The organism is Dethiosulfatarculus sandiegensis, from assembly GCF_000931935.2.
GTDB lineage: Bacteria > Desulfobacterota > Desulfarculia > Desulfarculales > Desulfarculaceae > Dethiosulfatarculus > Dethiosulfatarculus sandiegensis.
In genome coordinates this window covers 57,672-115,342 of record NZ_AZAC01000078.1, presented here as the reverse complement: position 1 = coordinate 115,342, position 57,671 = coordinate 57,672, and the positions used below count along the sequence as shown (strand labels likewise).

Here is a 57,671-nt window from a genome sequence, read left to right as displayed (position 1 = left end):
TTACTATGGATTGACCTTTAGAAGCAGGGTGATCGGAGAATACCCTTATACCGGTTTCATGGAAAAGGCTCCTGACCCCTTTTACTTTACCCTTAAACCGAATTTTTCTTCTCCCCAGGTGCATATTAACTCTCTGGGGATTCGCGGGCCCGAACCCCTGCCTTTGGGCAAATCCAAACGCATAATGCTCATGGGGGAGTCTGAGTTTTTCGGGGCCAAATTGCCCCTGGAAAAGGACCTCTGGAGCATCAGGCTAAAGCAGATGCTCGATGAAAAAGGGCTTTCCGACTGGGAGGTGATAAACGCCTCGGTGCCGGGCTACAACGTGGTGCAATACCGGGCCATGTGGCAAAAGAAGTGGCGCGAGATAAAGCCTGACATTCTGTTGCTCCGAGTGGGGGGCAATGAAATATCCCAGTCCTATGCCCTGGGCTCCACCTGGCGGCCCGGCTTGAGCTGGCCATGGGAATTCATTCTGAAACTGGAGAAAAAATCAAGCAGGCTTGAGAAAATTTTGCACCGCTCATGCCTGTACTGCTCCCTGGGCCGGAATAAAATCACCAAAAGACCCAAATTCAAAAGAGTTGACGACAATTTTCAATGGGATCGCACCCTGACCAGTATCTTCGATAATCAAAAGGCAATTTTGGAAGATGCCCGCTCCCTGGGGACCAAGGTGGCCTTTGTCAGCCTGAACCCAGCCTATAGTCCGAGTATGACCCGTTATGAGGCCAAAACCATGGAGTTGTTGCAGAATAACTGGCGTGAGTTCTATGACGGGTGGGCCGGATATCAGTTTGAGTATATCCAAAGATTAAGAGATGAATTGGCCTTACAGTTGGACGCTCCCTTTGTTAATCTGGCCCAAGAAGTTTGGAAAAACCCTAAGAGGGCCAAATTTTACGTGGATGTGGTCCATTTCAGCGCCCAAGGCCATGATTATTTTGCCAGGACCCTGTTTGATCAGGTTGAGCGCCTGGGGTGGTGGCAAGAGAAAAAGGTGATGAAACAATGACTCAAAATCAGCCCAAAATTGATTCTGAACCCATAATTAGGCTTTTTGAACCGGCTGATGCCGAAGGTGTGGCCCTGCTTTTCAGGGAAGTTTACGGAGACGGGTATCCCATAAGGACCTATTACAATCCGCCGGAGCTGATCAAAGCCTTTGAAAAGAAGGAAATTATCCCGGCAGTCGCCGTGCTGCCTCAAGGCCGGGTGGTGTCCTTTTTGGCTTGTTACCGTTCCGCTCCCCATGAGAAGGTTTATGAAACCGGGGTTGGATTGACCCTGGTGGAGTACCGAAAAAAAGGCCTGTCCGAGCGGCTCATGTTTTTTTTGACTCAGAATTTGAGCAGGGTTACCGAGTTTGAGACTATTTTCGGTGAGGCGGTCACCAACCACGTCTACACCCAAAAGATCAGCCTTAATGTGGGGATGGAGGAGACCGCCCTGGAGGTGGATCTCATGCCGGCTGCGGCCTATGCCAAGGAAAAGAGCGCGGAGGGCAGGGTGAGCGCTCTTTTATTGTTCAAGCATTTTCCGAAAACTGAGAAAGAAGTTTACCTGCCGGAACACCTGGATGGCTTTCTAAGAGATATCTACCGGGGCACTGATCTGCCGAGAAAATTGATTACAGTGAGGGTGAAGCCGGTCAAGAGCCGGGAATCCAGGCTGGAGCAAGTTTATTTTGATTTTGCCCAGGTGAACCGTTTGACCCTGTGGGAGGCCGGGGCTGATCTGCCCGACCGCCTTCATGCCGTGGAATCAGGTGTAAGGGAACGAGGCGGAAAGGTAATGCAATGTTGGCTTAGGCTTGAGCATGACACTGTGGGATGGGGCGCCCGGGTGTTGAGTGATCAGGGCTATTTTTGCGGCGGGGTTTTGCCCGGCTGGTTTGGTCATGACGGAATTTTGATGCAAAAGATAATGACCGAGCCAAACTGGCAGGGAATCAATTTGTATTCCGTCAGGTCCGAACAGATTTGCAAGATGGTCAAGGAACAATGGGAAACCGTTAAGTAAGGTAAAGATCCATGCCAGACTGGTGCCACACCGAACCCAAGGCGGAACTGCATATCCATCTGGAGGGCAGCGTCTTTCCGCAAACTCTGAATCGCCTGGCCCATAAAAAGGGGTTGCCTCAGGTGGCGGAGGATTTTTACGATTTTCGGGATTTCGATGGGTTCAACCAATGCTTAATGCATGTCTTGGGGCTGTTGACCACCGAAGAAGACTATTACCGGCTGGCCCTGGATTTTACCGACCGCCAGGCATCGCAGAACATCATCTACACCGAAGCCTTTTTTATGCCTTATCTGCATTTGGTCAATGGTGGGCACTTTGAGGCCATAAAACAGGGCCTTGAGGCAGGTTTCAAGGAGGCCGAGGCCGGGCGCCAGGTCAGGGTGAGGCTTTTGTTCAACCTGCCCAGGGGCCTGGACAGGGAAGCGGGCTTCAAGACCCTTGAGTTGATAGAAAAATATAAATGGGATCGGGTCTTGGGAATAGACCTGGCAGGCAAGGAGGGCAAAGGTGATATCGCCCCCAGGGCGGATATCTTTGCCAAAGCCCGTTCCATGGGACTCAAGACAGTAGCCCATGCCGGAGAGTTCAGCCCTGCCTCCCAGATGGCTGAGACCCTGAGATTATTAAAGCCACATCGCATAGGCCACGGTTTAAGCGCCATAAACGACGAAAAGGTGATCGAAACCCTGATTAAGACAGGCGTGTGTCTGGAGATGGCCCCCACCAGCAATCTGCTTTTGGGGGCTGTGGGGGATATTTCCGATCATCCCTTGCCGCAGTTATTGCAAAAGGGAGTCAAGGTGGTTTTAAACACGGATGATCCCGCTTTTTTCAAGACTTCTTTGAACCGCGAGCTGGACTTGGTGCACAATGAAATGCAGGTCTCTGAAAAGGACCTTAAGCGGCTGATAAGGAACGGATTTGAACAGGCCTTTGGTTTTTAGGAAAGAGATTTAAAAAAAATGACTGAACCTCAAAAGGCTTATTTAACCCTGCCGGTTGAGACTGGCTTTTTACCGGTGGCAACCGGTTTTGTGGAACAGGCCTCCCTGGCCTTTGGCCTGGCCAAACCACAGGCCCTGGCCCTGACCCTGGCCACGGAAGAGGTCTTTGCCTATCTCTGCGGCCTGGGCCGCAAAGAGCAGGCCCTTGAGATAAGCTGTGAAAACAGGATTTATTACGTACAGGTGGATCTCAAGTTCACGGCCCGGGATTTCAATATGGCCGCCTTTAACCTCACCTCAAAGGTTAGGCTCGATGATCAGACCGGCCTGGATGAAATGGGGTTGATCATAGCCGCCCGCAGCGTGGATCGTTTCCGTTTGAGCCGTTTTCAGGATAAAGGCATCACCTTGAGCCTGATCAAGGAAAAGGCTTATCCCCAACCCAAGGCAGGCGGCAAAATAGCTCTGAAAAATTTAGATGCTTACAATATCCGGCTGGCGGAGAAAGAGGAGATCAAGTTTTTCTCAAGCCTTTTGGCCCGGGAATATGATTCCGTGTTTTATCCGCCTGCTTTCGGCTATCCGGGCAAGCTGGCCGATATGGTGGCCGGGGGAGAGTTCCAGGTGTCCTTGGCCCTGGACCGGGCGGGCAGCGTGGGTGGCGGCATGGCCTGGCGGTGGGTTGAGGAAAAAACAGTGATCTGTTTTGGCCCCTATGTGTTTGGCCAAAAGAAACCCATGCCAATGGCTGAGGAGCTGGTCAACCATTGCCTGGGGCTTTTGGCCCGCACCAAGGCCGGCGGCATAATGCACCGTTTGCCCACCCCGGAGTTGCCCAAAGAACATTTTGAATCCCTGGGTAATTACAGCCTGCAAAAGCCGGACGGTTCTTTCATGGAAATGGAGGCCTTTTTCAGACAACTCACTGAAGATCCGGGAGAGGTTATCTGGGCTCATCCCGATCTGGAAGGGCTTTTGCAAAAGGAATATCATCGGCTTTTCCTGCCCAGAGAGGTGCGGCTGGTTTCAGATCAGGGTGAAAATCGCCCCAATGAATCAGTCCTGGCCGCGGACCTTTCCCGCGGCCAGGGGTTTGCCACCCTTTATCCGGTGCGGGACGGCAAGGATGTGAAAGAAAACCTCACCCGGCATGTTGCCCTTTTCAAACAGCAGAAAATAGGCCATATCTTTTTCGAAATGGATCTGGGCCGCTCCTGGCAGGCGGGTTTTTATCCGGCCCTGGCGGAACTTGATTTTTCCCCCAGGTTTGTCATGCCCCATGTGGGTAAAGGAGATATTCTGTTTTTCCAGCGGGTGTTGAGTGAATCATGAACACGGTGAACCTGGATCGGCTGGTTCCGGAATATATCAAGGGATTCGAGGCCTATATCCCAAGCAAGCCGGATGATGTGCTTAAAAGATATTACGGCGTTCATCATCTTTTCCGAATGAATAATAATGAAAACGCCTTAGGGCCACCTGCGGCCGCCCGTAAAGTGATCGAGGAATTTCCTCAGGAACAGGCTTCCATTTATCCTTCTGGAGACAGTTACCACCTGCGCCTGGCCCTGGCTCAAAGATTTGGGCTTCATGAGGACCAGTTTCTGGTCGGCAACGGGGCTACAGAGGTTATTTCCTTTGTTATCAAGGCATTTTGCGCAAGCGGCGACAATATCGTAACCGCTGACAAGACCTTTGCGGTTTATGAATGGGTGGCTGAATTTTCAGGCCTCAGCGCCAGGCTGATCCCCCTTAAAGACCAGGCCTTTGATGATCGGGCCATGCTCGAGGCCATGGACGAGCAAACCAAGGTTTTGTTTGTCTGCAACCCCAATAACCCCACCGGAACCTGGTGGAGCGAGTCCCGCTTAAGGGCCTTTTTGGATGCAGTGGGGCCTGAGCGGGTCGTGGTTGTGGACGAGGCCTATTTTGAATTCATGGATGAACCGGGCTATCCGGACGGTATGAAGCTTTTGGACGAGTACCCCAACCTGGTGGTTTTCCGCACTTTTTCCAAGGCCTATGCCCTGGCCGGCCTGCGCATAGGCTATTTGGCCGGTTCCCTGGAAGTGGTGGAGGTTATCAGGCGCACCTGTGTGGTCTACTCGGTTAACATCCTGGCCCAGGCGGCCGCCCTGGCCGCCTTGCCGGATGAGGGCCATATCCATCGGACCAGGGAAATGGTGAAACAGGGCAAGGAATTTCTTTTTCAGGTTCTTAATCGCCTGGGCTTGCCTTACTTGAGTGGAGGGGGAAATTACGCCATGATCAAGCTGCCCATGAGCGACAGCCTGGCCTATCGCAAGCTTATGACCCAAGGCGTCATGGTGAGAACCATGACTGGATTTCGTTTTCCCAATTGGATAAGGCTCAGTATTTCGGGCATGGAGGCCATGGAGGCCTTTGGCCGGGGACTGGGCCGCATTCTGGACAAAGGAGCAAGAAAATGAGCCAAAGTGACTTCAGGGCCCGCACCAGGGGATTTCTGGGGGAAAGAGGCCTTACCGCCTTGTCCCGGCCTTTGGTGGCTGTGGCAGGTCTGGGGGGAGTGGGCGGAGCCGCCTTTCTGACCCTGGTGCGCAGCGGGGTTCAGCGTTTCAATTTGGCTGAAAATGGAATCTTCGACCCTCCGGATATGAATCGGCAATGGGCGGCCCTGGGCCATACCATGGGCAAGCCCAAGCTGGATGTCTATGCCCAGTGGGCCAGGGAGATTAATCCCGAGGTGGAGCTTAATCTTTTTCCCGAAGGTTTGAACCTGGATAACGTGGAAGACTTCATGAGAGGGACCGACGTTTATCTGGGGGCCATGGACCTGGAAAAAGACAGGGAGACCAAGGAGGAGTCCAGCAAGATAGCGGCCCAGTTGGGGATACCTATCTTCACCTGTGGCGCTATGGGGTTTGGGGCTATTATGGTTAACCATGACCCCTGGGGAATGAAGCCGGATGAGTTTTGGAAGAAGGTTCAGGAGAAATCACCCAAAACCCAGATCATGCCTTCTTTGATCACGGATTTGTTTGACCAGACCATGGTGCAAAGGCTTAAAAGGCATTATGACGAAACCGGAAAACTCGCCACCCTGGCAGGCGGCGCAGGGCAGGCCGGGCTTCTGGTCGGAAACGAGATTGTCATTCACCTTTTGCAGGGAACGGATCTGGCCCCCAGGATTGCGGTCTTTGCCCCCAGGTTCGTGACTTTGGATCTATTCACCTTGGACCTGAGTATCTTGGATGTGAGTAAGTAGAGAAGTAAGGAATAGGTGAAAAACAAGCAGGGGCTTAAAGACCCTGCTTGTTTTATCTATGGCCTCTGCCAAAGTCCGGGAGGACTTTGGCAGCAAGCTATAGAGGCGCCCCCGAGGGAGCGCCCCGTGGGCAGAGAAAACTAGTCTTCCATCATTTTCAGGAATTTTTCTTCCTCGCCCTTGACCATCTTGTAGCAGTAATCGTCGTTGGGGAACTTGTGGTTCCTCACTTCGTCGCAGTACTCTTTCATGGCGTTGGTGATAACTTCAGCCACGTTGCAGTATTTCTTGACGAATTTGGGAGTAAAGGCCTGGAATTGACCGATCAGGTCGCTGACGATCAACAGCTGGCCGTCGCAATGGGGGCCTGCGCCGATGGAGAGCACCGGGATATCCAGTTTCTGGTGGATGTATTTGGTGACCTCAGGCGGAACGGCTTCCACCAACAGCATCTTGGCGCCGGCTTCCTGCACGGCCAGAGCGTCTTCCAAAACCAGTTTGGCGGTTTCGGCGGTGCGGCCCTGGGCCTTGTGGCCGCCCAACTGACCGGAGCTCTGGGGGGTCAGGCCGATATGGCCGATGACGTTGATGCCCGCGTCGGTGATGGCGCGGATGCGGCTGGTTATACGCACGCCGCCTTCCAGCTTGATGGCGTCCACATCGGCTTCCTTGAGGAAACGGCCGGCGTTTAAGACAGCCTGCTCGTCAGAGGCCTGGTAGGACAGGAAAGGCATGTCGCCGACCACAAAGCAGTGGGGAGCGCCCCGGCGCACGGCCTCGCAATGGACAATGCACTGGTCCATGGTTACCGGCACGGTGCCGTTGTAGCCGTAGACGCACATTCCCAGGCTGTCGCCGACCAGGATCATGTCCATGCCGGCTTCATCGCAGAAAGAGGCGGTGGGGTAATCGTAAGAGGTGAGCCAGGTAATCTGCTCGCCTTTTTCCTTCATTTGGTACAGATCAAAAATGCTGGGTTTTTTCTTGGCCATTTCCTTTTCACTCCTTTTTTTTCACCCGGTTATTGGTCGTCCGGGCGCTCGGATTGAACATCCCGCAGGTCAAAAAGGCGGGCAGGTTCGTTTCTATAGGTTGTCGGCCTTGAGACGGGTGTTTTAAGGTCAGAACCTTTTTGAAAAGGTTCTTGATCTATAGACCCTTCTGCTTGGCCCTTCCTTGGACCAAATCCAGGCTCAAATACTCATTGGTGAGTTTGCTGGCCTCCTGGATATGGCTTTCAAGTTCAAATAAAGCGGCATTTAAGTCGCGTTTTTTTATGGCGACTACAATTGCCGAATGGCGGTCAAAGGCCATCTGGATTTGTCCGGGCACCAGAAAAGATTTGCTCATGAACTGGTGCAAAAGATCCCAGATAGTCTGCAAAAATTTTAAAAGGACGCTGTTTCCGCAGGCTTCACCCAACTTCATGTGAAAATCAAGGTCGTGCTTGTTGAAGTTGAGGCCGTCATCGCATTCCAGATCCGTTTTTTGCTGTTCAATTATCTGTTCAAGGCTTGTTATCTGCTCTTTTGTGGCCCTTTCCACGGCAAGTTTCAAAATTGTCCGCTCCGCAAAGAGCCTGGCCTCCATAAACTCGCCGATCGTCACACTATCCAACAGGAAGTGGTCGCTTAAGGAACCAATATAATTAGAGGGAGAGGAAGGCTGAACTTGGGTGCCCACGCCTTGTTTGGCCTGTAAGAGGCCCAGAGCTGATAAACGGAATATGGCTTCGCGCAGGGTGTTTCTGCTCACCCCCAATTGTTTGGCCAGGGCGTCCTGACTCGGCAGCACATCCCCCGGCTTGAATCTACCAGAGACGATCCAGCCGTGTAATTCTTCAAATACTTTGTCTGCGGTTGAACTTTTTTGGATCGTCATCTTGTTGAAGGCCCTCTGACGGCATGATCCGCCTATGTACTTTATCCCGCTGATGCCTTTTGTAGGTCAACCAATCATAGAATGATTGGTTGACTGTGAAGCATATGGCGCTTTTGAATCTGTGTCAAGCTTTGCCCTTAAAAAAAAATTATACCCAACTCGCTCGCAAAATAGCGGTTTTAATTATGTATTTTGGATTTTTCGCGGAAGTTACCCTGGACTTCAATTGCCGGGCGAATGGACTTCTGGAGTGGGGCTCTCAGCTTGGATGGGATTAATGCTAATAATTCTACTCCTTTTACGTCTTTATATTTCTTTTTGTAAGTCTTAGTTTCTTTGTTATTTTATGTGATTGGATATGCGGTCCATTTTGCCGCCCTTTTTTATAATCTGGGAAAAATGTTTAAGACCTGGGGTGAGTTGTGGTACCACTAGGTTGACACCCTTCCCAGGGCGCTCCTCTTTTGAAAGGGTGTTTTGTTTGCAATTAAGCTGAGATAAGTATTTTGCGGCCTGATTTAAAGGCAAGGGGTATATGGTTTTCTTTTTTGGGAAAATATATTGACTCGCCTTTTTTGCCCAGCAATGATTACTATGCATGCTTGTCCCACAGCTGTTTCATGCGTAGCGAATTATCTTGAGTTAAAGTTGGTTAGATGTTCGGGAAAGGATGTTCCAAGTGAGCGTAAAAGATATAGGCATCGGTAAAAAAATTGGTGGGGGATTCGGCGTTGTCCTTATTCTGCTTGCCGTTGCCGGTGTAATGACCTTTTTGGGTATAGAGGGCATTGTAGCAAACGGAAAAGAGGTGATAGAAGGCAATCGCCTGGACGGCAATCTGGCCCAAAAAGAAATAGATCATATGAACTGGGCAAGCAAGCTGAATGCCTTTTTAAACGATCCCAACATAACGGAGATCAACATTCAGGTTGATCCCAAAAAGTGCGCTTTTGGAAAATGGTATCATGGCTCCGAACGCAGAAAGGCTGCGGAACAGGTCCCTTCTTTGGCCCCCATTCTGGCAGCCATGCAAGAGCCTCACAGGGCGCTGCATGAATCGGCTGCTCAGATTAAAAAGGTTTTCAGGCAAAACCATCCAGGCCTGCGCAGTGACCTTTGGAGCATCATGGCCGGCCACCTGGATTGGGCTAAGAATGTCCTGATAAAACTCAATCGGGTTGCCCGGGATAATGATTCGCGCCCCAGGCCGGATTTTACCCTGGGGGTGCAACTGGACCCTGAAAAATGTTTTATGGGGCGTTTTTTAGCCAAACCGGCAACCAAAAAAATGGTGGCCTCTTTTCCTGCCTTGGCCAAGGCCTTGAAAGGCATGGAAAAGGACCATCAGACCATGCACGGTTCCGCCGCCACCATAGAGTCCCTTATCAGGCAAGGAAGGATAAATGAAGCCCAGGAGGTGTTTCAACAAATCACCATGCCCGCCCTGGCCGGTATAAAAAGAGGACTGAACAAGGCAATAGAAGCCGAAAACGAGCTGCAAGAGGCCTATGCCAAGGCTCTTGAAATATTCAACCACAAAACTAGGCCCAATCTCAAAAAACTCCAGGATCTTCTGCACCAGGTGAGAGCTGAAACAAAGCGCTACATCATGAGTGATGAGGTAATGCTAAAAAGCGCGGAGAAAACGCAAATACTGGTCAGTATTGTGGCTCTGGCCGCCCTTATCCTGGGAATAATTATTGCTTTTTGGATCACCAAGGCCATTACCAAACCCTTGCGGATAACCCAGGGGGCAGTGGCGCGTGTCTCCGAGGGAGATTTCGCCTTTACTGTCCCGGATATGGATCGGGCGGGAAATGATGAACTGGGGACCATGCTGAAAGGGGTGGAGACCATGCGGGCCAGGCTTTCCGACACGTTTCGCGAGGTGATGCAGGCAGCCCGCAATGTGGCTGAAGCGGCCAATCAGATCAGCCAGGGCAATCAGGATTTGAGCGAGAGGACCCAGACCCAGGCCAGCGCCATAGAAGAAACCGCCTCGGCAATGGAAGAGATGACCGCCAGTGTGCGCCAGAATGCGGAAAATTCGGAGAAAGCCGACCGCCTGGCCAAAGAGGCGGTGACCACGGCTCAGCAGGGGGACAAGGCCGTAGCCCACGCTGTGGCGGCCATGAACGAGGTCAAGGAAAGCAGTCATAAAATTAGTAAAATTATTGGTGTGGTCAATGAAATTGCCTTTCAGACCAATTTACTTGCCCTGAATGCGGCTGTGGAGGCAGCCCGGGCCGGGGAATCGGGACGCGGTTTTGCCGTGGTGGCCGGTGAGGTGCGCAACCTGGCCGGACGCTCCGCTGATGCAGCCAAGGAGATTCAAACCCTGATCACCGATAGTGTAACCAAGGTGGAGCAGGGCAATAAGATGGTGGAAGAAAGCGGCGAACTTTTAAAAACCATGATCGATAATTCAGAGGTCATGGCCCAATCCATCAGGGAAATATCGGCAAGCAGCAGAGAACAGGCCCAAGGGGCGGAGGAGATCAACGAGGCCATAACTCAGATGGATAACGCGGTTCAGCAGAACGCCGCCTTGGTGGAAGAGGCCGCCGCGGCCAGCGAGAACCAGACTTCTGCGGCCGAGGAGTTGCGCAGCCAGATGGGGCAGTTCAAGGTGCTCGGCGAAACAGTAGCCGCGGATATGTCCTATTCTCAATCTCGGGCGGATTTTAAAAGTGTTTCTAAAATGGCGATTGCCCAAAAAGAAAAAACACCGGAATCAATAATTGAAGAAGGTTTGGATGGATTTGAATAGTTTTATCCATTTTGCCTTTGGCCCGGAACAGATGGGAGCCTGATCCGGGCCTTATCAAAAAGATTTTATAAACTTGTGAGGAGGGGTGGGTATGATAAAGGTGCTTTCAGAGACAAAGGGCGACATTTTGGGGGTGGAGATCATCGAGGCCTACACCAAAGAGGACTTTGCCGAATTTGTTCAGGCCTTTGAAAAGGCGGTTAAGGAATCTTCAGGCAAGGTTAACCTGCTTGTCAGGATTGATAATCTCAAGTTCAGGGATATTGAATTCAAGGCCTTTGTCAGAGACAGCCGTTATGCCTTGGAGCATATCGGCCAATTGGGGCGAGTAGCGATTGTTGGCTCCAGTAAGGTGGAGAAGTTTTTGGTCACAGTGGATAACCTGATTTTTGGCAACCAGGAGAAGGGACTGGTGGAAAAATATTTTGACACTTCTGATCTGGACCAGGCCTGGGCCTTTTTGCGGGGATGATCAGAAGAAACTTCTTTTCTCAATTGATTTCGGCCGAATAAGAAGTGTGTCTGAGCGGCCCTTGCTAATCTGCGCAAAACTATGTCTCTTGTAAACAGTTTCTGCCAGGCGTCGGTTTTTTAATGAAAGATGCGATGCCCGGGTATGCTCTGAGTCGAGCATTGCGGCCAGGTCTTGGATGTTGTTTTTCAGATTCTTTAAATGAAAATTTACCTTTTCCCAGTCTTACTTCTCGGCTGTCTTTTGCAGCCCTTCTGGGATTTCCACACTTGGAGCCGCCTTGAAAAGCACAAGAGAACTTTTAAGGTGATGAGCTGCTCGGGCCGGTTTCGGGTAGCTTCTTTTTGCCAGCCCATCAAATATCGCCATCTCCCGGGGCAGGTGGTCAAGAAACATCCCCCCCTAAATCGACACGACATGAATTGTTTTTTCTTTAATTTGTAGAACCGTAAAAAATAGCGCCCAGGAGTTTGTCCAGTTCTTCTGTTAGCAAAAATTAACTTAAAAAAAGTCCAGCCCGGCTTTTGGGGCGGGCTGGCGGTCCGAATCGTAGGCTTGAGCGGTGAGGGCCGCCATTGATGGGGTTTGGTTCAGCGCTTTGGGCAGGCTCTTGGAAAGGCCGGTTGCCTTTAACCCGTCAATGCCCGGAATGTGCATATCCATCAGGATCAGGTGATATTTATTTTTGCATGCCATCTCCGCCGCCTGAATCCCGTTTCCGGCCAAGTCAGGGCTTATGCTTTTTTCTCTAATAATTCCGCCGGATAAATTTGGCTGACTGAATTGTCTTCCACAAAAAACACCCTGGGCAAAAGGCTGTTAACTTCAAAAGCCTTTTTCGACCCGGGCCGTGGGCTCAATATGGCGGCTTTGCTTTTTGGGTAAACTTCAGGGAGGGGCTGAGGATTTTTGGGTATTTTATAGAAAAGTCCAGAGAAAAAAGAGTTCCTTGGTCTGGCGGGTGGCCGGGAATCTGGCAAAAAGGAACATTGTCAGATGATTGCCGGTTTTTGAAACCACATCCAAGCTGTGCGAGGCTGTTTTGTTATGAGCCTCGAAACTGCATACTTCAGGGCTCGCAGATAACCATAAGAACCCTTAGTTCGCCCTGGCCGACATTGCGGCCTCCATGGGGCACGGTGGAGTCAAAATAAAGGGAATCCCCCTGTTGCATGGTAAAGACCTCCCCCCCGTAATTAAACTCCATCACACCGGTAAGCACAAAGAGCATCTCTTCGCCGGGATGGGTGAAGATAACCGGTTCGGTTCGATCGGGCTCCAAGACCAGGATCGAGGGTTCCATTAGCTTGTTGGGCTTTTCGTGGGCCAACATCTCCATATAAAGTCCGAACGAGGTCGGGTCCTTGTCCAGGCGCACCCTTTCGTCTTGGCGAACCAGGGTGTATTTGCGCTCCGGCATCCCCGCTTCACCATCCACCAGGAAGCTCAGTTTAACTTTGAGCGCCTCGGCTATTTGGGCCAGTGTAGAGACAGGCGAGGAGACCTTGCCGTTTTCTATCTTGCTTAAAAGACCCTTGGACAGTCCTGTTTTTTCGGCTAACGTATCAAGAGTAAAGCCTTTTTTCTTCCGTAAACTACGTAGGCGCTGACCGATGACATACTCGATGATATTTTTCGTTGAATTTCGTGACACTTTAGTTTACTCTTGTGAAACAAAGATTAACCGCAGACCAAGGGGATTTCCAGACCATTTTTTGCTGCAAGTCAACTTACAGGAAAAGAGAGTTTAACACAAGGAAACCCTACATAAAACGCGGTTGCAGACAAAAATGATAGACCAAGGAGTCATGAAATGGCTAAAAACGAAAAATTCTTTTTTGATAATGATGCTGATCTTGCCCCCATGCAGGACAAGACCATTGCGGTGATCGGCTATGGCAACCAGGGACGCAGCCAGGCCCTGAACATGGCTGACAACGGTCTCAAGGTGATTGTGGGCGGTCAGAGAGACGCCACCTTAAAGCAGGCCCAGGATGACGGCTTTGAGACTATGAGCGTCACCGAGGCCGCCGGGAAAGCCGACGCTGTTCTGCTTTTGGTGCCGGATGAGATCATGCCCCAGGTCTATAACGAGCAGGTGGCTCCCCATATGCAGGCAGGCCAGATGGTATCCTTTGCCAGCGGCTACAATGTTTACTACGGCTTTATCAAGCCTGCCGAAGATCTGGATGTGATCCTTTTGGCTCCCAGGATGATCGGCCAGGGCGTGCGTGAGCGTTTTGTCAATGGCCAGGGCTACCCGGCCTTGATCGCCGTGCACCAGGACGGGTCGGGACAGGCCATGCCCAGGCTGCTGGCCCTGGCCAAGGGTATTGGCGCCACCAAGATGGGGGCCCTGGACTCCAGCTTTGAAGAGGAGACCATCCTGGACCTGTTCAATGAACAGGCCATGTGCGGCGTGCAGCTTTGGGCTTTCCGCACGGCCTTTGATGTACTCACCGGCTATGGCCTGAATCCCTCCGCTATTTTGCTGGAGCTCTATGCCTCGGGCGAGCCTGAGCAGATCGCCAAGGCCTATACTGAGTTGGGCATCTGGGACCAGCTCAAACTCCACTCCCGCACCAGCCAGTTCGGCCAACTCACCAGGGCCAGGCTGGGGGCCGGACCGGAGCTTAAAAAACACATGGGCAAGATCGTTGATGAGCTGAAAGACGGCAGCTTTGCCCGCGAGTGGGCCACGGAACAGAATGTGGGCTTCCCCGGGTTGACCCGCATGCATAGAGAGGTGGCTGCCCATGAGTCTTACAAGGCTGAAAAGCGCCTCTACGAAATGATGAAAAATAAAAAAGAAGACTAAGCTAAAGCGTATTCAGCTTTCAATTAAGCCCGTCAGGGTTGGCTGAAGAATTCGCCAGTGAAAACGCCGGGCTCCTTATAAAGGGGCCCGGCGTTTTTGGGAGTCTTAATTCAGTTGAATTTATTTTTGGTAAACAACCTCACCGCCTATGATGGTCATTTCGGTGTCGACTCCGATCCATTCCTCGGCAGGGGTCTGGGCCAGGTCCTTGGCAAAGATGGTCATATCGGCCCAGGCGCCGGGGGCGATCTTGCCGAGCACATCTTCCTTGCGGGCGGTCCAGGCCGGGGTGCGGGTAAAGCCTGTCAAGGCCTGTTCCAGGCTGAGACGCTGCTCCGGCAGCCACCCGCCTTCGGGTTTCAGATCGGTGGTCTGGCGCAAAACAGCGGCCTGCAAACCATAGATCGGTTCAATGGGCTCCACCGGTGAATCGGAGCCAAACTGAATGCGGATATTCTTTTCCATGATGGTTTTCCAGGAATATCCGTTTTTACATCTGTCCGCACCCCAACGGGACTCGGCAACCGCCCAGTCGGTCGGTATAAACACCGGCTGCACCGATGCAGCGATATCCATGTCGATAAAGCGTTCCAGATCCTGGGGACGACAGAGCTGCACGTGCTCAATGGAGTCGCGGCGGTCGTCTTTGGGATGTTTTTGCCTGGCGGATTCAATGGCTTCCAGGCAATTGTAAACAGCCTTATCGCCAATGGCGTGGATGGCAATGCCAAAGCCGTGTTCATAGGCCTTGGCCAGCCTTTCCTTGAGTTCATCCTGATCCAGGAAGGGAAGCCCGCAGTTATCCGGCTCGTCGCAATAGGGCTCAAACAAAAGGGCTGTGTTGGCCCCTAAGGAGCCGTCGGCAAAGTGCTTGATATGGCCGATCCACAGGCGGTCACTTCCCATGCCGGGCTTGATTCCCCGCTCCACCGCTTTCATCAGGTCGTCGGTGTGGATCAGGTGATTGACCCTGATTTTGAGCTTGCCTTCTTTTTCAAGTTCGCTGAAGGCGTCCCATTCGGCCAGGCTTTCATAGCTGTGCACCCGGGTCAGGCCTCCGGCCAGGGCTTTTTTCTGGGCTGTCAGAGCGGCTTCTTTCAGCTCTTCACGGCTGGGTTTCGGCACAAAAGACATGATCACCCGTCTGGCCTCGCGTAAAAGGCCGGTGGGTTCTCCGTTTTCGTCCCTTTCATATTTGCCGCCCGACGGGTCCGGGGTGTCTTTGGTGATGCCGCAGGCTTCAAGGGCCTTGCTGTTGACCCACTGGCTGTGGCCGCATACCCTCACCATCATGGCCGGGTTGTCGGGCAAAAGGTCGTCCATGTCAGCCTTGACAGGCTCCCTGCCTTCTTCCCACATGTGGTGGTTCCAGTTCCTGCCCAAGACCCACTGGCCTGGTTTGGCCTTGGCCGCGGCTTCCTTAAGGCGTTCGCGGCAGGCTTTCAGGCTGGTCAGGTTGCGCATATCCACCTGCATGAGGCTCTGCCCCAGGCTGATGAAATGGCAGTGGGAATCGGTTAAACCGGGGCAAACCAGGCGACCTTTCATGTCATATGATTTCGCCTCGCCCATGGCCTGTTTGACTTCTTCATCCGAACCCACAAAAGCGATGACCCCGTCTTTGACGCCCACAGCCTGGGCCCAGGGGGCTTTAGGATCTCCGGTGAAGATATTGGCTGAATAGATTGCAAATTCATTGGAAGGCATAGCTTTTATTTACCCTGCTTTAGTTGTTATCCGCGCTGGGTTGAGGTGTGCGGGTCCAGAATATCTCGTAAACCGTCGCCCAGCAGGTTGAGGCCGAGAACCGTTATGAAAATAGCCACACCGGGAAAGATGGAGATCCAGGGCGCCGTGAAAAGCTGTTCCCTGGCTGCCGAGAGCATACCGCCCCAGGAAGGGGTGGGAGGCTGAACCCCCAGACCCAGGAAGGAGAGGGAGGCCTCAAGCAGGATGGCCCCCGCCACTCCCAGGGTGGCTATAACCAGGATGGGGCCGGCGATATTCGGCAGCACCTGGGTGAACATGATGCGTATTTTGCTGTAGCCCAGGGCAGTGGCCGCCTTGACGTAATCCTGGTTCCGGGCGGTGAGTGTCTGGGAGCGGGTGATGCGGCAGGTGTAAGACCAGTTGGTGAGGCCAAGGGCAAGAAACACGTTGAAAAGACCCGGGCCCATCAGGGCCATCACCGCCAGGGCGAATATCAAGGAAGGAATGGAGAGCATGATGTTGGTGAGGCCCATAACCAAATCATCCCACCATTTACCGAAAAATCCTGCCGAAAGCCCCAGTACAACCCCGATTATGGTGTTGAATAATTGGCTGATAAGGCCCACGGAAAGAGAGATGCGGGCTCCGTAGATCACCCTGGAAAGCACATCCCTGCCCTGGTTGTCCGTGCCAAACAAATATTCCATGCTTGGCGGTTCATCGCTGACCATGAGGTCTGCGTCGTCAACCGGGTGAAACGGCGCCAGAAAAGGCGCAAATACAGCTATCAGGATTATGATGGTGGAGATGGCTCCGCCCAGGACCAGATTGGTCCGCGTCATTAACTTTCTAAAAACCAAACTCATTTATAGGACACCCTGATTCTTGGGTCGATCAATCCGTAAAGAAGGTCGACAATCAGATTAACGGTGAGGAATATCAAGATAATCGTCAAAATGCAACCCTGTGTGATCGGTATGTCCCTTTGGAAGATCGAGTCAACCAAAAGTGAGCCGAGCCCCGGCCAGGAGAAGAGTTTTTCCACAATCACGGTTTGGGCCATCAGTGCTCCGAACTGGAGCCCCGCCGTGGTCAGAACCAGGATAAGGGCATTACGCATGACGTGTTTTCTGTTTATAAGTACTTCGCTCAGACCCTTGGCTCGGGCTGTGCGGATATAGTCGGTGGTGAGTATTTCAACCACGGCCGCCCGGGTGGTGCGGGCCAAGAGAGCCATGTAACCGACTCCCAAGGTGAAACCGGGCATGATTACGTTTACAAAATCCCCGTCCCCGTATCCTTGGGGAGGCAAAATTGGGAACTTGACCGCCAAAAGATACATGAGAAGCAACCCCAGCCAGAACTGGGGCATGGAAACACCGCTTACAGCTCCCATCATGGTGAAGGTGTCGGCTAAACGTCCTCTTTTCATGGCCGAGTAAAAGCCCAGTGGCACACCCAGGAGTATGGCCACGGTCATGGCCACCAGGGCGAGTTTCAGGGTTGGCCAGAGCCTTTGGGCAATAAGATCGCCCACAGATTCTCTGCGTAAAAAGGAAAGTCCCAAATCACCGGTGGCAAGGTCCTTTAAATAGATGACGTAGCGTTCCCAAAGTGGTTTGTCCAGTCCCCAATCTTTCTTCATCTGTTCAATGTAGTGGGTGTCCACGTTGCGGTCCTGGTCTCCGGCCGCCATCAGAGCGGCGTTTCCGGGCAGGACGTTTAGCAGAAGAAACATTATTAGGGAGATGGCCAACAACGTGGGGACAAATTGGATCAGCCGGCGACAGGCGTAAGCTAACATGTTGGCGTTCTCTTCCGGATCTTTCTTTTCGTGTTTACATGGCCGGGGAGGACGGAGGCCCATCCTCCCCGGGTTAAATTGCTTGGTTACTTTTCATTGGCTCTGGGTGATTTATCATCAACCCAGACGTTTGTCATGTCCTGGTACATCATTTCTACCGCAACCTTGGAAAGGTTGTGCACCCAGGGCTGGCTGGCCAAGACCGCTTTGTTGTAGTTGAAGAACCACATGGGAGCGTCTTCTACAAAGACGGCGTCTGCCTTTTTCAAAAGGTCAATGCGAGCTTTTTGGTCAAAGGTGTGGGCCGCTTTATCCAGCAATTTGTCAAATTCAGGATTATTATAGGCGATAAAATTGCCGCCGGCCTGAGCGTTATTGGAATGGAAACGGTGCAGGCTTTCCAGGGGGTCGGGGCCGGAGCCGACGGACCAGATATACATCTGGTACTCACCCCTGCGCAGGCGTTCGGCCATGGCCGCGCCTTCCATCTGCTGGATTTTCAAGGTGATGCCGATTTTTTTCAGATAAGGCATGGCCGCTTCGTAGATGCCGGTGCCCCAAGACTTGTTGGCTGTGCCCACGCACTGCTCAACAGTGAAGCCCTTTTCATAGCCGGCTTCCTTCATCAGCTGCTTGGCCTTTTTGAGGTCAAACTCATACTTTTTGCCTTTGGGATCAAAGGCCGGGGAGCTGATGGGTAAATATCCCCTGGCGGGATAGGCCTTACCCTTGAGCAACTTTTTGACAATCAAGTCTGCGGGGATGGCGTAGTTGATAGCCTGGCGGACCTTTTTGTTCTGGAAAGGTTTGAAGCTCTGGTTGAAGCCAATGTGGCGGGTGAACATCTCGGCAACTTCCAGAAGGTTTTTGCCGTAGACCGGGTCGGCCAGGTACTGGGGATAGTTCACAGCGCCCACAATGGTGGCGTCGAGTTTTTTGGCCTTAAAGGCCAGGTCCCTGGAGGCGGACTCGGGCATGATGTTGTAGACCACCTTGTCCAGATAGGGACGGCCCTCAAGGTAGAAATCGTCAAATTTTTTCACGACGAGTTTGGAGCCCTTGACCCATTTGACAAACTTGAAGGGACCACAGCCCACGGGATTGGTCATAAAGGACTTGCCCCTTTTTTCAACTTCTTCCTTGGGCAGGATGCAGGTGTTGACCCAGAAGAGATAGTATTTAAGGTCAACCGGTTCCGTAAGGGTGACTTCCAGAGTCAGGTCGTCTATTTTTTTCAGGCCTTTGATGGTTTTTGCCTTACCGTCTTCCACTTCCTTGGCGCCAAGGATGGGGCGCACGAAACGGGAGCCATTGGAGGCGGGCTTAAGGCTCATTATGCGGTTATAGCTCCAGATAACGTCGTCCACAGTCAACTGGCGTCCGTTGTGGAATTTGATGTTGGGCCTCAGTTTAAATGTGTAGACCTTGCCGTCCGGAGAAATCTTGACGCTTTCGGCCAAGGCGAGGACAGGCATATTCTTCTCAGGGCTCCACTCATAGAGGCATTTGTGAATGTTCAAAGAGATGATGGAGTCCTGGGTGCGGTGTGAGTTATGGGGGTCGAGACTGAAGACATCCCCGCCATAGGGAGCCACAAAATAAATGGTGCCCCCGCTTCTTGCGGCCATGGCCGGAACGGCTGTCAGGGCGAGCAGCAGCACCAAACCCAATAGTAAGGTTTTTCTCATACAAATAACATCCTTTCACCTGTCTTTCGTTATGATCCCACTTAAAGAAGCCCGAAGGTCCTTTCCCGGGCCGGATCAGCTCAACTTTTGGCCTGATTGGATCGGAAACATGAAGATTTACCTGGTCTTGATGTCCCCGGCGTTTATATAACAACAGGTCAGCGAAGTTTTTAAAACTAACCATCAATAATCCGGCATGGTAATCTGAATAAGTCAAATGAGCAAGGTTTTTAATACACCTGAAAGCTAACGGGTGATCTTGGAATTAAGTTGTAATTAAAACCGCTTATTCGCATATTTAAGCGCCCCCGGCCCCTATTCAAGTTGAACCAAATCCGGCTGCGTGCTATTATCCGCACCACCTCACTTTGTTTTTTTCAAAAAGTGGGGGAAGCTTCTCCAAATGGAAAGGATGACATGACCGAAACCGAATTGTTGCTGGAGGTTGATAATCTACAGACCCATTTCTTTTCGTTTGATGGGGTTGCCAAAGCCGTGGACGGGGTTTCCTTTAACCTGAAAAGAGGTGAAACCCTGGGGCTGGTGGGTGAAAGCGGTTGCGGAAAATCGGTTACCGCTCTTTCCATAATGCGTTTGATTCAATCTCCTCCCGGTAAAATTACTGGCGGCCGGATCCTTTTTAATGGGACAGATCTTTTAAAGCTCTCAAATGAAAAAATGCGGCGCATAAGAGGCGATCGCATTTCCATGATTTTTCAAGAGCCCATGACATCTTTAAATCCGGTTTATACCATCGCCGATCAGATTAAAGAGGTATTTGTCAATCATCGCAATTTAGATAAAAAAGCTGCATTTAAAAAGGCGGTTGAGGTAATACGAAAGGTGCATATCCCTTCGCCTGACAAAAGGGCCGAGGAATACCCCCACCAGTTGTCGGGGGGCATGCGCCAAAGAGCCATGATCGCCATGGCTTTGGCCTGCAATCCGGATATCCTGATCGCAGATGAGCCGACCACGGCCCTGGATGTTTCCATTCAGGCCCAGATTATAGATTTAATGCTGAAGCTCAAGGAAGAGTTCAACGCGGCGATTCTGATGATCACCCATGACCTGGGGGTTATCGCCGAGATGGCCCAAAGGGTGCTTGTTATGTATGCGGGACGAGTGGTCGAAGAAGGCACCACCCAGGAAATATTCGACAACCCTCTGCACCCTTACACCAGAGGACTTATGAACGCGGTTCCCGTGATCGGACGCCGGGCCACGGAGGGGCGTAAACGCCTGCAGGAGATTCCCGGTGTGGTTCCTTCTCTGTTTGACCTGCCCAAGGGCTGCGCATTTCATCCCCGCTGTCCCGAGGCCTTTGACCTCTGCCGCAAGATGCGGCCTGATATGAGCGCTGAACCCGGAGTGCACAGGGCCGCCTGTTGGCTGGCCCAGCCCAGGCCTGGTGAAATACAGTCATGCCCGGCAGAGGCTCCTGTAAGTGGGGAGGCTTTGTAATGCCCGCTTTGCTTAAAGTGGAGGATTTGAAAGTCCATTTCCCCATAAAAAAGGGATTGCTCTCCAAGACCGTGGGCAAGGTCCATGCCGTGGACGGGGTTAATTTTGAACTCAAGGCCGGGGAAACCCTGGGCATTGTGGGCGAGAGCGGCTGCGGTAAAACCACCACCGGCATGGCCACCATAAACCTTCTGAAACCTACTTCCGGCCGTGTGCTCTATCAGGGCCGGGATATGGCATCGCTCGACAAGCAGGAACTCAGGGACCTCTGCAAAGAGATGCAGATTATTTTTCAGGACCCGTATTCCTCTTTGAATCCACGCATGGTGGTGCGTCGCATCCTGGGCGACCCCATGCGCCTGCACGGGATTGCCAGAGGAAAAGAGCTGGATGAACGGGTTGACTACCTTATGGAAAAGGTGGGGTTGACTCCGGAACAGGCAGGCAGGTATCCCCATGAGTTTTCCGGGGGACAAAGGCAGCGAATCGGCATCGCCCGGGCCCTTACCTTAAAGCCCAAGGTGATAATCGGCGATGAGCCGGTCAGCGCTTTGGATGTCTCGATTCAGGCTCAGATCGTCAATTTGTTGATCGATCTGCAAAAGGAATTCGGGCTTTCCTATGTCATCATTGCCCATGATCTGGCTGTGGTTGAATATCTCTGTGATCGCATTGCGGTGATGTATCTGGGCAAGGTGGTTGAGATGACCGACTATAAAAATCTCTACACCTGTCCCAAGCATCCCTATACCCAGGCGCTTCTGTCTGCGGTGCCCTCCAGTCATCCTAATGTGGAAAAGACGCGCATCCTCTTGGAGGGGGATGTCCCCAGCCCCATCAATCCACCCTCGGGCTGTAGTTTCCATCCCCGTTGCCCCAAACGCATGGAGATCTGTGAAAAGGTGAGGCCTGAAATAAAGGAAACCGGAACAGGTCACACGGTGGCTTGCCACTTGTATTGAGCGGTTTTTCGGTTAAAGGAATCAACAAAGCCTCATTCCCTTGCGGGGGCGGGGGCTTTTTTAAATTGGTCACGCGTTAGAATTTTTGAGGTGTGGTTTTGGTCGGGGAATGGTGTTGAGATAATCACCATCCCCTGAACAGTGTAACTAACAAATAATATCCCCTCTGCCTGCTCACTCCCCGTCTTTATGGCCTCGCTTTTGGTGTGTAATTTTTGGCTCGGCTTGGTAAAGGCCGACAGCCGTTCAAACAGGTTCAATAACTAAGCGATAATAATTAGGTTTTGTCTTGTTCCCCAGGCGGCAAATAAGATCATGGGTGAGTTTTTGTTTGATTCTTTTTGTTGCTCGAGAGAAATGATTTCAACCGGTTCGGCGAGGCAAGAGTTTTATCTGCAAACCTGTTTGTCAATAGGATTTAAAACACGATTTGAAAGGGCAAGGAAGAATCAATCCTTTTAAAAAACATGGGAATTATTTAGTATATAGATACAGTGCCTGTCTGCAAAAGAACAATATGGAAAATTTCATACCCGACTTCCCCTCGTCTGCGAATTTTAATGGTTGATTCCGATAGTTGCAGCCCCTAAATCACTTATCAGAAATGGTGCTTAGTTTATATGGATTTGAAAGAAACGCCTTTGCAAAACGCGCAGGTTGTTGAGTTGAACTTCAAACGGCTGGATGCCGCTCTGGCGGAGAGTTTCAAGAGCGCCATGGTGGATATACTCAACAGGGGCGTGACTAAGCTGGTGCTGGATTTAAGTAAGCTTGAATTCATGGACAGCAGCGGCTTGGCGGCCATCCTCTCCAGCTTGAGGTCTTTTTCTTCCGGCGGCGGCGAGATGGTTGTCTGTGGAGCGGAAGGCGCGGTCCTTAAACTGTTCCAACTTACCAAACTGGAGAAGCTGATAAAGATTTGTGCTTCAAAAGAGCAGGCAGACCAATATTTTGCTTAGGGGTTCCTGCCCGGTGGTGAAGAAGTATTTTGTCTATGCATCTGGCCATTGACAGCCGTTTGATAGAGGTCCGTGTAATTGCGGAGCAGATAAAAAAGTTTTGTCTAAAACATGACCTTGATCCGGAGGATGGGGCCATGGTGGAGTTGGCTGTGGTGGAAGCGCTTAACAATGTAATAAAGCACTCCTACGGCAACCAACCGGGTCATCGGGTGGAGGTGGACCTAGAAGCCCTTAGTGACAGGTTGGTTTTCACCATTCTGAATTGGGGGATTCCTTTTTCTCAAAAAAACAGGGCTGAATTGAAGTCGGACCCCACCGAATCGGCCACACTTTCCGAAGGAGGTATGGGGCTTTTCATAATAGACCAGGTGATGGATAAGGTTGAGTATCTGGTGATGGAAGGGGCCAACGTGCATATCTTAACCAAATTCAGGGTCTGATAATGAAAGTTCTGGCTTTTAATAGACAACAGGTGCTTTTTCTGCTTCTGCTTTTCTTAGCCGCCTTGTGTAGCAACTTTGCGTATCGTTTATTAAAAGGGGAATACATTTTTTTTCATCAGGCAGAGGGATATTTCAGACAGGGTGATTACAAGGCCGCAGCTCCGTTATTTGATAAGGCCCTGGCCGAGGGTTTAAACAGACCGGACTTGATGCGCCGCCTGGCGGATGCCTACCTGGCCTTAAATAAATTTAGTAAAGCCCTCCCCTTATACCAACAATTAAAAGCCCAAAATCCAGAAAAAACAGAGTTCAAGGTCAAGCTGGCTGAGTTGTATGATTTGACAAATCAGCCTGAAAAGGCCCTGAAATTAACCAGGGAGATTCTTCGGCAAGAACCACGAAACATATCGGCCTGGATTCGGCTGGGGGAGTTTCATGTAGGCCAAAGGGAGTTGGCTGCTGCGGAAAGGGCATACGCCGAGGTTCTTTCGTTGCAAAGAAAGCTTCCTGCGGCCCTTGTGAGAATGGGTGAAATCATGGCCTGGACAGGACGCTATGATAAGGCGCTCGAATATTATGCAAAGGCCTTGCAAGTCGCGCCAAGGGACTTCAGCACCAGGATCAGGATGGCAAGGGTCTTTGGTTGGCAGGGTAATTTCCATAGGGCAATCGCTGAATATAAAAAGGCATTGGAAGAAAAACCATGACTAAAAAGCTTGTCCCGGTTTGCTTGGCGTTTGTTTTATGCGCAGCCTTTTTACTTGGGGTGGGGAGTGTGCCGGCCCAGCCGCCTTTACCGAATAAAGATTTCAAGCCCCTTAAGCCTCAGTTGCCTCAGCCTTCGCAAGGTGCAGAGCAGTCAGGCCTTGGCAGTCCGGGCCGGGAAATACCAGCCTGGAAAGCTCGACTGGAACTGGCCAGATTGCTCAGTTTCAGCAAAAAATATGAACAGTCAATTGCTCAATATCAAAAAGTAATAAAGCAAAAACCAGACCTGTTGCAGGCCAGAACCGAGTTGGCCAGGGTTTTGTTCTGGGCCGGAGAAAAGGAAAAAGCCCTCGTCGAACTGGACAAAATTTCGGTTGATCAGGCCGGGGCAGAGGCCAAATTGCTCAAGGCCGACCTTCTGGCCGGCGATAAAAAATATCCACCGGCAGTAAAACTATACCGCGCTTATCTCAAAGACCAACCCAGGGACCTCTCAGCCCGCTTTCGCCTGGCCCAGGCTTTGAGTTGGTCCGGTCTGTATAAACCTGCGATCAAGGAATACCGCGCCATTTTAAAAGAGAAACCTGAGGATGTTCAGGTTCGTAGGCATTATGCCTTTGTACTCAGTTGGGATGGGAAATTTGAAGAGGCCGCCCGGCAACTGGAGATGACATTAAAGGATTAAGCGCCTATGAGAATGGCCCTGTGGAGACTGTGGCCCGCGGTTTTGGGAAGACCCCGCCGGCCCGGAAAAAGCCCCCACTCTGATAGCTTCGGGGTGTGGGTAAATTGCGCCGTAAGGCCCAATTTGTTTTCAATAATTGGGTGCTTTTTACCCCTTATATTTTTGATTGCTCCCTCCTGGGCCGCTCAAACGATAGTGCCTGAAAAGGCTTATATAAGTGATTTCAAGGCCCGGCGGCAGCTGGGCCTTTTTTATACATACAGTAAAAAATATGAAAAGGCCTTGTTGCTTTTGGAGGAACTGTATCGAAAAAATCCTCAAAAAAGTTTTCTGTTGGCAGATATGGCTGAGCTGGAGTTGGCAAGGGGGCACGCCAAAAAATGTCGCGAACTTTATATAAAGGCCTGTGAACTGCATCCTTATGACCCAAAGTTGCTTCTGGACCAAGCCCGGGCCATGAATCTTTGGGGTGACTTTTACCGCATGGAGCGGATATACAGACAAGCCCTCTTGATTAATCCCAAGGACTTCGAGACGAGCTTTAATTTGGCCCGTCTTTTGATGAGCGCCCAACGTTTTGTTGAGTCTGAATGGCTTTATTTAGCTCTTTTGTCCGAGGATGTGAGCGTAGATGCGGTTTATTCAAGCTTAAGCAAGGTGGCATGGCAGGCCGGGGATTTGGACAAGTGCCTGGACTACGCCGCAAAGGCCCTGGCTTTGAAGGCCGATGACCCTGTGGCTCTTGAGAATAGCGCCAAGGTTTTGTTGAAAAAAGGCTATTACCAAAAGGCAAGGGATTATTATGCGCGGTTGGCCCGGTTGCCTGCCCACCAGGTCCCCGGCCTGCTTGGTCAAGGAGAGGCATTTTTAAAACAGGGTGAATCAAAAAAAGCGCAAAATTTATTTGCCAAGGCCCGACAAAAGGAGCCGGACAATCCTGAAGTTCAGTATTATTTTTTTGGAACCGGAAAAGCCTTGCAAAAGGACAAGTTGAACCGCCTGCTCAAACGTGGCGGGCTGACAGCCGGTGATTTGTCCGCCTGGGGCGGGTTTCTGGCCCGAAAAGGGCATTTCAAAGAGGCGAGCCTTTTTTACAGGGCATCTCTTAAGGTGGACCCCGACTTTTTCCCCGCGCGCATGGGCCTGGCTGAGACCTTGGGTTCTGCCCATGAATATGACAAAGCCAATCAGTTGCTTGCCCAAATGGCCTTGGATTTCCCTGGGGTGGCAAAGGTGCTTATCACGAGGGCCAGGGTTTTGGCCTGGTCGGAGAATTACCGGGAGTCGCTGGATCTATATCGGGAAATCGGCAAGTTGAATCCCAATGACCCCATGCCGTTTTTGGAAGGGGCCAGGACAGCGGTCTGGGCCAAGGATATGAATCTGGCCTTGACTCTTTATGATCGGCTTCTGATCCCGCCTTTGGATCAGGTCCTGGCCGAGCGGCTCAAACTGGTTGAGCGGAATAAAGGGCTCAAGCCTGACGCCTGGCCAGACAAAGCATCGGGCCTGCTGGATGCGGTTTTATCGGCAAGGCAAGCCAAGGCTTCACCAAGGCCTTATTCCAACTACCAAAATTTGAGTTCGGCCTTTTCCAAAGAGTCAGAGGAGTTGGCTCGAGTTGAAAGAAGCGCCCTGCAAAGGATTTTGCAGGACCTTTATCCTGTTTATTTAATTCAAAAGCAGGCGGCCTGGGAGAAAAAGGCTAAGTTGGCCTTGTGGAACAGGCATTTTGCCAGGGCCTTAAGAGAATATCAGGAACTTGTCAGGTTCCAGCCCGGTAATCGGGAAGCCCGGTTTGATTTGGCCCAGAGCCAATGCGCTTTGGGCCTCTGCGGTAGTGAGGCGCAAACCTATGAAAAACTGCTTGAGCTTGATGCCTTGCACAACCTGGCGGCCTTGGCTTTATCCCGTCAGAGGCGACGCAAGAATCCTCGTTTAGGGGGTAATTATTCTTTTTGGCAGGAAAAGGGCTATGGAGAAAGGGCCCAGGTGGCTCGCTCACGCGTGGATTTGGGGTTTGAGGTTCCTGTTTTTTGCCGGTTCAAGTTCGAGGCCAAGTCGCACCAGTGGTCTGAGAGGCCCATACATTGGGCTGGTGAATCAAAGGCCGACGGCTTTAGTGTAAATGCATCCGGTCCCTTGAATCCCTGGTTAAGGGGAGGCCTAGGCTGGACCCATAAAAATTATAAGCCCAAGGATCTTTCGGATCTGGACAACGGCCATATCAGCCTGAAGACAAATTTGTGCGATTACCTTGAATTGGCTTTTGGCTGGCAAAGGGAGGATCTGGTTCAAAACGCCTTTAGCATCAGACAGGGTGTGTATGCCGATACCACCTGGCTGGGAATTAAAACTCAAATCAGCCGCAGGCTTACGGCGTTATTAGACCTTAATTATCTTGATTACAATGACGACAACCAAGGGCAGATAGAGAACCTTTCCGTGGCTTACTCCTTCACCGAGCATCCCAGGGAATTCAACCTAATGTTTAAGCTGGAGCACAGGGATCACGAATATGAGACCAGGGAGGTTTTTGGCGGAGATCAGTTACTGGATATGATCCATCCTTACTGGGCTCCCCAAAATTGGTGGGGAGTTGCCCTGACAGCCGAATGGCGGCATGACCTTTCGCAGTATTTTTTCTGTGGGGCGGAAAAACACTATTACGAGATAAGAGTTTCTTTGTCTGATGATAATGACGACAACCCGGGAGGGGCCATAGAGGCTCTTTGGCATATTGATTTTTGTGACCACTGGGATCTTGAGGCCAAGGGCAGCCTGCATAGTTCAGATAAATGGGAAGCCCAAGGCCTTTGGGTTCAGATCGGGTACAGGTTCTGATGGTTGAAAAAACAGGCAAGAAAAAAAATAAACCGGGAATAGCGGTTATCCTTTCCGGGCTGGTGGCCCTGGCCATGGTGCTTGTTTTTACCTATCTGGCAGTGCGCACAGCCATTTTTTTTACGGCTCCTTATAACTGGTACGAAAAGCTGGTGGCCTTTTTTCTTCTTTTGGCCGAGACCTTTGTCATCATGCATAGCTTTGGATACTTCCTGAACATTTATCATGTGTTGCGGCATGGAAAACCTCAAAAGTCCTCGCTTCCCGAGACAACGTTCGCCCTTTCGGAGTACCCGCCGGTAGCCATATTGGTGGCTTCCTATCATGAACCCCTGGAGGTGTTGACCGACACGCTTACCTGCTTTTACAACCTCACCTATCCCAACAAGCAGCTTTATTTTCTCGATGACACCCGCTATGAGCTGCCCGGTTGGGACAAGGAAGAGATAACCCTTTACCGCAAGCAGATAGATGAATTGTGCCGGGATATGGGGGTGCACCTGTTCCGGCGCAGATGGCGGGGGGCAAAGGCGGGTATTATTAATGATTTTATGGAGTTTATAGATGGGAGGGAAAAGGAGGGCTATGAATTCACTGCCAATGGAAATCGCCCTCGCCAGGGTGCTGAAAAATATCTGGCGGTTTTTGATGCGGATATGAACGCCTTTCCTGATTTTGTTGAGCCCCTGGTTGCCCGCATGGAGGCCGACCTCAAGCTGGCATTTATCCAAACTCCTCAATATTACAGCAATTTTGAGCATAACAGGGTGGCAAGGGCGGCTGGTTTACAGCAGGCGGTTTTTTATGAATACATCTGCGAGGGGAAGAGTTTGTCCGATGCCATGTTCTGTTGCGGCACCAACGTGATCTTCCGCAGGGAAGCCTTTCTGGATGTGGGCGGATTTGATGAATCATCGGTCACGGAGGATATTGCCACTTCTTATAAGTTCCATTCAAAGGGGTGGAGTTCCGCCTATTTCAACAAGGTATGCGCCTTTGGCATGGGGCCTGAGGATCTGGGGGCTTATTTTAAACAGCAATTTCGCTGGGCCTTGGGAACAACCGGCCTGGGGCGGGAGATGTTGTTTCGGTTTTTGAAAAATCCGGGAGCCCTGCCTTTTAGACAATGGTGGGAGTATTTTCTTTCCGGCACCCACTATTTTGTGGGCTGGGCCTTTTTCACCATGCTGATGTGTCCTGTTTTGTTTCTTATTTTGGATATCCCCAGCTTTTTCGCCAAACCGGAGATTTATTTTTTGGTTTTCATCCCTTATCTGCTTTTATCCCTGTCTGTCTTTTTCCTTACCCTGGAGCGGCGGCAATATGCCCTTAAAGACCTGGTAGTGGGACAGTTGCTTTTGGGAATGAGTTTTCCGGTCTTCATGAAAGCCTCGCTGCTGGGGTTTTTAGGTTACAGGGGGACCTTTGGCATTACTCCCAAGGGTCGTAGCCTTTCTTTGCCCATGGTGGATCTTTGGCCCCAGGTTTTGGTGTGCATGTTGAGCGCGGCCGCATTGGTATGGGGCGTTAATCGCCTGATTTACGAGCCTGATTCAACTCTTGCCCTGGTGATGAACAGTTTCTGGTGCTTATATCATCTGTTGATTTTGTCTACCGCGGTGTTTTATTTTAACCAGCCGGAGGGAGGGTGAATGGTAGTCTGGCGTTCATGCCTTTTGGCGGTCCTGTTTTTTTGGGGGGTGATTATCGCCGGGTCTGCCTTGGCCCGGCAGGGGGAAGATTTGGCCTGGGGAGTGGCCTTGGATGGTTATCCCGTCACTCAAAAAAAACTGACGACTATAAAAAATGAAACCAATCTTCCCCCCCGGCTGGTGGTTTTCTTTATGCAGTGGCCCGAGGATCCCCGGAAGGGTTTTTTCCCAAAAGAGAGCCTGGAGGCGATTCACAAGGCCGGGGCCCTGGCGGTGATCACCTGGGAGCCCATGTATATTGATTCCAAATCTAATGAACAGCCTGTATTGGCGGAGCAAATTCTACGGGGAGAATACGATCCTTATCTCATGATGTTTGCCAAGGGAGCCGTGGATTTTGGAAAACCCGTGATAATCCGTTTTGGCCATGAAATGAACCTTAGCCGTTATCACTGGGGGACCGGGGCCAAGGATTACGGGCCTGAAAGCCCCGGAATATATAAACAGATTTACCGATATGTGGTGAGTAAAATTCGCGCCTGTGGGGCCAAAAACGTGTTGTGGGCCTTTTGCCCCAATGCTGAATCATTACCCCATCCCCGTTGGCACGGGGCCAAATGGAACACTGCCGGGGCCTATTATCCAGGCCACGGTTATGTGGATATCTTAGGCATGGATGGCTACAACTGGGGAACCACCCGCAACAAAAAAGAGCATGGCTGGGAGAGCCATTGGCTGGCATTTGCAAGTATTTTTAAGGAATTGAACACGGAATTGAGGGCGTTGGCTCCAGATAAGCCTTTAATTGTTTTTGAGACAGGCTGTGCGCAAAAGGGTGGTGATCGCAACGCCTGGCTGAGGCAGGGCCTGGCCAAATGCAGGCAGTGGGAGGTAAAGGCTCTAATTTGGTTTCAAACCGATAAAGAGGTGGATTGGCGGCTTCTTGTTGAAAAAGACGATGAGTCTCTTAAAGAACTGGAAAAAGCATGCGGTGACCAGTCCTTGCAAGGATTGTTGTCCCAGGTTTCCGAAAGGTTAGGCAGGTAGAAAAGATTTCATGTAAAGCATCACTATGGCATTGTAATTATAGTACAATCTCCCTTCCAGGGTTTTAATGGCCCGGAGCTGCTGCAGGGCCAAATCACTCTCCAGGGCCGCCTCGAAAAGATCCAGGTATATCTCCGATTGAACCGCCCTTCTTAACTTTTCCAAGTCCAGGGAAAGGGCGAGATCTTCGGACCGGGACTCGGAATTAGAGAGATTTTGATACAACTTACCCAATTCATTATAGTTATTCTCTACTTTTTGGTGCACATCGTCTAGTAGTATGGTGCGCAGCTCTTGGAATCCTTCTGAAGATATCTGGGAAACCCTTGAAAAATAGGGGGTCAGGTGGTGCAGATATATTAAAACCCCCTTTTTTAAAAGCCATGAATCCTTTACAACCTGCAAAAGAAGCTGATCGGAGCTTTGAAAATCCTGCAGGTTAAGGGTTACCTCCCCTGCCACAAGATCAAGATGCAAGGGATAATATGCCGGTGTTTCCCGATCCAGGTGTATTCCCAGGTATTGGGTTTCCTCTTCTTTTTGCCAAGCCAGCCAGGCGACTTTTCCACTGTCTCTGTTTTTTTCGTGCAATCTGAAGGGAACATGCAGGTTGACCCGTTCATCTTTATTGAGCCTTTCCCTGGCCAGGGTCCAGCGAGGAATGGCGATTCCGGCTCCCTGCTGACTGGAGTCTACTAAAATATACTGAAATACTTGATGATCTGATTCCCTGGTGGCCAGAAAAGGCAGGGTGAAGGATTCAACCTTCACTCTTTTGAAGAGCCTTTTGTCTCTACCCCGCGGTTCGGTCATTTTTTACTCTGCCAAGGCAAGTATTAGTCCCGGACGACGCTTTTGGATAAAAGATTTTCAACTTCACTTAAACAATATGCAGGATATGACTTTAATGTAAAGCGAATAAGTTACTCAGATTAGAACAAGTAATAATGATCAATCGCCTGTGACTGTTATGCAGATTAGATTGTTTCTTTAAAAGAAGACCGCTTTAATGCTTTGGATGAATCAGTGATTGTGCCGGTGGGCCCGATTATTTGATAGTGATATTTTGGGGTGAAATGAGGAGCAAAGGCCCTTAATGGGCCGCCAGGGGCACAGATTCAGATGGCGGATAGCTGAAAAGGTTTAATCTTTTTCTTTATCTTTTTTCATTTTGCCTTCCGTCAGTATATCCGGATAGAGTTCCTGAGCGCATTTGGGGCAAAGGCCATGGCTGAATTCAGCGGCTGAATGCTCTGAGATATACTCCTCCAACCTGTTCCAATAGCCTTGGTCGTCCCTGATTTTTTTACATTTGGCGCAGATGGGTAAAAGGCCTTTGAGCTCTTTGGCGTCCTTTTTGGCTTTCATGGATGCCTGTATAGCTTCCTGCCGATCTTTGTAGGCCTTAATACGGGCTGCTATTTGCCGGTTTAGTTTTCGGGAAACCAAAATCAGTCCCACCATAACCACCAGCCAAAGCAGACTATGGGTTAAAATTATGGCGAGTTGGGTTTTATGCAGGGTGTTTAATATGGGATCAAGAGGGATTGACACACTGATGCCGCCTCTTATGTCCCCCAGACGGTAACCCTGTTTCGCATGACAGTTAAGACAGGATTTTTCAGTTCTGATCGGCCACATTGCGCGCAGAAATTCCTCTCCCTGCATGGACCTTACTTCGCAGAATTCCTGAATGCCTTTTTCAAATTTAATAAGCGCTTTTTTTTCCCATTCATCTGGCGTGTTGGCCGGGCGCAGTGGTTTGAGGCTGGTTATGTGGCCCTTGATTCCGGTTTCCTTGGCCTGAAGTTCGTGGACCTGCCTGGTCATATATGACGGATTGATCTTGGTCAGGGATTTACCGTTCGGAGTTTTAATGGTGCGGTCTTGGGTTTTGAGATAGGGATTGGGTTGGGTGGAGGAATTTATAGAGGCGTAAACCCCGCCGTGCATTGAGTTCCAGCGTCGATATAGTATGTCCTTTTCAAAGGCCACGCGGGCCTGGAGGTAGACTCCTTCCATGGCTGTGTGCTCACTGCGCCAGATGTTCCAGGTCAGTGAGGCAGCCACCAATATGGACCAACAGACTGCCAGAATAACGGTATACTTGCCAATCTGGGGTTTATTTTGATTCGGGCGGGGCAGGGTCAACATATTAAAAATTATACATACCACCTTGGATTGGGTCTGAACCTCAAACCAAGAGATGAGTGGGATTTTAGACCGTTTTTCAGCTTTTTACCAGTAAGTCCCAGGTTAAGCTAGTGTAAAAATACCCGCCGGATTTTTAACCCGGCGGGTATTTGGGCTTGTTGGGTGCGGGTATTGCCTGCTTCAGGATTCTTTTACATCTTCCCATCCGGTGAGCATGGCCTTCATGTGCGCCCAGACGTTGTGGCCGGTGGAGGTCATATAGATATGGACCACTAAAAAGGCCACAAAGGCAAAGGCCAATATGGTGTGGATCAGGGCCACCACATTAAGGCTCAAGGCCTGGGACCAGCCCCAGGCGGGCCAGTCGTTGTAGAAAAGGTACAAAAAACCTGTGATCATTTGGGCCGGAATGATAATCAGTGATATCCCCAGGTAGGTCATACGCTGCAAAGGGTTATGCTTAACCTGTTCGCTTTTGGGCACGGGGTGATCCTTGCCCTGGAATATCCCCACACAATAATAGGTGCATACATCCACCATGCGTTTGGTGGTGGGGATATACTGCCGCCACTCGCCGGTGGTGGCCATCCAGAAAATGATAAAGGCATAGAGCACAAACCAGCTCCAGGCGCAAAACTCATGAATTTCATGGGCCCTTTCATAGCCCAGAAGATGGTAGGCGCCGTGCAGTTCAAAGCCGGTTCCCGCCAGGACAATGATCAAAAGTGCCTGGACCCAATGCCAGAAACGCTCGAACCGGGAGTACAGATAGACTCTTTTCAATTCTGTGGCCATGCCTCACCTCCCGTTTTTGCGGCGCAGAACCGCGCGCCCCAGGCCATGGAGAAGTACACCTAAAAGAGCGGCAAGCACCGCGCCCCAACCCACATAATCCAGCCAGGGAGCCCGATCCCTTCCGGGCATGTAAACCCCTGGTACACCGGCAAGGCGGCTCTTTTTCGGGTTGTGGCAATCTACGCAGGCCAGGGCCTTGGACTTGGGCGCAACCTGGTGGGTAATCTGGAAATGGTAATTGGTGTCTATAAAACCCACCTCCCCGCTAAAGGGAAGCCCCACATACTCTTGGCCTGCGGCCAGGGCCAACTTCCAGTCATAGCTTTTCCAATATGCGTTTTTGTCCTTGCCAAACAAATGCGGCACTGCCATGCGTTTGCGCCCCGCGTCATAGGGAGTTTTTCCTTTGTGTGTCTTAAAGGGGTATATGCGGGAGTCGGGATGGTTTGGCGTTCCCTCGATAATAGTCAGGTCCACCGGTCTTGCGGGATCGACCGGCGTGGTCAGCATGACGTTTTCCACTGACCCGTTAAACCACTTGTAGTCCGGGGTGACATTCATCTTCCAGATGAAATTTCCCTTTTTGGTGGCATAGACCGGCCTCTTTACCGGTCCTATCTTTTCCTTTTTGGCAAAGGGCTTGCCTTCTTTGTTCATTTTTCCGGCTGTGGACCAGTCCCACATCATCTTGGTCGGCAGTTTGCGGGCAAAGGCCGGGATATGGCAGGTCTGGCAGGCCACCTTGTCCGTATGGTCGTTGGCCTTGACCCCGGCGTCGTGCGGTTTTTCTGTATGGCAGGAAACACAGGTGATTCGGGTGGTCTGGTCATCCTGAATCAGGGTCACTCTTTTTTTGGCGGCCGGAGTCTTATAACAGCGTCCGCTTATTTTGTGAACCACTGTGGTGTGGCAGCGGGCACAGGTGAAGTTTTTCCCCTCCACCGCCATATGCACATCCAGGTTTTTATCGGGCTTCAACATGGAGGAATCCAGATCTCCATGCTTCACTCCGTCGCCACCGCCACCGAAAAAGTGACAGACGCCGCAGTTTTTGCGGGTGGGCTTGTCCACACTCTGGGCTACTTTGTTCCAGTCCGGCGGAAAATATTTCTTTTTGTTGCCCGGAAAAACCTTGGGCTCACTCACCGGGTTGCCCGCCCCGGCGGGGAATTTTTTATAGGTCCCGGTCTGCTCATGGCAGACAAGGCAATCCACCTTTGTCTGGTCTGTGAAATCAAAGGATTTGTTTTTCCAGCCATAACCGGCGTGGCATGAAGTGCAGCGGGGTTCGTTGGAAGGCATGGCGATGCAGAAGTTGTTCACCACCCAGCCCCCTTTGCCCAGCTTGGCCTCAGCTGGGGCCTTGGGGCACATCCAGGTCCAATGAATTGTCTGCATCACCTGTGTGGCTGCCTCGTTGTGGCAGCTCAGACAGGCCTTGGTAACCTGGGGCCCGTTTTCAAAAGGTTGTTGCAGGACTTCAAAACGGCTGTGGTCCGCTGTGTCCCAGCGCTGGCCGGGCAGGGGATGGCTTTTTTCTTCGGCAGCTCCAATCAGGGCAGGAAAAGCAAGGAGCAGGGCAGTCCAGCAAATAACTGCCGCCTGAAATGCCTTTTTGCGTCTGATCATAGGCCGCCACCTTTCGCTTCCCTTTTTGGGATAGTTACCTGCCCGCTAAACAGGTTGGATAAATTAATGCCGGATTTTGGCATAATTCGATCCCCCATGGTAATTGGGGAGTTTTGTACGTATTTTTAAAATTACAGTTACATAATTAAATTACTAGGATATTTTACGGCAAGAGTCAAGCCCCTGCTTGTCCTGCCCGGTCCGGTTCTACGTTTATAAGCTTCAGATGATTACTACTTGTGACTGTTTACACGGTTTAAGCGCCAAAAAGGGTGAGATTGAGTTGAAATAGTTGTTTAGCGGTTTTTATAGATAAAGATCTTTTTTTTAGACTAATTTTTTATTTGATAGGCCTGTTTTTTTGTTTCCCAAAGGGGACGCCGGTTGAGTCGGAAAAATATCAACCGAATATATTTTTTGTGGTCACTTAATCCTGTTAATTGGTTGACAGTTGTTTTTTCTTTTAATATAAAACACACAATATAATACCGACGGATGCCCCTTGGGGCTTGATAGGGAAGCCGGTGAAATTCCGGCGCGGTCCCGCCGCTGTGATCGGTGACAAAAGCCGCAAATAAGCCACTGTCCGGAAAGAGCCGGGTGGGAAGGCGCGGTGAGTAGGTTTAAACCGAGAGCCAGAAGACCTGTCCGACGGTAAACCCTGGCGCGCACGTGGATATGCGCGGGAAGGGTGTGGCTGGAGCAAAGAAAATGGGTGCGCTCCGGGATGCTGTTTATGCAATCTCGGGGCTTTTTCTTTTTTATCCGCCGTGCTCACGTGTGCGCCTTAAAAAATACGCTAAAAGAGGAAAAGGAGCTGAACGTGAGAAAAGCGGTATGCGGAATTACGGGAGTATTTTTCGCGCTTATAGTGATGAATTCCACCTGTATGGCCCTGGCCAAAAGCAAAGACGGCCTAAAACAAGACAAAGACCGGCAAATGGTGATGGATACGGTAAACGTCACTGCCAAGCGTTATCAGGCAGAAGACTTGGATACCGGTTCCTTTACCACTGTCATAACAGCCAAGGATATTGAAGAGCAGGGCGGAAACAACGCCTTTGAGATTCTGCAGAGGACCGGTGGCATCAACTTCTCCGCCTCGTTCCCCGGAGGCGTGAGCCAGGGAGGCATGAATGGGGAGATCGGCATTCGCGGCATTAAAGGCGGCGAGCAGATCATGGTGAACAGCATCCCCATTATCGAGCCCACTGCCGGGTCCTATGACCTGGACCAGATTCCGGCCATCTTCCTGGAGAGGATGGAGGTCGTCAAAGGGTCCAACTCCACCCTGTATGGTTCACGGGCCATGACCGGCGTTATCAACATGCGCACCAAAAGGCCGGGCAAACCCGCGGTGGGCGGCCAGCTCACCGGCGGCAGCTACGGGTTTATGGATGCGGGGGCCTGGTACAGAAATGAAAAGATCCTGATCGGGGCCAGTTACCTGCAGTATGACGACCTGGAGAATGTTAAACAAAATTACAAGAAATCAAACCCTTACAATAGTGATCTTTTTAACCCCAAAAAATATGCGGCCCTGTTTTCAGTGCAGCCTTCCGAGCCCTTTGTATTTAACTACATGTTTAATTACACCGACGCGGGGTATGCGGCCAGGTATTTGAAAAAGCCCAGCAGCAGCTCCAGAACCGACGAAACCATTTACCACCACTATCTTTCCGGCACCTATGAAAAAGACCGGCTCAAGGCCACTGCCTTTTTCAACTACAACTTCATGGAGCTGGAATACGATTACTACGGAAACGCTCAAAAGCCCGGCAAGGAGAACAAAAAGAAGAGCTACTCCACCGGCCTTGACTTGCAGCATTCCACCTATGCCCTTAACACCCTTTTTCTGTATGGCGGAACCTGGACCTATGAAAAGCAGGATGAGACCAGACAGGATGTAAAGGGATCCAGCAGGTCCGGCTACTATATCAAGCAGTCCGACCTGAATCACGACCGTCACCTGCCTTCTATTTTCCTGCAGGCGGAAAAAACCCTTTTCAATGACTTGATTCTTGGTCTGGGAATCAGGGGCCAAGGTGTGATCAACACCGAAGAAGACGCGGACAACTACTTTGAACCGGTGCCCCAGTTCCAGGCGGTTTACAAAATCAATAAGCAAAATTCACTTTTTGCCAATGTGGGCCGGGCCTTCCGGGTTCCCACCTTTAACCAGCTCTATGCCGAGACTGCAACTTTTGTAGGCAACGCCGAACTGGACCCGGAATACGGCTGGACCTATGAAGTGGGTTACAAGTTCAAGACCGGTCGCTTAAGCGGTACCGTCAGCGGGTTCTTGATGGATTACAAGGATAAAATCCGCTATGTGCTGGATAACAGCGACGACAGATATTATGCCCAGAACATGGATAAATACCGCACCAGCGGCGTAGAGTGGAGTTTTGACCTTAAAGTCCATGACTACGTTACACTTACCCTGGGCGGCTATGGCGCGGATCCCTGGGAAGAAGAAGACGATCTGCGTGAACAAGCCGGTCCCAAGTGGCAGGTGGCTCCGGGCGTGTACTTTGACAACGACCGCCTGGCCCTGGGGCTGAACGCGGCCATGATGTTTGATCGGGAGCGCGGTCTGGAAGACTATGTGAATGTCCACCTCACCGGTTCCTATAAATGCAACTCCTGGTTAAAGCTTAAGCTCAAAGTGGATAACCTGTTTGACGAAGACCTGGTGGTCTACGGCAACATGACTCCCGGGTACTCCAGTCAGTACGAGGTTCTTGATCCCGGTATGTGGGTCTATGCCGGTATCGAGATCAATTTTGATCTGCTTTAATTGATTCTTCTATGAAATAGGCCGGGCCAAAAAGCCCGGCCTATTTCAGGGTTGCCTGTGAGGGCTGCAAGTGCTTACAGCACTTTGCAGCTTTACCAAGGTATTTAAATCGCTTGTTATTTTGTTTCTCGAATTTTGGGTGCTTATGCCTTCTTATGAGGCCTTTCAGCATTTAACCCGGTCTAAAAAAAACAGCCCGAATATTTCTAGTCATCCCCTACTTTTTACCTTGTCAGCCTGTGGCCTCATGGTGATGCGTCATGCGCTTTGTTTTTTGGGAATTACAAGCGCGTGATTATAGGCCGAAATTTCCCGGGCCAGATCAAGTTCATTTTTGCAGCAGACAAGGTTGGCGCTTAAGGAGCCCAGCATTTCCTTTGCTTCATGGTCCGAGCGCAGGCTAAAGACCTGTTTGCCTTTTTGGAGCGCCCTGATCAAAAGATCCCGGTTGGCCTGGTTGGCCATGCCCAGTTCAAATCCACTGTCTATGACCACATCCGCCATATTCATTAATTCAAGGCAGTTATCCAGATCCTTTTCCGAGGCCCGGCTAAAGGCGGGCACACTCACCATCCGGGCTCCCAGAACTGAAGCCAGGTGATGATCCATATCCCCCTGATGGGCCACTCCGCATAGCAGGGCGAAGCCTCTTTTATGCAGAAGTCTTAAAAGTGAGGTGGCCGAACCTCCGCCGGGCACTACAAAAACCGGGCCCCTTTTGCCCTGGTTCTCAAGCTCCATAACCCCCAGGCGGCTGTCATAGCGTGCGCCTTCCAGCTTGTAAAGCCGGGCGACTGAGCTGTCGTTCAAGACCAGTTCGGGCGGGCCGAAGTCGGCCAGGCCGCCCTCTGCGATCAGGGCCACCTGATCTGAAAGACGGGAGGCCATGTCCACGTCATGCAAGGAGGCCACGACCGTTATGCCCAGATCCCGGCACAGGTTGCGCAGGATGGATATGACCTCCAGGCGGTGTTTCAGGTCCAGGTGCACTGTGGGCTCATCCAGAAGAATGAGTTTAGGCTCCTGGGCCAGGGCCCTGGCCAGGATTATTTTTTGCTTTTCACCGTCCGAGAGCCTTTGGAAAAAACGTTCGGCCAGGCCCTTGGCTTCAACCATCTCAAGGGCCCGGCTGACTGCCTGGTGATCATCCGGTCCCAATTTGCCGAGGAACCCCGTGTGGGGATAGCGCCCCAGGGCGGTGACTTCATAGGCGGTCAAAAGCCCGGGGGTGAGGCGGTCGGTCAGGACAACTGCCTGGATGCGGGCCAGCTTGGCCCGGTTCATGCGGGCCAGGTCTTGTCCCAGGATAAGAACCCGGCCCGAAAGAGCGGGCTGCAGCCCGGTCAAGGTGCGTAAGAGCGTGGTCTTGCCTGCCCCGTTGGGACCCAGAAGGGAGAGGAAACGGCCCTCTTCCAGACTGAAATTCACCTCGGATAAAACTATTTTCCTGCCATAGCCCACAGAGAGCTTTTCAAGCTCCAGGATGGTTCTGCTTTCCGTTCTGTGTTTCATTGTCTTGCCTTGTTTTTCAAGAGAAGGAAAATGACCACCGGCGCACCGAAAAACGAGGTGATGGCGCTTAAGGGCGCTTCCACCGGTGCGAAGATGGTCCTGGCTATGATGTCACAGAATCCGCAGACCAAGGCCCCGATCAGGGCGGTAGCCGGTATGAGAAGCCGATTGTCGCTGGTGGACAGGGCCAGCCTGGCCATGTGGGGCACAGCCAGGCCCACAAAGGCCACCGGTCCGGCCGTGGCCGTCACCACAGAGGATAGGCCGCAGGAGACCAGGACCAGAAGCAGGCGAAAACGCCTGATATTCACCCCCATGGTGGCAGCGTAGTCTTCACCCAAAAGAAACGCATTCAACTGTTTGCTTAAACCGTAGACAATGATAAGCAGCACAAAGCCCAGGGAGAGCATCACCGCAAGTTCGGTCCAGGTGTACCCGCTGAAACTGCCGAGCTGCCAGAGGTTGAAGTTCTTGATGCGTTCGGCCTCGGCAAAGGTGATCAAAAGGCTGGTTACCGCGCCGGTTAAATAGCCGATCATGATGCCGGCTATCAAAAGGGTCACCCCTTGCCTTACCTTGGCTGCCACCATCATCACCAGGGACATGGCGCCCAGGGCTCCGGCAAAGGCCGCCACCGGAGTGAGAAAGGGGACCACTCCCACCATGCCCACGGCCACTGTGGTGAGCATTACCAAAGAAACCATCAGGGTGGCTCCCGAGGAGATGCCTAATACAAAGGGGCCCACAATGGGGTTTCTGAAGTAGACCTGAAGTAAAAGCCCGCTGACCGCCAACATGGCCCCGCCGCTTAACGAGGCCAGCGCCCTGGGCAGGCGGATGTTTTTGATGATGAAATCCAGGCTGCCGCCGCTTTCAACACCCCATAGCACTTTCCAGACTACGGCGGCCCGGCTGGTCACTGTGCCCATATTCAGGCTTAGCCAGAATATCAACACGCAAAAAAGGGCTAAAAGGGGCAAAACGTACAGCGCCCTTTTTTCTGCGGGCATTTTGGGGTTCATAGGCTATTCTCCGGGCATTTCCGCAAAATGCCGCAGTTTGTAATCCGGATACAGCTCCGGGTGAATAATCGCTGCCAGATCGGTGAGGATTTCGTCCAGGCGGTCGGCCGCCTGACTGTAGTGTTTAAGGGGAAAAAACACCTTGCCTTGGTTCAGGGGCCTTATGGATGCAATTGTCGGGTTGGTTGCCTTCATTCTGGCCTTGGTGGCCATGCCCAGTCTGGGAGTGCGATAAGTGATCATGATCTGGGCCTTGCTTCCGCTGGAGAAGAACCTCTCCAGTGCGATTTCAAGTCAGGTGTCGCCGGAGACATCGCTGAACAGGTACTCCCCGCCCGAGGCCTCCACAATCTGGGCGGCCCATGAGTTGCCCGGCTCCACCAAAACCCGTTTGGAATAAACATCTCCCCAGATAACTGTCGGTTTTTTCTTTACGTTAGCGGTTTTGGCCTTGATATCCTCCAAGGCCTTGTAAACCCGGGCCACATATTGATCCGCCTTTTTAAATTCATTGAAAAAGGGGGCCAGAAAATAAACAAAGCGGATCTGGGTGTCCAGATCCCGGGCTGTGTCTGTGTTGGTGATAACCGTGGGAATGCCGAATTCCTCCATTATGGGAACCAGGGATTCATCCCAGGTGAAGAACACATCAGGCCTGGCCTTGGCCAGGCGTTCATAGTCCAGTCCGTGGCTCAGGCCAAGGGAGACTACGGAACCGTCTTGAAGGCCCTTTTTGATCTTTTCGATGGTCCAGTCCTTGGGTTTTCCCACCACGGCCTTTACCGCGTCTATGGTCCCCAGGGCCACGAAAAGGGAGGTGTCCCTTTTGGAGTCTGTGGCAACACTTTTGACCGGGATTCTGACTACATGGGCGGGATTAACCCCGGCAGGAGGTTTTTGCCCCCGTGGAACCAGGTAGAGGTTTCTGCCTATGCCGTCCGTAACCACATAGGTTTTATCAGGCCTGGAATCCACACTAAAGGGGCCGATGGCCTCGAAATTGGCCAAGGCTGGGCAGGCCAAAATAAAAGAGAGAAAAAGGAAGGCGCCAAACAGGTATATGCTTTTAAAGAGCGGAGAAAAGCCGTTTTTTTTGCCCGGTAACCTGTCCGGTCTGCTTTGTTGCTGCTTAGTGGAAAGAAAGGTTTTCATTTTTGCATCTCCCGCATGGCGCGCTCTTTATGCTGCCTCAGCGCCTGCCACAGGTAGGCCAATAAACCAAAGGCAAATACAAAGGTGCCGAAGAAAAAAGTTTTCACGCCGGGGTCTCTTTTTATGATCAGATTGGCGTAATTCCTTCTTTGCATGGTGGATTTGGCCTTGGGGTAATAGCTCTTCAAGTGAATGCTGTAACCCTGATGCCAGATAGGGCTGTTTATGGCCAGGCTCTTTTGGGTGACAGTGCCGTCCGGGCCTATCAGGCTTAGGGAAATATTTTGAGAAAGGGCTCGGCCCTTGAAAAAGGCCAGGCGTTCACCCTGGTAAAAGGTTGATTCAATGCCGTCCAGCCTGAGCCTGATCTGGGAGTCGGGCAGGGTGATTTCTTTATTCAGAAGCACCAGGTTGTTTTGGGCGTTTAACCCGAAAACATAGGTCACCAGATGGGAGGCCAGGATGATGATAAAGGCCAGGTGCATGATATGGGGAGAGAACCTGAGCCAGTAATCCAAGGAAGAGCCGTTTTTGCGCCTTTTAGCCAGGGCAACCACCTTTTGCCAGGTGCAGACAACCGTGTTTGTCACCAGGAGCCCCAAAAGCACTAAAAAGCAGAAAAACCACCAGGTGTTCTCCAGGTTGTGCAGGCCATAGGAGACAATCCAGTCCCAGAGCAGAAGCCGGTTCAAGGGGGCGTAAATAGTGGGAGCGGCCTCAAACAGGTAGTACCCGCAGCACAAGACCACCACCAGGGAGAGCAGCACCCAGATGCTCAGGCTTGCCTTTCCGAAAAAAATCCAAAGGGTTTTCAATAATTTCATGCCAACCACTCCGGCCACTTGAACCCGCCGATTTCGGGTAAAAGGGTGAAGACTATCAAGAGGGGCAGCCCGGCCACCGCAAACCAGGCCCTGCGCCGCATTGGCCAGGCGCGCAGCAGATAGAGGTGTAAATAGCATCCGTAATAAAACCAGACCGCCATGGTTGAGGTCATGGTGGCGTTGTTCCAGATCACGGGGCTGGCCCAGCCGAGATAGGACCAGGCCTCGGCCAGGAAAAGGCTTAAGGTGAAAATCACAAACCCCCAGACCATGAGCCGGTTGAAAATCGGCTTGGTTTTCTGTTCACCGGTTTTTTGCCCGTACCCCAGTAGGAACATGAGCGCTTGGGCGCCGGCCGCATAGAAAAGGGCTTTGCCCAAAACGCTCATGGGCAGGAAGAGGTGGGCTAAGATGCTGTTGGAACGGGGAAAAGGCAGGTAGCAGTCATTAGGAAACAAGGCCCCTGCCAGAGCCAGGATAGCGGCTACAAATACCATTGATTTGGCAGCGAAATCATGCCCTTTGCGGGCAAATCCCAGGGTGAGAAGGGCCAGGGCCGCGGGCAGCCAGAAGGGCTCCTGATAAGGGGATTGCATGGGCCAGGAAAGATAGAGCTTAAGCCCTATGGACCCCAGGTTGGCCAAAAGACCCAGGCAAAGGACAACCAGGCTGGTCACTTTGCCTTTAAGGAGCCTGGCAACCGCGGCCAGCAGGTACAAAAGGGCCCCTGCCTGATAAAGAAGTCCCACCCAGACAGTGAGAGGGTTCATTTTATATCTCCATCGCCTTGGGGGGCGGTGGATTGCTCCACCTCTCCCTCGGCTTCAAGGTAGATTTGGGTCAGCTGTTCCTCTGTCTCCCGTTTGGCCTTCCACATGCCTCTTTTAATGGCCTCGAGGAGTTTTTCGGCTATGTTGAAAAGCGCGGCCGGGTTGACCTGGTTCATCCATTCCCTGATCTGGGGATCAAAGGCCACCCTTTGCGCCAGGCGTTCGTACATGTAGTCTTCAACCACATCGCTGGTGGCGTCCCAGCCAAAGGCCACATCCACCGCCTTGGAAATATCCCCGGCCCCCTTGTAACCGTGGCGCATAAGCCCTTGGATCCACTTGGGGTTTAAAAGGCGGGAGCGGAAGATATGCTTGGCCTCTTCGGCCGCAGTGCGCACCTTGACCCGGTCCGGATCCGAGCTGTCGCCTGCAAAGGATGTAGGCGCCTGCCCCCTTACGGAACGGACCGCGGCGATCAAGCCTCCGTGGTAACTGTAAAAATCCGTACATGACATCATGTCGTATTCCCTGCTGTCTTCGTTTTTCAGGGTTACGTCCATGCGGCCAAGCAGTCTTTTGTAGGTCTCTTCCTGTTTTTGGCCCTTCACCCCCTGACCATAGGCATGAGAGGACCAGGTCAGAAACACCTTTCCCAGGTCGTTTACGTCTTTCCAGTTTTTGGCTTCAATTACATCGGCCACGCCCGCCCCATAGGCCCCGGGCGGGGCCCCGAAAAGGCGCAAGGTGGCCTGGCGAAAGGCGTCTTCACTTTTCATGCCCTGGTTTTTGAAGTGGGCCATGTCCTCTTGCACATGCCCTCTCAGGAAATTGGAGCCGGGGTCTTCCTTTAACGCCGCCACCATGCGCACCCCCTGGTCGATCAGCTCCACCAGGTTGGGAAAAGCGTCTCTGAAGATGCCGGAGATGCGTGGGGTTACATCCATTCTGGGCCTTGCCAGCTCTTTCAAGGGAATTACCTCGAGCCCGCTCACATTGCCCGAGCCCCTTTGCCAAACAGGCTTGAGCCCCATCAGCCAAAGGATTTCCGCCACATCGTCGCCCTTGCTGCGCATGGTGGGGCTGGCCCACAGGATGATGCCTATGTTCTCCGGGTAGCGGCCCTGCTCTTTATAATGGCGTTCCAAAAGGGCCTGGCCCAGGGCGCTGCCCACCTTGTAGGCTGCGGGCGAGGGAATTTTTCTGGGATCAACCGAATAGAAATTGCGCCCCGTGGGAAGCACATCAACCTGTCCCCGGCTGGGAGCGCCCGAGGGACCGGCCGCCACATGGCGTCCTTCCATGGCCATTAGAGTGGCTGTTATTTCCCGGCTTATGGATTTAAGCCTGGGCAGGGCCTGATCCAGGGCAAAGTAAAGGGCCCGGCAGGTGTTCGGGTCTTCCGACCCCAGGGTTTTTGTCACGATCCGCTCGATTTGATCGCGGTCGTAACCGCTTTGAGCCAGAGCTGAGAGCATCTCAAGACTCAAGTCCTGGGACTTTTGGATCAGGTCCTGGCCTGTTTGGCCGTCCTTTGTGATAACCGCCCCGGCTTTTTCCAGAAGCCGGTCATAATCATGACCCCGGGCTTCAATTATCGAGCGCCTGAGGGAAGGGGAGCCCCCGTTGTCCAGCCTGGTGAGCTGGGCCAGGCAATTGACCAGGGCTTCTCCCTGGGGAGCCTGCCCCAGGGTGTGCAGCCCGTCATTGATCATGGTGTCGGCGCAATCACCCAAATATTCGTGTAGTTCTTCAAGCAAATGCTCAAATTCGTTCGGGTTCTTTTCCGGGTCTCGCTCCGGGTCCAGGCCCAGTTCCCGGTCCAGGTCGGCCTCTTTCACCGCCTTCAGGATCATGGGCCTTAAGAGCTTGAGTTTGGCCGGGTCTTCAATCCTGGCCTGGTTGTACTCATGGACCAGGTTTTCGACCTGGGCCAGGTCTTCGTAAAGATCGGCGTTGACCATGACAGGGGTCATGTGGTCGATGATGCAAGCGCCCGAACGGCGTTTGGCCTGGGTGCCCTCGCCGGGATCGTTGATTATGTAGGGGTACACATTCGGCAGGTCCATGATCGAAAGCTCTGGGTAGCATTCAGCCGAAAGCCCGGTCCCCTTGCCGGGCAGCCATTCCAAAGACCCGTGTTTGCCGATATGCAAGACCACATCTGCCTGGAATATGTGCTTTATATAGCGGTAAAAGGCCAGATAGTGGTGGGGCGGAGAGAGCAGGGGGTCATGGTAGATTTTGTCTATCTGCTCCAGAAATCCCCTGGGTGGCTGCATGGAGATGAAAACATTGCCGTTTATCACCCCGGGAATAAGGATTTTTTCTTTTTCCACATATAGTTCGCCCGGCATGGGGCCCCAGTCCCCGGTCATTTGCCTTTGGTTCTTGGCAGGCAACGCTTCATGCCAGGGTTGATAATCAGATTCCTCAACCTGGGCTGCGGCTTTTTGGGCCATTTCCCTGGGCCCTAAAAAGCGGCGGTCCGTGGTCATACCCTTTAGAACCTGTTCGGCCAGTTCCTGACCGTCGCTGTAGGTCTGCTCCAGGCGGTAGCCCTTTTCGGCCATGGCCAGGAGCAGGTTGTGTACACTGGCAAAGCTGTCCAGCCCCGCGGCGCAGCCAATACGGTCATTGCGCGGGGGATAATGATGAAAGATTATGGCCACTTTTTTTTGGGAATTGGGCTTTTGCCTCAAGGCCGCCCAGTTAAGGGCCAGGGATACGGCCTGGTCCACCCGGTCCGGAATGGGGATATAACGGGCAGGCACTGCGCCGGTTACCGGGTCTTTTTCCGTCTGCTCCTTGGCCGCCACCGGGGCGGAGATGAGGTGGCCGTCAAACTCGGGCTGGGCCAGGCTCATGGTCACATCCACCGCGGTAAGCCCCTGGAGGCTTTTTTGCCACTCCTCCCTGGGCTGCATGGTGGTTACGGCCTGGATCACCGGCACACCCAGTTCTTCCATCAGCCCCATATATTCAGGCGAAGCCATGCCCAGGCTGAACATCATGGGGCTTAACAGGGCCTGGATAATGGTTTGGCCGTCTTTTTGAAAAAATTTTCTGATTACCTGGTCCGCGCCCTGGTTTCCCACCACCCTGTCTTTAAAGCGATAGTGGAAAACAGCCAGGGCCTGGCCGCCTTTTTGTTCAATGGACCTTATCAGGGCGTTTATGTGGTCCAGGGCGTTGTTGACCCACAGGTTTTGATAAAACCAGATGCCAATCAGGGGCTTGGCCGGGTCCAGGGCCTTGAGGTAGGTTTTCAGATCCGGTGATCCGGGCCAGTCCGGATGGTAGATGCCCTCGGTGGGCGGGGTCCAGACCGGGGGCAGTTCGTAACTTTCGTTTGTAAGTAAATTGGCCAGAGACAGGAAAAAACCGGCTGCGTTTTCTGCCCCGCCGTGGCGAAAATAGCTGTTTAGTTCCTGCCACTGGCCGTTTTCCATACCGTCGCTATGTTTAAGGGCCAATTCCCAGACTTCCTGGTTGCCCCCGGTGGGCTGAAGGTGGAAATAAGGGGCTTGGCCGGACTGCCTGGCCCTGGAAAGCGCCGGGATAAAGTAATCCCAGGCCGGACAGGATGCCCCCCCGCCCATAAGGGTGATGACCACCGCATCCGCCTTGAGCGCTTGATCCACAAAGGCCTTTTGGCTTTTTCTGTCTCCCAGTTGGAACTTGGTGAAGGCCTTCATGTCTATCTCCAGGCCATTGGCCGAGACTGCCTGCAAGGCCTTTTTGAAATTGGCAAGTTCGTTTGAGGTGGTGCTGAAAAAGACCAGTTTAAAAAGGTCATGACCATCCCCAAATGAGATCAGGCCCGCTGCCTGGTTTTGTTGGTCGAGTCTTTTATAGTTTTGGTTTTCCATGATCAACTTCGTTATTTTTAAAAATCCCAGCCCACGCCCATCTGCCAGGTGCGGGGCGGAGCCGGGTAGCCGTCTGCGTAGAGGTGGTCTTCATCCAGACAGTTATCCACGCGGAAGAAGAACCTGACCTGCTCAAGACGGTATTCGCCCCTCAAATCCAGCAGAAAGTAAGAAGGCGCTGTTTTGGTGTTGGCCGCATTGGTGTAAAGCTCGGATACATGGGTTCCCTGTATACCGAACATGAGGTCCGACGAAGGCCTGATTTGTAAATCCGCCTTGAATTTGTGCCTGGGCTTGGCCGAGATCCAAAGCTCGCTCTGGTCGTCGATGGCTTCCAGGTAGGTGTAGGAAGGCCGAAAGACGAGCCATTTGAAAGGCTTAAAGGTAAGTGACGCCTCCACTCCGCTTAAATGGGTCTCACCCAGGTTTTCATATCTCCCGACTCCGTCTTCACCGCGCATATAGGTTATGCGGTCCCTTATCTGGTTATAAAAGACCGTGGTCGAAAGACTGAGCCAATCAAGGGGAGAGTAGTTGGCGCCTAGGCTGTAGTTGGTTCCCCGTTCCATATCCAGATCCGGATTGGGCCTGGTGGTTGAGGTTTCATAATAGCGTTGCCGTATGGAGGGGGTGTTGTTGGTCAGCTGAAAAGCCGCTTCCAGGCGCAGGTCGCCTATTTTCCAGCCTGCCTTTACCTCGGGGTTTATGGCCGTGTCAAAGGCCGAATACAGGTTGGCCCTCAGCCCCAGGCCGAGAGTCAGAGGCAGTCCTTTGAAGCGGATGGATTTTTGCCCGAAAAGCGAATAGGACTGCTCGTCCACGGGCTTGACCTTGTTGCCCTGGGCCTCGGTGGTGGCCAGCATCAGGCCGGTGTTTATCTTACCCAAAAGGGAAGTCTTAAAGCTTTTGCGCAGGTCCTGTTTAAGGTTCCAGCTGCGCAGCTTGGTTACGGTGTTTGAATCGCTGTTGTAAAAGTCGTTCTGAAAACGGGTGAATGATGTGGTGTTTTTCCATCCATTGGCCTTGAAGTTAAAGGATGCCCCCAGGGCCTCGTCCCTGGAACGGGCTTTTGGAGTGGGGCGGCTAGGCAGACCCGGACTTCCTTTTCTGGTTTCTCCGTAGTCAAGGGCCAGGGTGGGGGCCTCTGAGTCGGAACCTGCAAAACGCAGCCATTTTTCAGGGGCATAGGAGAGTTTGATCCCGGCCCGGCCCTGTTCTTTGTCACCGTTTATTCTGAAGCCGTCCGTGGAAAAAAAATCTCCGTTAAAGGAGACCCCCCAGGGGCCGCTCTTGCGGGTGGCATTGCCCTTAGTCCGCCAGTAGTTCTGGTTGCCGGCTTCAAAAGACAGGCTTGCCTTGGTGCGATTTACTGCCTTGGTCTTGATGATTATCACCCCGCCACTGGTGTTGTCCCCAAAGGCAACCGCACCGCCGCCTTTGATCAGCTTCAGGGTTTCGATATCCTCCACTGAAACCAGGTTCCATTTTATCTGTCTATGGGCGCTGGCCGTGTTGATCAGGCTCATGCCGTCTAAAAAAACCGCTACGGCGGAATTGCCCCTTATGCTCACCGACGAGCTTCCGGCCTTGACCCCGGGGATAAGGTTCAAGAGTTCCTGTATAGAGCGGACATTGGCTTCGGAAATGTCCGAGGAGTTTAACAGGATGGTCTCCCCATTGGGCATGGCGCCGTTTGCCGCGAACCCAAGGCAAGGTGTGAGAAAAAGCCCCAACACAAATGCGATAACCGATATTTTTTTCACTTTAACCTCATAAGCCGGGTAGATGATTCAGCCAGGTTCATAGTTCAGCGACCCGCTTCAAGCCTCTGCTTTTGAGCATTGGGGTGAAAACAGCTTGATCGTGTTTGTGATATTGGGGGGCCTCAAACAGGCCTGGGGACATCGTTTGGATATTTTTTTAATAAAATTAGCAAATTGGGCCAGGTTGTTTTGTGGTGCGGCAAGGGGAGGGACCAAGTCCCTGCCAAGCCGTTTTTCTTGTTTGAAAGTCTTTGGAGTTTTGCCGATTCGGTATTGGAAAGGTTTTTCTTTTTGGGTTGGTCTGGGCAAAATAAACCCCCGGTTCATAAAAAAACCGAGGGACTGCACCCAGCTTACTTCACCCCAGGGCAGGCTGCAAAAACGCATATCCCGACGCTAAGCAGCCAAAAAGAGGAGCGTGCAGGTCTTCTGGCTTCCGGATCAACCTACCGGCCGCCACCTTCCCGCCCTTAAATCGGACAGTGGCTTAATCAGCGGCTTTCGTCCCCGGTCACAGCGGCGGGACCGCGCCGGATTCACACCGGCTTCCCTCAAGGCCATATATGGCGCAGGCTCCAATTGTAGAGTCTATAAAGGCATTACCAACAATAGATGGGACTGTCAACCAACATGAAGCCCGGGCAAGATTAAAAAAGAGACAGACCGGAGAAATAGGGGTTTCTCCGGCCGGCTTTGTTTTTATTTTCTGGCCACAACAAGCTCCAACTCGCCCATGGGAGTGTCAAAGTTGCGACTGCGCACGGATCTGAAACCAGCCTCAAGCATGGCGCTTGCCAGCTCGTCTTCCCTAAAATTATAGGTCTCTCCGGAAAAGAGCATGGAACTCATGGAGATGATCAATTCATTCGGTTCAGTGCCTTCGGCCCTTATTCCGTCGTGAAAGCTCACAAACACCCCGCCGGGGTTGATGGAGTCGTAGATCTTGCCGAGGATCCGGTGCATACGGTCCCGGAAAAAGTTCAGGGTGCAACTGGCCAACACCAGGTCGTAACCCTCACCAATATCTTCTTGGCAGTAGTCCCGGCCCAAGGTCTGCACCCTGTCTTGCATTTCATACTTTTCTATGATTTTGGCCGACACCTCGACCACCTCAGGTTGATCCAAGACAACCGCCTTCATGTCCGGATGGGCCTGGGTTATGGCCAGAGCCATCATTCCCGGTCCGGCTCCCAGGTCCAGCATTTTTTTCATCTTCGGGAATTCAGGCAGCCCGGCCACTTGCTCTGCGATCAAACGGGCCTGACCTGAAGCGGCATAGGCTGCCATGTCTTCAGCATAATCAGCCCAGAATTCGCCTTCTGAAAAATTTTTCCGATTCGGCTGGGAAGCGGGGCCGTTTTTAACCAATTCTTCCATATCATCCAGGTATTGCAGCATCACTTGGTGAGAGCGCTGTAAAAACCCGCCTAAATAGGTTTCCTTGCCGCACCTTAAATATTCCGCGGCCAGGGGACTGTTTTGAAAACGCCGGTTTTTCTTGGTCACCATTTTGGCGGCGCAGAGGCAATTGAGCAGGGCTTCGGTGTTTCCCCCGTGAAAACCCTTTTTCCGGGCCACCTCATCTGCGGTGACCGGTTCATCCAGTTCATCAAAGATGTTTAGATTAACCGCCCCCAGGATAAGGCGGTGGATTATGGCCTGTAACATGGGGGTGAAAAGGTCTCTGCTGTTTGTTTTCGGCTGCGGGAGTTTTATCATGGCATCATCCCTTGCTTGGATTTTAAAAACGGTAGGTCAGGGTTATATCCACACTCCCGAAAGCGCTGTCGTCGGCTGGGAGTGATTAGGGTTTTTTGTTTATAAAAAAATTTATAAAAGTTAATAATTTAAGGTAATATTAACAAAAATATTCACAAAAGTTATTAGTTTTTGCCTTGCTCCTCTTAAAAAAGCCCTGCCCCTGGCTGGCAGACAACCGGGGCAGGGCTTTTAGATTCTGTTTTTATGAAAAAATCAGTCTTTTTGGAAATTAAAAATACCCCAGGCGAGATGGCCTTTTTCCCCGCCTTTCACCCAGTGCATCAGGCCTTTTTTCATGTTATCGATATAATCCCGGCTTACCACCTTGCCCAGCTCCGCTTCCCTGGTTTCGGTTTCTTGCAGGATTCTGGCGTAGTGGTTCACCAGGTGGCCGGTATTTTCCTTGAACTCAACGAACCGCAGGCCCAACTCTTCTAAGATGTCCTTGTAAAATTTGGGGGAGCCCAGGGTCTCAAGGTGTATGCGGTCATAGATGGGCTGAAGCACACCGTCCGGGCAATTATCCGCCGCCATGGGGTCTGTAAAGACAAAGCGGCCGCCGGGCTTCAGGAGCCTTTTCACCTCGGCCATAACTTTTTTACGGTCGCCGCTGTGCAAAATAGCGTCCTGGGACCAGATAAAGTCAAAACTTTCATCAGGGTAGGGCACCTCTTCAAAGCTGGCTTCGACCACTTCCACCAGATGCTCAAGCTCCTGTTCCTTGTTCATCTGGCGGTTGCGCAGGTTCTGCACAGGCGAGAGATTCAGGGCAGTGACCTTGCAGCCAAAGTTTTTGGCCAGAAAACGGGCCGCTCCCCCGAAACCGGCTCCCATATCCAGGACCTTTGACTGCGGCCCCAGGTCTTCCAGGCGCGAGGCCATGGTCTGCACCGTGCGGCGGCTGGCCAATTTGATGTCTTCTTCAGGTTCACCGTAAATGCCGATATGTATATCTTCCCCTCCCCATATACTGAAATAGAACCTGTCGGCATCCGTGCTGTTGTAATATTTCCGGGCCGTGTTGACCGCTTCGGAATAGGTGTCTTGACTCATGGCTAATCGCTTTTCTCCTCTAGGTATTCTTTTTCCGCCACGTGCACAAAAAAGTCCGGGTCTTTTTCCAGGTTGCTTTGCTTGAAATCGCTGTAGGTGGTTACTCGCTGGAAACCCACATCACTCAAAAGTCCTTTCATATATTTTTTGCGCAAGGGGTACATATTCAGATGAAACTTGCTGCCGTCTTCAAAACGGTACACAAAACGGGCCAGGCCTTCGTCCACGTGCTCGGGCTCGGCCACCACGCCTTTTCCGCAATAGTAGTATTTGTGCTTGCTGGTAAAGCCGTCGTCGAGCATGCCGTCATAATTCCTTTGGTCTATGACTAAAATGCCGTCATGGGCCAGCATGGAGTAGTACTCGGCCAGGGCTTTTCTGCGGTCGTTTTCCTTGAACAAATGGGTGAAGGAGTTGCCGAGGCAGATGATTGCGTCAAACTCCCCATGAACGTCACGGTTTAAAAAACGCCAGTCCGCCAGGCAGGTGTTCAGAATAAAGCCGTGTCTCTTGGCGTTCTCAAAGGCCTTGGATAACATCTGGGGGCTTCCGTCTATGCTGGTGACGTCGAACCCTTCGCTTAAAAGGCGCACCGAATGGAAACCCGTGCCGGTGGCCACATCCAGAATTTTTTTGGCGCCGTGCTCCTTGAGGGTCCGAATGAAAAAATCCCCCTCCGCCTTGGCTCTGCGTTTCCAGTCGATCAGCTCGTCCCATTTGTCGGCCAGTGTGGTTACGTATTCTTCCTGGTAATGGTCGCTTTCCCTCACCTCCACCGGTTCCAGGCCAAAATCCTGGGTCTTGGCAAAAGACATTTCGGGACCTCCCTTGTTGAAAGTTTGGGCCTTGTCAGCACATCTAATTAATATCTGTAGTGTTCCGGTTTAAAGGGGCCGTTTTGAGGCACGCCTATGTAGTCTGCCTGTTCCTTGCTGAGTTTTGTCAGCCTGGCTCCCAACTTGTCCAGGTGCAGCCTGGCCACTTCTTCATCCAACTCCTTGGAAAGGGTGGTGACCCCTATCTCACGCTCATTTGACCACAGGTCCATCTGGGCCAGGGTCTGGTTGGTGAATGAATTGGACATTACAAAACTGGGGTGGCCCGTGGCGCAGCCCAGGTTCACCAGCCTGCCCTCGGCCAGAAGGTAGATGCTTCTGCCGTTTTCAAAGGTGTATTTGTCCAGTTGGGGCTTGATATTGGTCTTTATGACGCCGGGCCGGTTGTTCAGGCGGTCCACCTGGATTTCATTGTCAAAATGGCCGATGTTGCAAACAATGGCCTGATCTTTCATGTTGGCCATGTGATCGGCGGTGATAACGTCGCAGTTGCCGGTGGTGGTGACGAATATATCGGCTTTTTTCAGGGCGTCTTCCATGGTGACCACCTTGAAACCGGCCATAAGGGCCTGCAGGGCGCAGATGGGGTCTACCTCGCTTACCAGCACTCTGGCCCGGTGAGAGGCCAGGGCCTCTGCCGATCCCTTGCCCACGTCTCCGTAGCCGCAAACCATGGCGGTTTTGCCGGCCACCATCACATCCGTGGCCCTTTTGATGCCGTCTACCAATGATTCACGGCACCCATAGATATTGTCGAATTTACTTTTGGTGACCGAGTCGTTGACATTAATGGCAGGGGCTAAAAGTTCTCCCTTTTCCTGCATCTGGTAAAGCCTGTGCACACCGGTTGTGGTCTCTTCGCTTACACCCTTGAAATTTTCCACCACCCTGTGCCAGAAACGATTGTCCCTGGCCTGGAGCTCTTTCAGCCTTTCATTAACGATCAAAAGCTCCTTGTTGTCGGTGGGTTCATCTAAAATGGCCGGGTTCTCCTCGGCATAGTAGCCCCGATGGATCATAAGGGTGGCGTCGCCGCCGTCATCGACCACCAGGTGGGGGCCGTTGCCGTCCGGCCAGGTAAGGGCCCTCAAGGTGCAGGTCCAATAATCTTCTAAGGTTTCACTTTTCCAGGCAAAGACCGGGGTGCCCGCTTCGGCGACGGCGGCTGCCGCGTGGTCCTGGGTCGAGAAAATATTGCAGGAGGCCCAGCGTACATCAGCTCCCAGGGCCTTTAAGGTTTCGATCAAAACAGCTGTCTGGATTGTCATATGCAGGGAGCCTGCGATGCGCGCTCCCTTAAGGGGTTTTTCCGGGCCGTATTTTTCCCTGGTCGCCATCAGGCCGGGCATCTCTTTTTCGGCTATGGCCATTTCCCGGCGGCCCCATTGGGCCAGGCCCAGGTCTGCAACCTGGTAGTCAGGGCCCGTGCTTTGTGATGTCATGGTGGTGTTAAGAATTTCTTTGGCTGTTTTGGCAGTCATAATTAGGCAGCATCCTTGACTCTGGCGGCATGGGCCAGTGCTTCGGCCTTCCCGGTCTGTTCCCAGGGGAAGATTTCACGGCCGAAATGCCCGTTAACCGCAGTTTTTTGATAAGACCAACCGGCGGGATTCTTGAGATCAAGTTGGTCAATGATGGCAGCCGGGCGGAAATCAAAGATTTCGTCTGACTCCAGTATCTTCTGCAATTCCGCATCCGTGATTTTTCCAGTGCCGAAGGTGTCCACGTTGATAGAGAGCGGAGCAGCCACGCCTATGGCATAGGCCACTTGAATTTCAGCCCTTTCGGCCAATCCCGCAGCCACGATATTCTTGGCGGCAAACCGGGCGTAATAAGCTGCCGAACGGTCCACTTTGGATGGGTCCTTGCCTGAGAAGGCTCCGCCGCCGTGAGCGCCCACCCCGCCATAGGTGTCGACAATGATTTTGCGCCCGGTCAGCCCGGCGTCGGCATAGGGGCCGCCTAGGATAAAGGCTCCGGTGGGGTTGATGTAGAACTTGGTCCGGCCGGTCAAAAGGCCGGTGGGATTGAGTTCTTCTTTGCAAACGGCGGTGAGGTCTTTTTTGATGGTTTCATAATCCACTTCATCTGTCTGGTGGCTTATAACAACCGCTGTCAGCTCCTTGGGTTCACCCTTGACATAGCGCACCGAGACCTGGCTCTTGGCATCCGGCCTGAGATAGCCGATCTCCTTATTTTTACGAAGCTCGGTCAAACGGCCGAGAAGGCGGTGGCTGAAAGCGATGGGAGTAGGCATCAGTTCAGGCGTTTCATTACTGGCGTACCCGAACATCATGCCCTGATCACCGGCTCCCTGTTCTTCGTAAAGCCCCTCTCCCCGGCTCACACCCTGGCTGATGTCCGGGGACTGGCCGTGAATCCTGGAAATGTAATTAAAGGATTCATCCCAAAAAAGCAGATCTTCGTGGTCGTAGCCGATCTCTCTCACCACCTGACGGGCGATCTTTTCCGTGTCTATCTTTTCCCAGCCGTTGCAGGTGATTTCACCTAAGTTCACGACCGAGTCATGAGCCACGGCGGTTTCGCAGGCCACCCTGGCCTCCGGGTCCCCGGCCAGGCAGGCGTCGAGCACTGCGTCTGATATCTGATCGCATACCTTGTCCGGATGCCCCTCGCCGACCGATTCCGAGGTAAAAACATGGTCGGTTTTGATTTTGCTCATTTGGCGTTCCTTTCTGCTTTTTCATCCCGCAATTCATTTGCCTGAGGGCTTTTGCCCCCGGGGTGGCTGCGCACTACTTCAGGGGATTAGTCATAAGGTGTGATTGGAAAACCGCCCCCAATTGAGATAAGCCCGGAAAACTTGCCGTGTCCGGGTTGGGGCAATACTAAGCAAGGTTTGTTCCAGATTTATTTTGTAATCCCGAACTATCTGAAAGAATACGAAATATTTTTTGTTAAAAAGAAGGGAATCACTTAGGTTTCAGTTTCAAGAAGGCTTTTGAGGCCTATGTGTATATAAAATGCACGATTGTTTACTAATCTACCTATAATGTGTGCATACCCGGATTTAAACACTTCAGTGAAGACCTGAAAAAACGGGGGAAAATTGGCCCAGGTAAAGGGGCTTTGTCGTTGGTTTGATGGTAGAAAATGCTTTAACTGGCTAAGTTTATATGTTTTGTTTGTATTCTGTTTTTTTCTTGGGTTGGTTTGGTGCTTTTGTAAATGATATTCACAAACAGCCATGGTTTTTGGGAAATTGTGAGCCGGGGTGTTCAGGGCCATAGACAGGTTTTTGGGGAGTGAAATGAGATTTACAACTTAGACCCAAAAAGCCGGGCGGGCCTCAGGTGATTCAGGCCCGCCCGGCAGTGCTCAAGCGTTTTATGCGGCCTTTGTCTTTATGCCAAAGAAAAGGGTGTAAAGAACCGGCACCACGATCAGGGTCAAGATGGTGGCAAAGGCCAGCCCGAACATGATGGTTACGGCCATGGAGGAAAACATGGCGTCGGTGAGCAGGGGGATCATACCCAGGATGGTGGTGATCGAGGCCATCAAGACCGGCCGCATTCGCCCCACCGATGAGTCGATAACCGCCCTTAAGGCGGGCTTGCCCGCTTGGGTCTCGATCTTTATCTGATCCAGAAGCACCACCGCGTTTTTGATCAGCATGCCGATCAAGCTGTAGGCCCCGAGCATGGCCAGGAAGCCAAAGGGTTCTCCGGTTATCAAAAGGCCCGCCGCCATGCCCACTGTGGCCAGGGGGACCACCAGGGCGATGATCAGCGGCTGGCGGACTCCGTTAAACAGCATAACCAGGATAACCAGCATCAAAATGAGTGAAAGCGGCAGGTAGGTGCCTACACCCTTGTTGCCCTTGTCACTCAACTCCTTTTCACCTTCCCATTCCAGATGATACCCCTCGGGCAGGGGCAGGGCCTCGATCTTGCCTTGGATTTGCTCCAGTAACCCGTTTGAGGTCACTCCCTCTACCGGGTCGCATTGGGCCCTGATCACCCGCCTTCTGTTGTACCGCCTTACAATGGGGTCTTCCCAGGAAAGACTTTGGCGGTTTGTGACCTGCCCCATGGTGGTCGCCCGGCCCTGGCTGCCCCATACCGGTGAAAAGGCAAGCTTCTCCAGGTTGGCATCGCCCAAGCGCACCTTGATTGGTATGAGCTTGTCGTTTTCCCTGAAGCTGGTTACCGTGAGCCCGTCTGTGAGCGAAAGGAGGGTGTTGGTCAGATCCTTGCGTTCAACCCGGGCCTGAGGCCCCTTTTGCTGGGAATAGTTTGCCTTTAAAACCAGGATTCTTTGTTTCCAGTCATCGGTGATGTTTTTGGCCAGCCCGCTTTTTTTCATGATGTGCTTTGTTTTTTCGGCCAGGTCTCTCAGCACCTTGGGGTCCGGGCCTGTGAAACGCGCCTCCACCCTGTAATCGGACTTGGGGCCTGAGATATATTTGGTGATATGCAACTCTCCCCGGGGCAGGTTTTGGGCGAACCATTTTTCCAGATTCTGTGCCAGCTCATCTATCTTTCGATAATCGTGGACACTCACTACAATCTGGCCATAAGCCGGGTCGTGGGGCTCCGGGGTGATGGCGGCGGCGAACCTGGGGGCGCTTTGCCCCAGGCAGGCGGTATGGTTTTTAACCTCTTTCAGACCTGAGATGTATTTTTCAGCCTTGGCAAGGTCCCTGGAAAGGGCCTGGATGCGGCTGCCCTGGGGCAGCCTGTAGTCAATAAAAAATTGGGGCTTGTCCGAGTCCGCGAAAAAGATTTTAGAGACAAGATTAAGGCCTGCAAAACCACTTGCCAAAAAGACGAGCATGACCAGCAGGGTGAGCAGACGGTGCCTTAAGGTCGCCCTTAAAAGGGTTTTGTAGAGGCAATGAAAAAGGCTTTTCTCATCGGTTATGGTTTTTTTGCCCGGTTTCACCTTGAGCAGGTAATAACCGAAAACAGGTGTCTGGGTCATGGCCAGGACCCAGCTGGCCATGAGGGCTATGGCCACCACCTGGAAAAGGCTGGCGCAATATTCGCCGGTGTTGATGGGGGCTAAGTAAATCGGTATAAAGGCCAGGGCCGCTATGACGGTGGAACCCAAAAGGGGCAGGGCGGTCTGGCGGGCTATGCCGCTTATGGACTTTTCCTTTTCCTCGCCTTTTTTAATCCCCGTCAGGGCCCCGTCCACCACCACAATGGCGTTATCGACTATCATGCCCATCACCAGGATCAAGGCAGCCAAAGAAACCCTTTGCAGGTCAATGCCCCAGGCAAACATCACCACTAAAGTGGCCAGGATGGAGAGGATAAGGTTGGCCGAGATTATCAGTCCGCTTCTTATTCCCATGGTGATCAGGAGTACTGCCAGCACAATGCCAACCGACTCCCCCAGGTTGGTGAGAAAGGCGTTTATGGCCCGTTTGACGAATTTGGACTGAAAATAGACCTCATGCACTTCCAGCCCCACGGGCAGACGAGCGGACATTTGCTCGATCCGGTTTTCCACGGCCAGGCCCATTTCGACCACATTGGCCCCGTTGGCGGCGCTGATGGCCAGGCCAATGGCCGGTTTGCCGTTAAAACGGATAAACGGCTCCGGCGGATCAAGGTAGGCGCGGCTCACCCTGGCCAGT

The 57,671-nt window shown here is 52.1% G+C and carries 45 protein-coding genes and 2 riboswitches (2 of these 47 cut by a window edge); of the genes, 19 read left to right on the top strand and 26 right to left on the bottom strand.

Features of this window, described 5'->3' with window-relative positions; genetic code table 11:
- The 6 genes in view from X474_RS24290 to X474_RS24265 are tightly spaced (at most 18 nt apart) and all read left to right on the top strand, a layout consistent with a single transcriptional unit that may run on beyond the window.
- Nucleotides 1-1,015, top strand: the 3' portion of a protein-coding gene (locus X474_RS24290) for an SGNH/GDSL hydrolase family protein (protein ID WP_044352670.1). The gene continues 83 nt to the left of window position 1, outside the view; the window shows 1,015 of its 1,098 coding nt (coding positions 84-1,098); its start codon lies off the left edge, out of view; its stop codon occupies nt 1,013-1,015.
- On the top strand, nt 1,012-2,022 hold the full coding sequence (locus X474_RS24285) for a GNAT family N-acetyltransferase (protein ID WP_044352669.1): 1,011 nt from the start codon (nt 1,012-1,014) through the stop codon (nt 2,020-2,022). The genes X474_RS24290 and X474_RS24285 overlap by 4 nt, the downstream gene beginning before the upstream one ends.
- Before the next feature lie 11 nt (nt 2,023-2,033).
- Nucleotides 2,034-2,969 carry an adenosine deaminase gene (gene add, locus X474_RS24280; protein ID WP_044352668.1) on the top strand — a complete coding sequence of 312 codons (936 nt, stop codon included), beginning with the start codon at nt 2,034-2,036 and terminating at the stop codon, nt 2,967-2,969.
- An 18-nt stretch (nt 2,970-2,987) separates the two neighbouring features.
- On the top strand, nt 2,988-4,301 hold the full coding sequence (locus X474_RS24275) for a hypothetical protein (protein WP_044352666.1): 1,314 nt from the start codon (nt 2,988-2,990) through the stop codon (nt 4,299-4,301).
- Nucleotides 4,298-5,419: a histidinol-phosphate transaminase gene (gene hisC / locus X474_RS24270; protein ID WP_044352664.1), complete on the top strand. Its 1,122-nt coding sequence runs from the start codon at nt 4,298-4,300 to the stop codon at nt 5,417-5,419. Before X474_RS24275 ends, hisC begins: the two co-directional genes overlap by 4 nt.
- Complete coding sequence (locus X474_RS24265) at nt 5,416-6,216, top strand: ThiF family adenylyltransferase (RefSeq protein ID WP_044352663.1); 801 nt, start codon at nt 5,416-5,418, stop codon at nt 6,214-6,216. Before hisC ends, X474_RS24265 begins: the two co-directional genes overlap by 4 nt.
- Nucleotides 6,217-6,356: 140 nt before the next feature.
- Here X474_RS24265 and panB read toward each other — a convergent pair whose 3' ends face one another.
- Both panB and X474_RS24255 read right to left on the bottom strand, forming a co-directional pair.
- Nucleotides 6,357-7,208, bottom strand: a complete 852-nt coding sequence (gene panB / locus X474_RS24260; RefSeq protein ID WP_044352662.1) for a 3-methyl-2-oxobutanoate hydroxymethyltransferase — start codon at nt 7,206-7,208, stop codon at nt 6,357-6,359.
- Nucleotides 7,209-7,365: 157 nt separating this feature from the next.
- The gene (locus X474_RS24255; protein ID WP_044352661.1) at nt 7,366-8,097 is read right to left on the bottom strand and encodes a FadR/GntR family transcriptional regulator; all 732 of its coding nucleotides are present in this window, start codon (nt 8,095-8,097) and stop codon (nt 7,366-7,368) included.
- Between the two features lie 679 nt (nt 8,098-8,776).
- On the opposite strand from X474_RS24255, the gene X474_RS24245 reads away from it, so the two are divergent.
- Nucleotides 8,777-10,867, top strand: coding sequence for a methyl-accepting chemotaxis protein (locus tag X474_RS24245; protein WP_052515596.1), 2,091 nt, complete (start codon nt 8,777-8,779; stop codon nt 10,865-10,867).
- 91 nt (nt 10,868-10,958) lie between these two features.
- Nucleotides 10,959-11,339: a SpoIIAA family protein gene (locus tag X474_RS24240; protein WP_044352658.1), complete on the top strand. Its 381-nt coding sequence runs from the start codon at nt 10,959-10,961 to the stop codon at nt 11,337-11,339.
- A gap of 501 nt (nt 11,340-11,840) precedes the next feature.
- Here the strand turns inward: X474_RS24240 and X474_RS24235 are convergent.
- Complete coding sequence (locus tag X474_RS24235; RefSeq protein ID WP_269433227.1) at nt 11,841-12,092, bottom strand: response regulator; 252 nt, start codon at nt 12,090-12,092, stop codon at nt 11,841-11,843.
- Nucleotides 12,093-12,408: 316 nt separating this feature from the next.
- Nucleotides 12,409-12,993: a helix-turn-helix domain-containing protein gene (locus X474_RS24225; protein ID WP_044352654.1), complete on the bottom strand. Its 585-nt coding sequence runs from the start codon at nt 12,991-12,993 to the stop codon at nt 12,409-12,411.
- A 159-nt stretch (nt 12,994-13,152) separates the two neighbouring features.
- Here X474_RS24225 and ilvC point away from each other — a divergent pair, with 159 nt between their 5' ends.
- Nucleotides 13,153-14,157, top strand: a complete 1,005-nt coding sequence (gene ilvC, locus X474_RS24220; RefSeq protein ID WP_044352653.1) for a ketol-acid reductoisomerase — start codon at nt 13,153-13,155, stop codon at nt 14,155-14,157.
- 120 nt (nt 14,158-14,277) lie between these two features.
- Here the strand turns inward: ilvC and X474_RS24215 are convergent, their stop codons facing one another.
- The 4 genes from X474_RS24215 to X474_RS24200 all read right to left on the bottom strand — a co-directional run bounded on the left by X474_RS24215 (nt 14,278) and on the right by X474_RS24200 (nt 19,359).
- A complete protein-coding gene (locus X474_RS24215) occupies nt 14,278-15,864 on the bottom strand; it encodes an amidohydrolase (RefSeq protein ID WP_052515595.1) in 1,587 nt (528 codons plus the stop codon).
- 26 nt (nt 15,865-15,890) lie between these two features.
- Nucleotides 15,891-16,733 carry an ABC transporter permease gene (locus X474_RS24210; RefSeq protein ID WP_156360920.1) on the bottom strand — a complete coding sequence of 281 codons (843 nt, stop codon included), beginning with the start codon at nt 16,731-16,733 and terminating at the stop codon, nt 15,891-15,893.
- Nucleotides 16,730-17,671, bottom strand: a complete 942-nt coding sequence (locus X474_RS24205; RefSeq protein ID WP_044352818.1) for an ABC transporter permease — start codon at nt 17,669-17,671, stop codon at nt 16,730-16,732. The genes X474_RS24210 and X474_RS24205 overlap by 4 nt, the downstream gene beginning before the upstream one ends.
- Nucleotides 17,672-17,757: 86 nt before the next feature.
- Complete coding sequence (locus X474_RS24200) at nt 17,758-19,359, bottom strand: ABC transporter substrate-binding protein (RefSeq protein ID WP_044352651.1); 1,602 nt, start codon at nt 19,357-19,359, stop codon at nt 17,758-17,760.
- Between the two features lie 417 nt (nt 19,360-19,776).
- Here X474_RS24200 and X474_RS24195 point away from each other — a divergent pair, with 417 nt between their 5' ends.
- From X474_RS24195 to X474_RS24150, 9 genes are all read left to right on the top strand, one after another.
- The gene (locus tag X474_RS24195) at nt 19,777-20,823 is read left to right on the top strand and encodes an ABC transporter ATP-binding protein (RefSeq protein ID WP_044352650.1); all 1,047 of its coding nucleotides are present in this window, start codon (nt 19,777-19,779) and stop codon (nt 20,821-20,823) included.
- Nucleotides 20,823-21,785, top strand: a complete 963-nt coding sequence (locus X474_RS24190) for an ABC transporter ATP-binding protein (RefSeq protein ID WP_044352649.1) — start codon at nt 20,823-20,825, stop codon at nt 21,783-21,785. The genes X474_RS24195 and X474_RS24190 overlap by 1 nt, the downstream gene beginning before the upstream one ends.
- Before the next feature lie 620 nt (nt 21,786-22,405).
- Entirely contained in the window at nt 22,406-22,744 is a 339-nt protein-coding gene (locus X474_RS24180; protein WP_044352646.1) for an STAS domain-containing protein, read from the top strand.
- Nucleotides 22,745-22,779: 35 nt separating this feature from the next.
- A complete protein-coding gene (locus tag X474_RS24175) occupies nt 22,780-23,187 on the top strand; it encodes an ATP-binding protein (RefSeq protein ID WP_044352644.1) in 408 nt (135 codons plus the stop codon).
- A 2-nt stretch (nt 23,188-23,189) separates the two neighbouring features.
- Entirely contained in the window at nt 23,190-23,897 is a 708-nt protein-coding gene (locus X474_RS24170; RefSeq protein WP_044352642.1) for a tetratricopeptide repeat protein, read from the top strand.
- Nucleotides 23,894-24,583 (top strand): tetratricopeptide repeat protein, encoded by a 690-nt coding sequence (locus X474_RS24165; RefSeq protein WP_044352641.1) that lies wholly within the window; start codon nt 23,894-23,896, stop codon nt 24,581-24,583. Before X474_RS24170 ends, X474_RS24165 begins: the two co-directional genes overlap by 4 nt.
- A 195-nt stretch (nt 24,584-24,778) precedes the next feature.
- On the top strand, nt 24,779-27,427 hold the full coding sequence (locus X474_RS24160; protein ID WP_156360919.1) for a tetratricopeptide repeat protein: 2,649 nt from the start codon (nt 24,779-24,781) through the stop codon (nt 27,425-27,427).
- Nucleotides 27,427-29,079 carry a glycosyltransferase family 2 protein gene (locus X474_RS24155; protein ID WP_044352639.1) on the top strand — a complete coding sequence of 551 codons (1,653 nt, stop codon included), beginning with the start codon at nt 27,427-27,429 and terminating at the stop codon, nt 29,077-29,079. Before X474_RS24160 ends, X474_RS24155 begins: the two co-directional genes overlap by 1 nt.
- Complete coding sequence (locus X474_RS24150; RefSeq protein ID WP_052515594.1) at nt 29,080-30,126, top strand: glycoside hydrolase family 26 protein; 1,047 nt, start codon at nt 29,080-29,082, stop codon at nt 30,124-30,126.
- On the opposite strand, the gene X474_RS24145 is transcribed toward X474_RS24150, so the two are convergent.
- The 4 genes from X474_RS24145 to X474_RS24130 form a co-directional block, all read right to left on the bottom strand.
- Nucleotides 30,115-30,939, bottom strand: a complete 825-nt coding sequence (locus tag X474_RS24145) for a PilZ domain-containing protein (RefSeq protein WP_044352637.1) — start codon at nt 30,937-30,939, stop codon at nt 30,115-30,117. The two genes, X474_RS24150 and X474_RS24145, sit on opposite strands and share 12 nt — an antisense overlap.
- Before the next feature lie 330 nt (nt 30,940-31,269).
- Nucleotides 31,270-32,196 carry a Tll0287-like domain-containing protein gene (locus X474_RS24140; RefSeq protein ID WP_231688376.1) on the bottom strand — a complete coding sequence of 309 codons (927 nt, stop codon included), beginning with the start codon at nt 32,194-32,196 and terminating at the stop codon, nt 31,270-31,272.
- A 264-nt stretch (nt 32,197-32,460) separates the two neighbouring features.
- Complete coding sequence (locus tag X474_RS24135; RefSeq protein ID WP_044352635.1) at nt 32,461-33,075, bottom strand: cytochrome b/b6 domain-containing protein; 615 nt, start codon at nt 33,073-33,075, stop codon at nt 32,461-32,463.
- A 3-nt stretch (nt 33,076-33,078) separates the two neighbouring features.
- Nucleotides 33,079-34,704: a tetrathionate reductase family octaheme c-type cytochrome gene (locus X474_RS24130; RefSeq protein ID WP_052515592.1), complete on the bottom strand. Its 1,626-nt coding sequence runs from the start codon at nt 34,702-34,704 to the stop codon at nt 33,079-33,081.
- A 476-nt stretch (nt 34,705-35,180) separates the two neighbouring features.
- Nucleotides 35,181-35,370, top strand: a riboswitch (cobalamin riboswitch).
- Nucleotides 35,371-35,527: 157 nt separating this feature from the next.
- Between X474_RS24130 and X474_RS24125 the strand changes: the two genes are divergently transcribed.
- The gene (locus X474_RS24125; RefSeq protein WP_197282258.1) at nt 35,528-37,504 is read left to right on the top strand and encodes a TonB-dependent receptor plug domain-containing protein; all 1,977 of its coding nucleotides are present in this window, start codon (nt 35,528-35,530) and stop codon (nt 37,502-37,504) included.
- Nucleotides 37,505-37,762: 258 nt separating this feature from the next.
- Here X474_RS24125 and X474_RS24120 read toward each other — a convergent pair whose 3' ends face one another.
- The 14 genes from X474_RS24120 to X474_RS24050 all read right to left on the bottom strand — a co-directional run.
- The gene (locus tag X474_RS24120; RefSeq protein WP_044352632.1) at nt 37,763-39,016 is read right to left on the bottom strand and encodes an ABC transporter ATP-binding protein; all 1,254 of its coding nucleotides are present in this window, start codon (nt 39,014-39,016) and stop codon (nt 37,763-37,765) included.
- Nucleotides 39,013-40,038: a FecCD family ABC transporter permease gene (locus X474_RS24115; RefSeq protein WP_044352630.1), complete on the bottom strand. Its 1,026-nt coding sequence runs from the start codon at nt 40,036-40,038 to the stop codon at nt 39,013-39,015. Before X474_RS24115 ends, X474_RS24120 begins: the two co-directional genes overlap by 4 nt.
- A 3-nt stretch (nt 40,039-40,041) precedes the next feature.
- Entirely contained in the window at nt 40,042-40,281 is a 240-nt protein-coding gene (locus tag X474_RS24110) for a hypothetical protein (RefSeq protein ID WP_052515591.1), read from the bottom strand.
- Between the two features lie 51 nt (nt 40,282-40,332).
- On the bottom strand, nt 40,333-41,190 hold the full coding sequence (locus tag X474_RS24105; RefSeq protein WP_052515590.1) for an ABC transporter substrate-binding protein: 858 nt from the start codon (nt 41,188-41,190) through the stop codon (nt 40,333-40,335).
- The gene (locus X474_RS24100) at nt 41,187-42,014 is read right to left on the bottom strand and encodes a cytochrome c biogenesis protein ResB (protein ID WP_044352629.1); all 828 of its coding nucleotides are present in this window, start codon (nt 42,012-42,014) and stop codon (nt 41,187-41,189) included. The genes X474_RS24105 and X474_RS24100 overlap by 4 nt, the downstream gene beginning before the upstream one ends.
- Nucleotides 42,011-42,784 (bottom strand): cytochrome c biogenesis protein CcsA, encoded by a 774-nt coding sequence (gene ccsA / locus X474_RS24095; protein WP_044352628.1) that lies wholly within the window; start codon nt 42,782-42,784, stop codon nt 42,011-42,013. The genes X474_RS24100 and ccsA overlap by 4 nt, the downstream gene beginning before the upstream one ends.
- Nucleotides 42,781-46,653: a cobaltochelatase subunit CobN gene (gene cobN / locus X474_RS24090; RefSeq protein ID WP_082464617.1), complete on the bottom strand. Its 3,873-nt coding sequence runs from the start codon at nt 46,651-46,653 to the stop codon at nt 42,781-42,783. The genes ccsA and cobN overlap by 4 nt, the downstream gene beginning before the upstream one ends.
- A 17-nt stretch (nt 46,654-46,670) precedes the next feature.
- A complete protein-coding gene (locus X474_RS24085) occupies nt 46,671-48,416 on the bottom strand; it encodes a TonB-dependent receptor (protein ID WP_044352627.1) in 1,746 nt (581 codons plus the stop codon).
- Nucleotides 48,417-48,818: 402 nt separating this feature from the next.
- Nucleotides 48,819-49,005: riboswitch (cobalamin riboswitch) on the bottom strand.
- 110 nt (nt 49,006-49,115) lie between these two features.
- Nucleotides 49,116-50,135, bottom strand: coding sequence for a methyltransferase (locus X474_RS24075; protein ID WP_052515589.1), 1,020 nt, complete (start codon nt 50,133-50,135; stop codon nt 49,116-49,118).
- 255 nt (nt 50,136-50,390) lie between these two features.
- The gene (locus tag X474_RS26670; protein WP_044352624.1) at nt 50,391-51,230 is read right to left on the bottom strand and encodes a class I SAM-dependent methyltransferase; all 840 of its coding nucleotides are present in this window, start codon (nt 51,228-51,230) and stop codon (nt 50,391-50,393) included.
- A gap of 2 nt (nt 51,231-51,232) precedes the next feature.
- Nucleotides 51,233-52,045: a glycine/sarcosine N-methyltransferase gene (locus X474_RS26665; RefSeq protein WP_044352623.1), complete on the bottom strand. Its 813-nt coding sequence runs from the start codon at nt 52,043-52,045 to the stop codon at nt 51,233-51,235.
- Nucleotides 52,046-52,092: 47 nt separating this feature from the next.
- Nucleotides 52,093-53,508 (bottom strand): adenosylhomocysteinase, encoded by a 1,416-nt coding sequence (gene ahcY, locus X474_RS24060; RefSeq protein ID WP_044352809.1) that lies wholly within the window; start codon nt 53,506-53,508, stop codon nt 52,093-52,095.
- A 41-nt stretch (nt 53,509-53,549) separates the two neighbouring features.
- Nucleotides 53,550-54,749 (bottom strand): methionine adenosyltransferase, encoded by a 1,200-nt coding sequence (gene metK, locus X474_RS24055; RefSeq protein WP_044352622.1) that lies wholly within the window; start codon nt 54,747-54,749, stop codon nt 53,550-53,552.
- A gap of 665 nt (nt 54,750-55,414) precedes the next feature.
- Nucleotides 55,415-57,671, bottom strand: partial view of an efflux RND transporter permease subunit gene (locus X474_RS24050; RefSeq protein WP_044352621.1) — the 3' portion only. The gene runs 773 nt beyond the window's last position; 2,257 of the gene's 3,030 nt are visible here — the last part of the coding sequence; the start codon falls outside the window, past its right edge — the gene reads right to left on this strand; the stop codon is at nt 55,415-55,417.

What these genes read in the sequence shown, in the direction of transcription:
- X474_RS24135 (WP_044352635.1), bottom strand. Translation starts at nt 33,075, where the DNA reads ATGGCCACAGAATTGAAAAGAGTCTATCTGTACTCCCGGTTCGAGCGT.
- X474_RS24285 (WP_044352669.1), top strand. Translation starts at nt 1,012, where the DNA reads ATGACTCAAAATCAGCCCAAAATTGATTCTGAACCCATAATTAGGCTT.
- X474_RS24275 (WP_044352666.1), top strand. Translation starts at nt 2,988, where the DNA reads ATGACTGAACCTCAAAAGGCTTATTTAACCCTGCCGGTTGAGACTGGC.
- X474_RS24150 (WP_052515594.1), top strand. Translation starts at nt 29,080, where the DNA reads ATGGTAGTCTGGCGTTCATGCCTTTTGGCGGTCCTGTTTTTTTGGGGG.
- X474_RS24205 (WP_044352818.1), bottom strand. Translation starts at nt 17,671, where the DNA reads ATGTTAGCTTACGCCTGTCGCCGGCTGATCCAATTTGTCCCCACGTTG.
- ahcY (WP_044352809.1), bottom strand. Translation starts at nt 53,508, where the DNA reads ATGACATCACAAAGCACGGGCCCTGACTACCAGGTTGCAGACCTGGGC.
- X474_RS24210 (WP_156360920.1), bottom strand. Translation starts at nt 16,733, where the DNA reads ATGAGTTTGGTTTTTAGAAAGTTAATGACGCGGACCAATCTGGTCCTG.
- X474_RS24255 (WP_044352661.1), bottom strand. Translation starts at nt 8,097, where the DNA reads ATGACGATCCAAAAAAGTTCAACCGCAGACAAAGTATTTGAAGAATTA.
- X474_RS24240 (WP_044352658.1), top strand. Translation starts at nt 10,959, where the DNA reads ATGATAAAGGTGCTTTCAGAGACAAAGGGCGACATTTTGGGGGTGGAG.
- X474_RS24180 (WP_044352646.1), top strand. Translation starts at nt 22,406, where the DNA reads ATGGATTTGAAAGAAACGCCTTTGCAAAACGCGCAGGTTGTTGAGTTG.
- X474_RS24165 (WP_044352641.1), top strand. Translation starts at nt 23,894, where the DNA reads ATGACTAAAAAGCTTGTCCCGGTTTGCTTGGCGTTTGTTTTATGCGCA.
- cobN (WP_082464617.1), bottom strand. Translation starts at nt 46,653, where the DNA reads ATGGAAAACCAAAACTATAAAAGACTCGACCAACAAAACCAGGCAGCG.
- metK (WP_044352622.1), bottom strand. Translation starts at nt 54,749, where the DNA reads ATGAGCAAAATCAAAACCGACCATGTTTTTACCTCGGAATCGGTCGGC.
- X474_RS24195 (WP_044352650.1), top strand. Translation starts at nt 19,777, where the DNA reads ATGACCGAAACCGAATTGTTGCTGGAGGTTGATAATCTACAGACCCAT.
- X474_RS24145 (WP_044352637.1), bottom strand. Translation starts at nt 30,939, where the DNA reads ATGACCGAACCGCGGGGTAGAGACAAAAGGCTCTTCAAAAGAGTGAAG.
- add (WP_044352668.1), top strand. Translation starts at nt 2,034, where the DNA reads ATGCCAGACTGGTGCCACACCGAACCCAAGGCGGAACTGCATATCCAT.
- X474_RS24170 (WP_044352642.1), top strand. Translation starts at nt 23,190, where the DNA reads ATGAAAGTTCTGGCTTTTAATAGACAACAGGTGCTTTTTCTGCTTCTG.
- panB (WP_044352662.1), bottom strand. Translation starts at nt 7,208, where the DNA reads ATGGCCAAGAAAAAACCCAGCATTTTTGATCTGTACCAAATGAAGGAA.
- X474_RS24155 (WP_044352639.1), top strand. Translation starts at nt 27,427, where the DNA reads ATGGTTGAAAAAACAGGCAAGAAAAAAAATAAACCGGGAATAGCGGTT.
- hisC (WP_044352664.1), top strand. Translation starts at nt 4,298, where the DNA reads ATGAACACGGTGAACCTGGATCGGCTGGTTCCGGAATATATCAAGGGA.
- ilvC (WP_044352653.1), top strand. Translation starts at nt 13,153, where the DNA reads ATGGCTAAAAACGAAAAATTCTTTTTTGATAATGATGCTGATCTTGCC.
- X474_RS24120 (WP_044352632.1), bottom strand. Translation starts at nt 39,016, where the DNA reads ATGAAACACAGAACGGAAAGCAGAACCATCCTGGAGCTTGAAAAGCTC.
- X474_RS24190 (WP_044352649.1), top strand. Translation starts at nt 20,823, where the DNA reads ATGCCCGCTTTGCTTAAAGTGGAGGATTTGAAAGTCCATTTCCCCATA.
- X474_RS24075 (WP_052515589.1), bottom strand. Translation starts at nt 50,135, where the DNA reads ATGATAAAACTCCCGCAGCCGAAAACAAACAGCAGAGACCTTTTCACC.
- X474_RS24105 (WP_052515590.1), bottom strand. Translation starts at nt 41,190, where the DNA reads ATGAAAACCTTTCTTTCCACTAAGCAGCAACAAAGCAGACCGGACAGG.
- X474_RS24215 (WP_052515595.1), bottom strand. Translation starts at nt 15,864, where the DNA reads ATGCCTTCCAATGAATTTGCAATCTATTCAGCCAATATCTTCACCGGA.
- X474_RS24265 (WP_044352663.1), top strand. Translation starts at nt 5,416, where the DNA reads ATGAGCCAAAGTGACTTCAGGGCCCGCACCAGGGGATTTCTGGGGGAA.
- X474_RS26670 (WP_044352624.1), bottom strand. Translation starts at nt 51,230, where the DNA reads ATGAGTCAAGACACCTATTCCGAAGCGGTCAACACGGCCCGGAAATAT.
- X474_RS26665 (WP_044352623.1), bottom strand. Translation starts at nt 52,045, where the DNA reads ATGTCTTTTGCCAAGACCCAGGATTTTGGCCTGGAACCGGTGGAGGTG.
- X474_RS24115 (WP_044352630.1), bottom strand. Translation starts at nt 40,038, where the DNA reads ATGAACCCCAAAATGCCCGCAGAAAAAAGGGCGCTGTACGTTTTGCCC.
- X474_RS24200 (WP_044352651.1), bottom strand. Translation starts at nt 19,359, where the DNA reads ATGAGAAAAACCTTACTATTGGGTTTGGTGCTGCTGCTCGCCCTGACA.
- X474_RS24100 (WP_044352629.1), bottom strand. Translation starts at nt 42,014, where the DNA reads ATGAAATTATTGAAAACCCTTTGGATTTTTTTCGGAAAGGCAAGCCTG.
- X474_RS24175 (WP_044352644.1), top strand. Translation starts at nt 22,780, where the DNA reads ATGCATCTGGCCATTGACAGCCGTTTGATAGAGGTCCGTGTAATTGCG.
- X474_RS24110 (WP_052515591.1), bottom strand. Translation starts at nt 40,281, where the DNA reads ATGATCACTTATCGCACTCCCAGACTGGGCATGGCCACCAAGGCCAGA.
- X474_RS24130 (WP_052515592.1), bottom strand. Translation starts at nt 34,704, where the DNA reads ATGATCAGACGCAAAAAGGCATTTCAGGCGGCAGTTATTTGCTGGACT.
- ccsA (WP_044352628.1), bottom strand. Translation starts at nt 42,784, where the DNA reads ATGAACCCTCTCACTGTCTGGGTGGGACTTCTTTATCAGGCAGGGGCC.